General features: G+C 64.5%; 44 protein-coding genes. 31 read left to right on the top strand and 13 right to left on the bottom strand.

Annotated features, from left to right (window positions below; all coding sequences use genetic code 11):
- The 3 genes from folD to mtnN form a co-directional block, all read left to right on the top strand.
- Window positions 1-828 (top strand): bifunctional methylenetetrahydrofolate dehydrogenase/methenyltetrahydrofolate cyclohydrolase FolD (gene folD, locus HBJ55_RS00220; protein ID WP_167109845.1); only part of this gene is annotated, 828 nt, incomplete at its 5' end.
- A 77-nt stretch (window positions 829-905) separates the two neighbouring features.
- Window positions 906-1,379, top strand: a complete 474-nt coding sequence (locus tag HBJ55_RS00215) for an S-ribosylhomocysteine lyase (protein WP_167109844.1) — start codon at window positions 906-908, stop codon at window positions 1,377-1,379.
- A 51-nt stretch (window positions 1,380-1,430) separates the two neighbouring features.
- Window positions 1,431-2,171, top strand: coding sequence for a 5'-methylthioadenosine/S-adenosylhomocysteine nucleosidase (gene mtnN, locus HBJ55_RS00210; RefSeq protein ID WP_167109843.1), 741 nt, complete (start codon window positions 1,431-1,433; stop codon window positions 2,169-2,171).
- A gap of 59 nt (window positions 2,172-2,230) precedes the next feature.
- Here mtnN and pyrC read toward each other — a convergent pair whose 3' ends face one another.
- Window positions 2,231-3,271, bottom strand: a complete 1,041-nt coding sequence (gene pyrC, locus HBJ55_RS00205) for a dihydroorotase (RefSeq protein ID WP_167109842.1) — start codon at window positions 3,269-3,271, stop codon at window positions 2,231-2,233.
- Between the two features lie 177 nt (window positions 3,272-3,448).
- On the opposite strand from pyrC, the gene HBJ55_RS00200 reads away from it, so the two are divergent.
- The gene (locus tag HBJ55_RS00200; protein WP_167109841.1) at window positions 3,449-3,871 is read left to right on the top strand and encodes a hypothetical protein; all 423 of its coding nucleotides are present in this window, start codon (window positions 3,449-3,451) and stop codon (window positions 3,869-3,871) included.
- 14 nt (window positions 3,872-3,885) lie between these two features.
- Here the strand turns inward: HBJ55_RS00200 and HBJ55_RS00195 are convergent, their stop codons facing one another.
- The 3 genes from HBJ55_RS00195 to HBJ55_RS00185 all read right to left on the bottom strand — a co-directional run bounded on the left by HBJ55_RS00195 (window position 3,886) and on the right by HBJ55_RS00185 (window position 6,482).
- Window positions 3,886-5,130 carry an NAD(P)/FAD-dependent oxidoreductase gene (locus HBJ55_RS00195; RefSeq protein ID WP_167109839.1) on the bottom strand — a complete coding sequence of 415 codons (1,245 nt, stop codon included), beginning with the start codon at window positions 5,128-5,130 and terminating at the stop codon, window positions 3,886-3,888.
- 116 nt (window positions 5,131-5,246) lie between these two features.
- Complete coding sequence (locus HBJ55_RS00190; RefSeq protein ID WP_167109837.1) at window positions 5,247-5,702, bottom strand: tellurite resistance TerB family protein; 456 nt, start codon at window positions 5,700-5,702, stop codon at window positions 5,247-5,249.
- A gap of 99 nt (window positions 5,703-5,801) precedes the next feature.
- Window positions 5,802-6,482, bottom strand: coding sequence for a GntR family transcriptional regulator (locus tag HBJ55_RS00185; protein ID WP_167109835.1), 681 nt, complete (start codon window positions 6,480-6,482; stop codon window positions 5,802-5,804).
- A 154-nt stretch (window positions 6,483-6,636) separates the two neighbouring features.
- Between HBJ55_RS00185 and HBJ55_RS00180 the strand changes: the two genes are divergently transcribed.
- The 7 genes from HBJ55_RS00180 (at window position 6,637) to HBJ55_RS00150 (ending at window position 15,235) form a co-directional block, all read left to right on the top strand.
- Window positions 6,637-8,193 (top strand): ABC transporter substrate-binding protein, encoded by a 1,557-nt coding sequence (locus tag HBJ55_RS00180; protein WP_167109833.1) that lies wholly within the window; start codon window positions 6,637-6,639, stop codon window positions 8,191-8,193.
- Between the two features lie 66 nt (window positions 8,194-8,259).
- Window positions 8,260-9,237 (top strand): ABC transporter permease, encoded by a 978-nt coding sequence (locus tag HBJ55_RS00175; RefSeq protein WP_167109830.1) that lies wholly within the window; start codon window positions 8,260-8,262, stop codon window positions 9,235-9,237.
- On the top strand, window positions 9,234-10,070 hold the full coding sequence (locus HBJ55_RS00170; protein ID WP_167109828.1) for an ABC transporter permease: 837 nt from the start codon (window positions 9,234-9,236) through the stop codon (window positions 10,068-10,070). Before HBJ55_RS00175 ends, HBJ55_RS00170 begins: the two co-directional genes overlap by 4 nt.
- Before the next feature lie 11 nt (window positions 10,071-10,081).
- Window positions 10,082-11,704, top strand: coding sequence for an ABC transporter ATP-binding protein (locus HBJ55_RS00165; protein ID WP_167109826.1), 1,623 nt, complete (start codon window positions 10,082-10,084; stop codon window positions 11,702-11,704).
- Window positions 11,705-11,732: 28 nt separating this feature from the next.
- Entirely contained in the window at window positions 11,733-13,124 is a 1,392-nt protein-coding gene (locus tag HBJ55_RS00160) for an FAD-binding oxidoreductase (RefSeq protein WP_167109824.1), read from the top strand.
- A gap of 6 nt (window positions 13,125-13,130) precedes the next feature.
- Entirely contained in the window at window positions 13,131-14,057 is a 927-nt protein-coding gene (locus HBJ55_RS00155) for a DMT family transporter (RefSeq protein ID WP_167109822.1), read from the top strand.
- 59 nt (window positions 14,058-14,116) lie between these two features.
- Window positions 14,117-15,235 carry a pyridoxal phosphate-dependent aminotransferase gene (locus tag HBJ55_RS00150; RefSeq protein WP_167109820.1) on the top strand — a complete coding sequence of 373 codons (1,119 nt, stop codon included), beginning with the start codon at window positions 14,117-14,119 and terminating at the stop codon, window positions 15,233-15,235.
- Here the strand turns inward: HBJ55_RS00150 and HBJ55_RS00145 are convergent.
- Window positions 15,226-16,638, bottom strand: coding sequence for a sigma-54 interaction domain-containing protein (locus HBJ55_RS00145; protein WP_167109856.1), 1,413 nt, complete (start codon window positions 16,636-16,638; stop codon window positions 15,226-15,228). The genes HBJ55_RS00150 and HBJ55_RS00145 overlap by 10 nt on opposite strands.
- Window positions 16,639-16,833: 195 nt before the next feature.
- Between HBJ55_RS00145 and speB the strand changes: the two genes are divergently transcribed.
- From speB to HBJ55_RS00100, 9 genes are all read left to right on the top strand, one after another.
- Complete coding sequence (gene speB, locus HBJ55_RS00140) at window positions 16,834-17,784, top strand: agmatinase (protein WP_167109818.1); 951 nt, start codon at window positions 16,834-16,836, stop codon at window positions 17,782-17,784.
- Window positions 17,785-17,828: 44 nt separating this feature from the next.
- Window positions 17,829-19,211 carry a YjiH family protein gene (locus HBJ55_RS00135; protein WP_167109816.1) on the top strand — a complete coding sequence of 461 codons (1,383 nt, stop codon included), beginning with the start codon at window positions 17,829-17,831 and terminating at the stop codon, window positions 19,209-19,211.
- An 8-nt stretch (window positions 19,212-19,219) separates the two neighbouring features.
- Window positions 19,220-20,836, top strand: a complete 1,617-nt coding sequence (locus tag HBJ55_RS00130; protein WP_422674160.1) for a 5-guanidino-2-oxopentanoate decarboxylase — start codon at window positions 19,220-19,222, stop codon at window positions 20,834-20,836.
- A gap of 179 nt (window positions 20,837-21,015) precedes the next feature.
- Complete coding sequence (locus HBJ55_RS00125; protein WP_167109814.1) at window positions 21,016-22,461, top strand: aldehyde dehydrogenase family protein; 1,446 nt, start codon at window positions 21,016-21,018, stop codon at window positions 22,459-22,461.
- Between the two features lie 72 nt (window positions 22,462-22,533).
- On the top strand, window positions 22,534-23,022 hold the full coding sequence (locus tag HBJ55_RS00120) for a GNAT family N-acetyltransferase (RefSeq protein WP_167109812.1): 489 nt from the start codon (window positions 22,534-22,536) through the stop codon (window positions 23,020-23,022).
- A 154-nt stretch (window positions 23,023-23,176) separates the two neighbouring features.
- On the top strand, window positions 23,177-24,172 hold the full coding sequence (locus tag HBJ55_RS00115) for a TRAP transporter substrate-binding protein (protein WP_167109810.1): 996 nt from the start codon (window positions 23,177-23,179) through the stop codon (window positions 24,170-24,172).
- A 24-nt stretch (window positions 24,173-24,196) separates the two neighbouring features.
- Window positions 24,197-24,709, top strand: coding sequence for a TRAP transporter small permease (locus HBJ55_RS00110; protein ID WP_167109852.1), 513 nt, complete (start codon window positions 24,197-24,199; stop codon window positions 24,707-24,709).
- The gene (locus tag HBJ55_RS00105) at window positions 24,706-25,965 is read left to right on the top strand and encodes a TRAP transporter large permease (RefSeq protein WP_167109808.1); all 1,260 of its coding nucleotides are present in this window, start codon (window positions 24,706-24,708) and stop codon (window positions 25,963-25,965) included. The genes HBJ55_RS00110 and HBJ55_RS00105 overlap by 4 nt, the downstream gene beginning before the upstream one ends.
- Window positions 25,966-26,048: 83 nt before the next feature.
- Window positions 26,049-26,246 carry a hypothetical protein gene (locus HBJ55_RS00100; RefSeq protein ID WP_167109850.1) on the top strand — a complete coding sequence of 66 codons (198 nt, stop codon included), beginning with the start codon at window positions 26,049-26,051 and terminating at the stop codon, window positions 26,244-26,246.
- Between the two features lie 25 nt (window positions 26,247-26,271).
- Here the strand turns inward: HBJ55_RS00100 and HBJ55_RS00095 are convergent, their stop codons facing one another.
- Window positions 26,272-26,859 carry a DUF938 domain-containing protein gene (locus HBJ55_RS00095; RefSeq protein WP_240935927.1) on the bottom strand — a complete coding sequence of 196 codons (588 nt, stop codon included), beginning with the start codon at window positions 26,857-26,859 and terminating at the stop codon, window positions 26,272-26,274.
- Between the two features lie 85 nt (window positions 26,860-26,944).
- Window positions 26,945-27,097 (bottom strand): hypothetical protein, encoded by a 153-nt coding sequence (locus HBJ55_RS00090; RefSeq protein ID WP_167109804.1) that lies wholly within the window; start codon window positions 27,095-27,097, stop codon window positions 26,945-26,947.
- Between the two features lie 155 nt (window positions 27,098-27,252).
- Between HBJ55_RS00090 and HBJ55_RS00085 the strand changes: the two genes are divergently transcribed.
- Window positions 27,253-27,504 carry a hypothetical protein gene (locus HBJ55_RS00085; protein WP_167109802.1) on the top strand — a complete coding sequence of 84 codons (252 nt, stop codon included), beginning with the start codon at window positions 27,253-27,255 and terminating at the stop codon, window positions 27,502-27,504.
- Window positions 27,505-27,558: 54 nt separating this feature from the next.
- Here the strand turns inward: HBJ55_RS00085 and HBJ55_RS00080 are convergent, their stop codons facing one another.
- Both HBJ55_RS00080 and rluF read right to left on the bottom strand, forming a co-directional pair.
- Window positions 27,559-28,947 (bottom strand): HTH domain-containing protein, encoded by a 1,389-nt coding sequence (locus HBJ55_RS00080; protein WP_167109800.1) that lies wholly within the window; start codon window positions 28,945-28,947, stop codon window positions 27,559-27,561.
- A gap of 47 nt (window positions 28,948-28,994) precedes the next feature.
- Window positions 28,995-30,023 carry a 23S rRNA pseudouridine(2604) synthase RluF gene (gene rluF / locus HBJ55_RS00075; protein WP_167109798.1) on the bottom strand — a complete coding sequence of 343 codons (1,029 nt, stop codon included), beginning with the start codon at window positions 30,021-30,023 and terminating at the stop codon, window positions 28,995-28,997.
- Window positions 30,024-30,230: 207 nt separating this feature from the next.
- Between rluF and hutC the strand changes: the two genes are divergently transcribed.
- From hutC to HBJ55_RS00060, 3 genes are all read left to right on the top strand, one after another.
- A complete protein-coding gene (gene hutC, locus HBJ55_RS00070) occupies window positions 30,231-30,953 on the top strand; it encodes a histidine utilization transcriptional repressor HutC (protein WP_167109796.1) in 723 nt (240 codons plus the stop codon).
- 225 nt (window positions 30,954-31,178) lie between these two features.
- Window positions 31,179-33,233 (top strand): putative bifunctional diguanylate cyclase/phosphodiesterase, encoded by a 2,055-nt coding sequence (locus HBJ55_RS00065; protein WP_167109794.1) that lies wholly within the window; start codon window positions 31,179-31,181, stop codon window positions 33,231-33,233.
- Window positions 33,200-34,504, top strand: a complete 1,305-nt coding sequence (locus HBJ55_RS00060) for an ABC transporter substrate-binding protein (protein WP_206022117.1) — start codon at window positions 33,200-33,202, stop codon at window positions 34,502-34,504. Before HBJ55_RS00065 ends, HBJ55_RS00060 begins: the two co-directional genes overlap by 34 nt.
- A 56-nt stretch (window positions 34,505-34,560) precedes the next feature.
- Here HBJ55_RS00060 and HBJ55_RS00055 read toward each other — a convergent pair whose 3' ends face one another.
- Window positions 34,561-35,892: a YjiH family protein gene (locus HBJ55_RS00055; RefSeq protein ID WP_167109792.1), complete on the bottom strand. Its 1,332-nt coding sequence runs from the start codon at window positions 35,890-35,892 to the stop codon at window positions 34,561-34,563.
- A gap of 334 nt (window positions 35,893-36,226) precedes the next feature.
- Here HBJ55_RS00055 and hutI point away from each other — a divergent pair, with 334 nt between their 5' ends.
- The 5 genes from hutI to HBJ55_RS00030 all read left to right on the top strand — a co-directional run bounded on the left by hutI (window position 36,227) and on the right by HBJ55_RS00030 (window position 43,190).
- Window positions 36,227-37,450 carry an imidazolonepropionase gene (hutI, locus tag HBJ55_RS00050; RefSeq protein ID WP_167109790.1) on the top strand — a complete coding sequence of 408 codons (1,224 nt, stop codon included), beginning with the start codon at window positions 36,227-36,229 and terminating at the stop codon, window positions 37,448-37,450.
- The gene (gene hutG, locus HBJ55_RS00045; RefSeq protein WP_206022116.1) at window positions 37,443-38,420 is read left to right on the top strand and encodes a formimidoylglutamase; all 978 of its coding nucleotides are present in this window, start codon (window positions 37,443-37,445) and stop codon (window positions 38,418-38,420) included. Before hutI ends, hutG begins: the two co-directional genes overlap by 8 nt.
- Window positions 38,421-38,489: 69 nt before the next feature.
- Window positions 38,490-40,190: a urocanate hydratase gene (gene hutU / locus HBJ55_RS00040; RefSeq protein ID WP_167109788.1), complete on the top strand. Its 1,701-nt coding sequence runs from the start codon at window positions 38,490-38,492 to the stop codon at window positions 40,188-40,190.
- Window positions 40,190-41,737: a histidine ammonia-lyase gene (gene hutH / locus HBJ55_RS00035; protein ID WP_167109786.1), complete on the top strand. Its 1,548-nt coding sequence runs from the start codon at window positions 40,190-40,192 to the stop codon at window positions 41,735-41,737. The genes hutU and hutH overlap by 1 nt, the downstream gene beginning before the upstream one ends.
- Before the next feature lie 106 nt (window positions 41,738-41,843).
- Window positions 41,844-43,190, top strand: a complete 1,347-nt coding sequence (locus HBJ55_RS00030) for a Na+/H+ antiporter family protein (RefSeq protein ID WP_167109784.1) — start codon at window positions 41,844-41,846, stop codon at window positions 43,188-43,190.
- 14 nt (window positions 43,191-43,204) lie between these two features.
- On the opposite strand, the gene HBJ55_RS00025 is transcribed toward HBJ55_RS00030, so the two are convergent.
- Window positions 43,205-43,681 carry a YchJ family protein gene (locus HBJ55_RS00025; protein ID WP_167109782.1) on the bottom strand — a complete coding sequence of 159 codons (477 nt, stop codon included), beginning with the start codon at window positions 43,679-43,681 and terminating at the stop codon, window positions 43,205-43,207.
- A 220-nt stretch (window positions 43,682-43,901) separates the two neighbouring features.
- Between HBJ55_RS00025 and HBJ55_RS00020 the strand changes: the two genes are divergently transcribed.
- Window positions 43,902-46,688 (top strand): cation-translocating P-type ATPase, encoded by a 2,787-nt coding sequence (locus HBJ55_RS00020; protein ID WP_167109780.1) that lies wholly within the window; start codon window positions 43,902-43,904, stop codon window positions 46,686-46,688.
- Here HBJ55_RS00020 and hrpB read toward each other — a convergent pair whose 3' ends face one another.
- Window positions 46,689-49,166: an ATP-dependent helicase HrpB gene (gene hrpB, locus HBJ55_RS00015; protein WP_338071944.1), complete on the bottom strand. Its 2,478-nt coding sequence runs from the start codon at window positions 49,164-49,166 to the stop codon at window positions 46,689-46,691. It lies immediately after the preceding gene.
- A gap of 73 nt (window positions 49,167-49,239) precedes the next feature.
- Window positions 49,240-49,914, bottom strand: coding sequence for a TetR/AcrR family transcriptional regulator (locus HBJ55_RS00010; RefSeq protein ID WP_167109778.1), 675 nt, complete (start codon window positions 49,912-49,914; stop codon window positions 49,240-49,242).
- A 281-nt stretch (window positions 49,915-50,195) separates the two neighbouring features.
- Between HBJ55_RS00010 and HBJ55_RS00005 the strand changes: the two genes are divergently transcribed.
- A partial coding sequence (locus HBJ55_RS00005; RefSeq protein ID WP_167109776.1) for a 2Fe-2S iron-sulfur cluster-binding protein occupies window positions 50,196-50,687 on the top strand: 492 nt, incomplete at its 3' end.

Here is a 50,687-nt window from a genome sequence, read left to right as displayed (position 1 = left end):
CAGGTTGCTCGCCAGGTCGAAGCACGGCGCACCGGGGGCAAGCGCATTCCTGGCCTCGCCGTCGTACTGGTGGGCGAGGATCCCGCTTCCCATGTCTACGTCAGCAACAAGCATCGCGCCTGCGAGCAAGCCGGCATTCACTCCTACCGGCATGCGCTGCCCAGCGACACCAGCCAACAAGCTCTCGAACAGCTGATCGACGATCTCAATGGCGATCCGCGCATCGACGGGATCCTGTTGCAGTTGCCGCTACCGGCCCACCTGGATTCGCGCCCGCTCCTCGAGCGCATCCTGCCGCACAAGGACGTTGATGGTTTTCATCCCTACAACCTTGGCCGATTGGCACAGCGCCTGCCGGTGCTGCGCCCATGCACGCCCAAGGGCATCATGACCCTGCTGCAGGCCAGCGGCCTGAAGATCCGCGGTCTCGACGCCACCGTGGTCGGCGCCTCCAACATCGTCGGTCGCCCCATGGCGCTGGAGCTGATGCTGGCCGGCTGCACGACAACGGTGTGCCATCGCTTCACGCGCAACCTCGAAGAACACGTGCGCCGCGCCGAGCTGCTGGTAGTCGCGGTCGGCAAGCCGGGGCTGGTCAAGGGCGAATGGGTGCGCGACGACGCCATCGTGATCGACGTGGGCATCAACCGCGAGGAGGACGGTCGACTGGTCGGCGATGTGGAGCTCGCCCCGGCCGCCCAGCGCGCCGCCTGGATCACACCGGTGCCAGGCGGCGTGGGGCCGATGACTGTCGCTTCGCTGTTGGAGAACACCTTGTTCGCGGCCGAGCGCCATGACGCCATGGAGCAGGATATCGCCCCGCTCTGAGTCGCAGCCTGACAGGGATGTACGGCTCCGTTAGAATGCGCGCTTCTCTATTCCACCTTCCTGCCTCGAGGCCGCTCATGAGCGACAAGATGAACGTCGAAAGCTTCAACCTTGATCACACCAAGGTGAAGGCCCCTTACGTGCGCCTGGCCGACATCAAGACCGGGCTCAATGGCGACCGCATCCACAAGTACGACATGCGCATCTGCCAGCCCAATCAGGAGCACATGGAGATGCCGGCGCTGCACTCCCTCGAGCACCTGATGGCCGAGCTGTCGCGCAATCACTCGGATCGCATCGTGGACATCAGCCCCATGGGCTGCCAGACGGGCTTCTACGTCGCACTGATCAACCACGACGATTACGAAGACGTATTGAACCTGCTGCAGAAAACGTTGGAAGACGTGCTGGTGGCGAACGAAGTGCCTGCCTGCAACGAAGTGCAGTGCGGCTGGGCAGCGAGCCACAGCCTGGAAGGCGCCAAGCAGATTGCCCGCGGTTTTCTGGCCAAGCGCAGCGAATGGACCCGGGTATTCGCCGACGAGGCCTGACCCGCAGCTCGACGGCGCCCTGCGCCGCCTGACCGGAGACAGCAAGACAAGATGAAACGTATCGGTATCATCGGCGCCATGGCGCAAGAGGTGGAATACCTCGCTTCACTGCTGGAAGATCGCCGCTCGCGCGCGCATGTCGGCTGCACTTTCCATCTCGGCAAGCTGCATGGCGTCGATGTGGTGATCCTGCAATCCGGGATCGGCAAGGTCAACGCCGCCATCGGCACCACCCTGCTGCTCGACGTCTATCATCCCGAAGCCATCATCAATACCGGCTCGGCCGGCGGCTTCGGCGAAGGCCTCGAGATCGGCGACGTAGTGGTCTCCAGCGAAGTGCGCCATCACGACGTCGACGCCGTGGTGTTCGGCTACGAACACGGCCAGGTGCCGCAGATGCCCGCTGCTTACCTGCCCGACAAGCGCCTCGTTACTCTCGCCCGCGAGTGCATCGAGGCGCTCGGCGAGGTCAGGGTGGTCGAGGGCTTGATTGCCACCGGAGACGTCTTCATGGCCTGCCCCGAGCTGGTCACCAGGACACGCTCGCGCTTCCCGACCATGCTGGCAGCCGAGATGGAAGCCGCCGCCATCGCCCAGACCTGCCATCTCTACGGCTGCCCGTTCGTGGTCGTCCGCTCGCTGTCCGATATCGCTGGCGGCGGTGACAATCATCTATCGTTCGAACAGTTTCTGGAAAAGGCTGCCGTTCATTCGGCGCGCATGGTCGAGGCCATGGTGACGCGTCTCGCTACGGCCACGCCCCAAGCTGAGGCAGAACCCGCAATCAACTGACGACTCACCACGTAACGACAACGGCCGCCCATTCAGGCGGCCGTTGTGTTTCAGGCGACTCACTCGGTACGCAGCTTCCACGCCAACGTTTCCCCCGCCTTCAAGGGCACGATACGCTGGCCATCGGCGTAGGGCAGCGATGCCGGTAAGGTCCACTCCTCACGTACCAGAGTAATGGAGTCAGCATTGCGCGGCAGGCCATAGAAATCTGGCCCGTAGTGGCTGGCGAAGCCCTCCAGACGATCCAGCGCCCCGGCTTGCTCGAATGCAGTGGCATAGAGCTCGATCGCTGCTGGCGCAGTGTAGGCACCGGCGCAGCCGCAGGCCGATTCCTTGTCGCCCTGGGCATGAGGAGCGCTATCGGTTCCCAGGAAGAACTTGCCGCTGCCCGACGTGGCGGCCGCCAGCAGTGCCTCGCGGTGGCGCTCCCGCTTGAGGATCGGCAGGCAATAGTAGTGTGGCCGAATGCCGCCGACCAGCATGTGGTTACGGTTGAACAGCAGGTGGTGCGCGGTAATGGTCGCCGCCACGTTAGCCGGCGCCCGGGTCACGAACGCTGCCGCCTCGGCGGTGGTGATGTGCTCGAATACCACCTTGAGATCTGGATGACGCTCGAGCAGCGGTTTCATCACTCGCTCGATGAATACCGCCTCGCGATCGAAGATGTCGATCTCGGCATCGGTGACCTCACCGTGAACCAGCAGCGGCAGACCCAGCCGTGCCATGGTGGCAACCGCGGCATCGCAGTGGCCAAGGTCGGTGACTCCCGAAGCGGAATTGGTGGTCGCACCGGCCGGATAGAGCTTCACTGCATGGACCAGGCCGCTGGCAACGGCACGTTCTATCTCGTCGGCCGGCGTGTTGTCGGTGAGATAGAGCGTCATCAGGGGCTCGAAGGCCGACCCCTCGGGGCGCGCCGCCAGAATCCGCTCGCGGTAGCTCATCGCCTGCTCGGTGGTGGTGACCGGTGGCTTGAGGTTAGGCATGATGATCGCCCGCCCCATCTGCAAGGCGGTCGCAGGCACCACGGCCTTGAGCGCTTCGCCGTCGCGCAGGTGGAGGTGCCAGTCGTCGGGGCGGGTCAGCGTAATTGCGGTCACAGCGTTTCCTGTCGTTCAGCATGGGTGTTGACGCCAGAGTATACCGGAAGGCCTGGCCGATTTGCCCGCTCCTGCCCTGGGCTCGTGACGCGCTTCGAGTAAAGTTGCCCCTACGGCAGCAACGCGCGCCGATTTGCCGTATCATCGACGCCGATTTTGCCGTGAGAGACGTCATCAATGCCTCGGGTACGCCATTACGCCGATATCGTCGCCATCCTGGCCGGTCTGATGTGGATCGTCTTCTTCTGGTCGATCAGCATCTCGGCCAGGCTGGACAGCGTCGAACCCACCCTGGCCGCCATGCTCGCTCTCGGCGCCATGATTCTGGTCAGCTTCCTGCACCGGCCGTTTCGCGTCCATCTCAGCCGTTACCATGTACGCAAGCGTCGTACCGAAATGTGGATGCACATCCTGGCCCTGCCCATGGCCCTGGTCCTGCTTCTCGGCGTGCTCATCGAGACGCTGCTCGCCCCCATGAGCGGCCAGCAGAAAATGTTGCTGTTCAACGTGCTCGCCACTGCCGGCTGGGTGGTCTACGTAATGACCCTGGTGTTCAAATTCTTTCACCACCAATGGCGCCAGCGCCGCAACCGCCCCTGACCCTCGAGCCGGAATCAGAAGCGATCCGCTCGAAACGGCGCCATGTCCACTGCCGTTGGCTCACCTTCCATCATCTCCGCCATCACCCGCCCCGTCACCGGCCCCATGGTGAACCCCTGGTGGCCATGGCCGAAGGCCAGCCATAACCCCTTGTGCCGCGGCGCCGGTCCGATCACCGGCTTCATGTCTGGCAGGCAAGGTCGTGCGCCCTTCCATGGCTCATCCTCTAGCCGCTGCCCCAAGGCAGGAAAGATCTCCCGGGCCTTGCATTCGGCAGCGTCGAGTTGCCCATGCGAGGGAGGCGCATCGAGGCGAGCCAGTTCGGCGCCGGTGGTCAGGCGAATGCCGGCACGCATCGGCGCCAGGATATAGCCGATATCGGCATCCGCGATCCAGTGTCCCAGCCGCTTCTCTTCCGCCGCACCATAGTGCATGTGATAGCCACGTTTGACGAAGGTCGGCAGCCGATAGCTCAGGTCCCTGAGCCAACTTCCTGCCCAAGGCCCCAGCGCCACCACGACCTCCTCGGCATCGAGGCTGCCCGCATCGGTATCGATACGCCAGCCACCGCCACTCTGGCTCACGCGTCGTATGTCGGCCTGCAGGAGTTCTCCGCCCTGCTGCTCGAAGTTTCTGGCATAGGCGGCTACGAGGCCGCCCGGATCGGATACACTCCACGAATTGGTCCAATGAATGGCCCCGGCCAGGACACCGCCCAGGTGCGGCTCCAACTGCGCCAACCCAGCGCCATCGAGCAGGTTGTGAGTCACACCGAAGCGTTGTGCGGCATCCTCGGCCTCGTATCCGCGACGTTCGAGTTCGCCCGGGTCTCGATGCACCTCCAGCCAGCCCTCCTTGCCGATCAACTCGCCTGCACCAGCGGCCTCGATCAGGGGCTCGTGCTCCTGGGTGGAAAGGGTGATCAGCGAGGCATACTCGTTCGCGATGCGTTCATAGTGACGCGGCGAAGAGCAACGCCAGTAGCCCAGCAGCGGGCCGGCATACGTCAGCATGCCGCTCACCTGATAGCGGATATCCACGCGTCGATTGGGCAGCGCGCTGAGCAGTTTGCCGAGATCACGAGGAAAGGTATAGGGCCGTACCGCCTCGCGCTGAATCAACCCGCCATTGCCATAGGAAGTCTCCCGCCCCGGCGGACGACGGTCCACCAGCAGCACCGAGCGGCCTCGACGGGCCAGGTGCCAGGCGATGGAGACGCCGACCATGCCGGCCCCCAGAACGACGGTTTCACGAGACATGCCACTCCTCCCTAGGCGTTGCATCCGACACACCTGCCGGAACGAGCGCCTAGTCTAGCAGCGCGGCATGGCCGGTACTGCCTTGATCCATTCTTTCCTGCGCCTGGTCAAGGCGATCATTCGACCTTGCCCTGGACTTGCAGCTTGGTACGGATGAAGTCGGAGTGGCTGACATGCAGCAGCTCGGCCAGGCGCCGGATACGATGCTCTTCGAGGTGGTGCGATTCGCCATCGGCGTGTGCCAGCGACCACATCATGCGCACCAGCTCACAGCGCTGCGAATAGTCGTAGTGCTGCTTGATAAGGCTGACGAACTGGTAATGATCGACGGAGGTCTCACTCTCCTCGCGGGCCAACTCCATCAATTCCTCGACCTGATCATCAGGAAGGCTGAAATGCTTCTGGAGCAGCTGACGCAGCGCAGCGAGTTCCGCTTCGTCGGTGTGGTAATCGGCACGCATCACTTCGCATAGCAGGGCAGCAGTGGCACGCTCGAGCGTCGGTATGTCCCTGTCCGCCCCCTCGGGCTCGGACAGAGCCTGCTGGAAGAAGCGCTGAATGGTTGCAAGCATGGTCACCCCCTGGCCGTCTATCGCATCTGACCCGTGACGGTCTCGGGCGTTCCGCGCCGCGTCACGTTTCAAGAGTGCTTCTTCATTCTCACTCGCGCGTCAAACCTCGCCGATCCCCTTCACCACAAAGTGCTGTGCCACGCCGATATGATAGTCGATGGCTTCACGACACTGCCCGGGATCGCCATTGGCCAAGGCGTCCAGCAATGCCCAGTGGGAGCTCGCTATGCTGTCGGGCTCGGCGTGGGTCTTGCCGATCAGCGCGATGCACAGCCTCAGCTCATGAGTGATGTCGTCGAACGCCTTGAGCAGGCGCCGGTTGCCGGCAAAGGCGATCAGCATGCGGTGAAAGACCAGGTCCTCCTCGATCTTGCGACTGTCGCTGTCCTGCAGAGCCACCTCGCACATGAGCTCCACCTGTCGGCGCAGGGCGAGCTCCTTCTCGGTATCGTAACTTTCGACCAGGCGCGCCATTGCATGACGCTCCAGGCACAGGCGCAAGTCGAATACGTCGTTGAGTTCGGTAGCGTCCAGGGCACGCACGAAGAAGCCGCGCCGCGGTTGCGACACCAGCAGTCCACGGCTCTCGAGCAAGCGCGCCGCTTCACGCACGGGCGCCCGGCTGACGCCCAGGTCACGTGCCAATTGTACTTCCGACAGTCGTTCTCCGGGCACGTAGTGCTGGCTGATGATGGCCTGGGTCAGGAAATCGGCCACTTGTTCCACCAGGTTGCGCTGCTGGATGACCATGCCGCTACCGGAGACGTTGGAAGCTGTCATTCATCGAGGCTCTCTGAGGTTGACTTTCCTACAGTATGACGCAAAGCCAATTTTGTCGACTGTCGACAGTTTCACGAGGCGCTGCTATGGTCAATAAGGTTCATTAGCGGCATCCAACGCAAACAAAAGCCGAGACAACAAGAAGGAACCGACAATGAGAAAGATGCCCTTGGCCGCGGCCCTCGCTGCTCTGGCCCTTACTGCCACCTTCGCCACCGCCGACGAGCCCAAGCGTGGCGGCGTCATCGATACCATCATCCAGCCCGAGCCTCCCGGCCTGGTGCTGGGAATGGTCCAGAACGACCCGACACGCAAGGTCGCCGGCAGCATCTACGAGGGGTTGCTGCGCTACACCACTGACCTGGAGCCGATACCGCAATTGGCCGAATCCTGGGAAGTCAGCGACGATGGCCTGACCTATACCTTCCATTTACGCGAGGGCGTGTCATGGCATGATGGCGAGCCCTTCACCGCCGAGGACGTGGTGTTCTCTGCCGACGCCTTCCATCGTGAACTCAACCCCAGCGCACGTGCGGTCTTGCAACACGTGGAGAGCATCGAGGCCACCGACGATCACACCGTCGTCTTCACGCTTGCCGAACCCTTCGGCCCGTTCCTGATTTCCTTCGAGGCAGGTACCTTCACCATGGTGCCCAAGCACATCTATGAAGGCACCAACTTCCGCGACAACGAGGCCAACAATCACCCTATCGGGACCGGTCCGTTCAAGTTCGACAGCTGGGATCGCGGCACCGTGATCAAGCTGGTGCGCAACGACGATTATTACGAGGAGGGCCTGCCCTACCTCGATGGCGTGAACTGGCACATCATCCCCGACGGCGCCTCCCGCGCGGTGGCCTTCGAGAATGGCACGGTCGACGTGCTGCCCAACGGCACGGTGGAGAACTTCGACATTCCGCGCCTCTCAGCCATGGACAACGTGTGCATCACCGACGAGGGCAATGAGTACTTCAGCCCCTTCGCCATGCTGTGGATGAACAATCGCGAGGGGCCCACCGCCGACAAGCGCTTCCGCCAGGCGGTGATGTACGCCATGAACCGCGAGTTTGCTCGCGATGTGTTGTGGAACGGTATGGGCAAGGTACCGCTCTCCGCGTTCGGCTCGAACGCCAAGTTCCAGCACGACGGCCTCGAGCCCTACGATCACGATCCCGATCGCGCCCGCGAGCTGCTCGAAGAAATGGGCTACGACGGCGAGGAGATCCGCCTGCTGCCGCTGCCCTACGGCGAGACCTGGACTCGCTGGGCCGAGGCCGTGCAGCAAAACCTGCGCGAGGTCGGGGTGAACGTGACCACCGTGGCCACCGACGTGGGTGGCTGGAATCAGCGGCTGGGCGACTGGGACTACGACCTGGCCTTCACCTACCTCTACCAGTACGGCGACCCGGCCCTGGGCATCACCCGTTCCTACCGTTCGGACAACATCGAGAAGGGCTCGCCCTGGAACAACGTCGAAGGCTACGAGAACGAGCGCATCGACGAGCTGTTCGACCAGGCGGCCACCGCCTATCCCGAGGAGGAGCGCGAGGCGCTCTACCACGAAGCCCAGGAGATCCTGCACGAAGACGTCCCGGTAGGCTGGTTGCTGGAGCTCGGCTTTCCGACCATCTACCGCTGCGACGTGCAGAACCTGATCACGTCCGCTGTCGGTATCAACGACGCGTTCCGCGACGCCTGGCTGGATCGCTGATCGCTTGCGTGTGACAGGGGCGGCCATACCAGCCGCCCCACTACTTCGATCTCAGAGGCTTGCTGCATGCTCTATGCCCGCTTGATCGTGATGCGGCTGCTCAAGGCCGTCGTCGTGCTGTTCCTGATCATTATCTTCAATTTCATCCTGATCCAGCTGGCCCCGGGCGACCCCGCCGCCATCCTGGCCGGCGAGGCAGGCGCCACCGACGAAGAGTTCCTGCGCCAGTTGCGTGAGCGCTTCGGCCTCGACCAACCCCTCTACGTCCAGCTGTGGCGCTACGTCTCGGGCATCGCCATGCTCGACTTCGGCTGGTCCTATCGCCAGGGCATGCCGGTGCTCGACCTCATCCTGGCGCGCCTGCCGGCGACACTGCTGCTCACCGGCACCGCTTTCGTGCTGTCGCTGGGGCTGGGCATCCTGGCCGGCTCCATGGCCGCGGCCCGAGTCAAGAAACCCTCGGGCTCGCTGATCATGGCACTGGCGCTGATCTTCTATGCCACGCCGCTATTCTGGGTCGCACTGATGTCGGTGGTGCTGTTCTCGGTCTATCTCGACTGGCTACCCGCCTATGGCATGTATACGGTCGGCGCTGGCCACAGCGGCCTGGCTTACGTGCTCGATGTCGCCAAGCATCTCGTCCTTCCGGCCACCACCCTCGCGCTGTTCTTCATGGCCATCTACACCCGCATGACACGTGCCTCGATGCTGGAGGCGAGCCAGCAGGACTACGTCAAGACCGCCCGCGCCAAGGGACTCTCCCCTCGGGTGATTCAGCGCCGTCATATCCTGCGCAATGCCTTGCTGCCGATCATCACGCTGGCCGGCCTGCAGGCAGGCCAGATGGTCGGTGGCGCGATCCTCACCGAGACCGTCTTCGCCTGGCCCGGCATCGGCCGGCTGATGTTCGAGGCGCTTCAGCAGCGCGACTACAACCTGCTGCTGGGCATCTTCTTCTTCTCCGCCGCCCTGGTCATCGTCTTCAACATCATTACCGACCTCGTCTACCGCCTGGCGGATCCGCGCATCAAGGAGGGCTCATGAGCTTCTTTGCACGCTTCGCGCAGAATCGAGGTGCCCTGGTCGGCCTGATCATACTGACCGCCATCATCCTGATGGCGATCCTGGCCCCGGTGCTCTATCCCGAGTCGCCCTGGCGCATGGTGCAGCGGCCGTTTCTCGCTCCCATGGAGGCAGAAGGCTTCTGGCTGGGTACCGACACCATGGGCCGCGACGTGACCGCCGGCCTGATGCATGGCGCCTGGGTATCGCTGCTGATCGGCCTGGTCTCGACGTCCGTAGCGCTGTTGATCGGTGTGCCGCTGGGTGCCGTGGCCGGCTACTATGGCGGACTGATCGACGACGGCCTGATGCGCTTCACCGAGTTCTTCCAGACGATTCCCAACTTTGCCCTGGCGATCGTGCTGGTGGCGATCATGCAGCCCAGCGTGACGTCCATCGTGCTGGCCATCGCCATCGTCAGTTGGCCACCGGTGGCACGCCTGGTGCGCGCCGAGTTCATGTCGCTGCGCCACCGCGAATACGTGGAAGCCGCACGACTCGTCGGCCAGACCCACGGCACCATCATTCTCAGGCAGATCCTGCCCAACACCCTGTCACCGATCATCGTGCTCGCCTCGTTGATGGTGGCCACTGCCATCCTGCTCGAGTCGGCGCTCTCCTTCCTCGGCCTGGGCGACCCCAACGTGATGTCGTGGGGCTACATGATCGGCGCCGCCCGCACCGTGATCCGCCAGGCCTGGTGGCTGAGCTTCTTCCCCGGCGTGGCGATCCTGCTCACCGTACTGGCGCTCAACCTGGTCGGCGAGGGGCTCGACGACGCCCTGAATCCCAAGCTCGCGCGTGAACGCTCTTGAGGAAACGAAAGATGACAGACGCTACTCCGGTACTGAGCATTCGCGACCTGACCCTGGCCCTGCCCAAGGGGGCGGATCGCGACTACGCGGTCGAGGAGGTCAGCTACGATGTGGCACGCGGCGAGATCCTGTGCGTGGTCGGAGAATCGGGCTCCGGCAAGTCGATGGCCGCCAATGCCGTAATGGGCTTGTTGCCAAAGGGCGTGCGCGCTACCGCCGGCGAGGTGATCTTCGATGGCCAGGACTTGCTCACGCTGAGCGAAAAGCAGCACCGCCAGCTACGCGGCCTGCGCATCGGCATGATCTTTCAGGAACCGATGACGGCGCTCAACCCGCTGATGCGCGTCGGCGCCCAGATCGCCGAAGTGTTCGAGGCGCATGGCAAGTACAACGGCCGCGAACGACAGGACAGGGCACTGGCGCTGCTCGAGGAGGTGGGCATCCCCCAACCCGACCGGGCCATCCGCGCCTACCCGTTCCAGCTCTCCGGCGGCCAGCGCCAGCGCGTGATGATCGCCATGGCGCTCGCCCTGGAGCCGGAACTGCTGATCGCCGACGAACCCACTACAGCGCTCGACGTCACCACCCAGGCGCAGATCCTCGAGCTGATTCGCGACCTACAGCAACGCCGCGGCATGGCGGTGATGTTCATTACTCACGACTTCGGCGTCGTGGCCGAGGTCGCCACTCGTGTCTGCGTAATGCGCTACGGCCGGATCGTCGAGCTTGGTACGGCGCAGGAAGTGCTCGACAATCCACGCCACGACTATACCCGAGCCCTGCTCGAGGCCATTCCCAGCAACGTCATCCCCGACATCCGTGAAGGCGAAAGACCGCAACCGCTGCTGGAGGTTTGCCACCTTCACAAGGTGTTCCGCTCCCGTGGCGGCCTGTTCAAGCCGGCCCGCGAGGTTCGCGCCCTTGACGACGTCAGCTTTAGCCTGGCCAGGGGCGAGACGGTAGGCATCGTCGGCGAATCCGGTTCGGGAAAGTCGACCCTGGGGCGCTGCGTGGTACGCCTGGAGCGCCCGGACAGCGGCTCGCTGAGCCTGGCAGGCACCGACCTCTCAGCTCTGCGGGGAGACGCGCTGCGCCGGGAACGTCATCGCGTGCAGATGATTTTCCAGGACCCCTACGCCTCGCTCAACCCGCGCCATCGGGTGGGCTATGCCATCGCCCAGGGCCCCATGGCCAACGGCGTGCCTCGTGCCCAGGCCATGCGTCAGGCCGAGGAGCTGTTGGAACTGGTGGGGCTCGGCGCCGTGGCCGTTGATCGCTTCCCCCACGAGTTTTCAGGCGGCCAGCGCCAACGCATCGGCATTGCCCGGGCCCTCGCGCTCAACCCGGAGCTGATCGTCGCCGACGAGGCAGTCTCGGCACTCGACGTGTCGATCCAGGCCCAGGTGCTCGAACTGCTCGAGGAGCTCAAGCAGAAGCTATCGCTGTCGCTGCTATTCATAACCCACGACCTGCGGGTCGCGGCTCAGATCTGCGACACCATCATCGTCATGCAGCATGGTCGCATCGTCGAGCAGGGTACCGCCAAGGAAGTATTCCTCAATCCCAGCGAGGCGTATACCAGGCAGTTGCTCGATGCCATTCCCGGCCGGGCGCATGAAGCGGCCATGGCCTGATACACGACGACGAAGAGAAGGAAGATCGATGGAAGCGTTACTGAAGGAAGTGGCCGCCGTCGTCGGCGCGGGCAACGTGCTGACCGGAGAGGACGTGAAGCAACGCCGTGTCGACTGGATGAGCGGGACGAGCTGTCGCGCCGGCGCCATTGTGCGCCCAGGCAGCACCGACGAGCTGGCCGATGTGATGCGCCTGTGCCATGCCGCAGGCCAGCCCGTGGTCACCCATGGTGGACTCACCGGGTTGGTACACGGCGGCGAAGCGAACCCGGATGAACTGGTCGTGTCGCTGGAGCGCATGAGCGCCATCGAATCGATCGACCCCGTTGGAGGCACCATGACCGTTCAGGCCGGCTCACCGCTGCAAGCGGTCCAGGAAGCCGCCGAAGCCCATGACCTGGTGTTTCCGCTCGACCTGGGGGCACGCGGTTCCTGCACCATCGGTGGCAATATCGCCACCAACGCCGGCGGCGTGCGGGTGATCCGCTACGGCATGATGCGCCAGCAGGTACTGGGGCTGGAGGCGGTGTTGGCCGACGGCACCATAGTCAGTTCCATGAACCGCATGCTCAAGAACAACGCCGGCTACGACCTCAAGCAGCTGTTCATCGGCAGTGAAGGAACACTGGGCATCGTTACCCGGGCAGTGCTCAGGCTGCAACCCCGGATGGCCAGCGAGCGCACCGCGCTGGTCGCCTGCCCCGATTTCGCCGGGGTCACCGGCCTGCTTCGGCACATGGGCCGCGAACTTGGCGGAAGCCTGGGCACCTTCGAGGTGATGTGGCGCAACCACTATGCGCTGCTCACCGAGGAGAGCGGTCGCAACACGCCCCCCCTGCCGGTCCGCTGGCCCTACTATGTCATCATCGAGTCTCTGGGCAACGACGACACGGTCAATGCCGCTCAGTTCGGCGCGGCCCTTGAGTCGGCGCTCGAGGCCGGCTTGATCGAGGACGCGGTGCTCGCCCAGTCCGATGCACAGCGCCAGGGGATCTGGAACATCCGCGAGGACATCAAGGGGCTAATAGAGCAGCTTGCCCCGCTCTTCACCTTCGACGTCAGCCTGCCGATTCCCGACATGCCGGGCTACGCCGAAGAGCTCGAGCGCGCCATAGGCGAGCGCTGGCCGCACGGCCGCATCGTGGTGTTCGGCCACCTGGGCGACGGCAACCTGCACGTCTCTGTCGGCGTGGGCGACAGCGGAGCCGAAACCCGGCGCGCCGTGGAGCAGATCGTCTACGGGCCGCTGGCCGCGCTGGGCGGTTCGGTATCCGCCGAGCACGGCATCGGCCTGGAGAAGCGCGACTACCTGTCGATCTCTCGCACGCCGGAGGAGGTCGCCCTGATGCGAACGCTGAAACGGGCCCTGGACCCCCACGGCCTTCTCAACCGAAACAAGATCCTGGTCGCGGAAGGCTGAGCCGGCATGTCGACCCAGGCCCCCTCTTCCGCCTCGACGCTGCGCCGCCACGACGCCGTCACGCTGCTGCTGATCGCCGCGATCGGGCTGTTCTGGGGCGGCAACTGGCCGGCGGTACGCTTCAGCCTGATGGACATTCCCCCCTTCAGCCTGCGTGCCATCGGTTTCACCGTAGGCGCTCTCGTGTTGCTGAGCTGGGCCTGGCTGCACCAATGGTCGCTGGCCATTCCACGCGGTGAACGCGGGTGGCTGGCCGCGAGCGGTGTCTTCACCATACTCGGCTTCAACCTGGGTACCGCCTTCGGCCAGCTGCACATGCCCACGTCCCAGGCCGCCATCGTCGCTTTCACCATGCCCTGCTGGGCCCTGCTGCTGGCCATCGGGCTGCTCGGTGAACGGGTCACTTCACGACAGTGGCTGGGGCTCGGGCTTGGCCAGGCCGGACTGCTGGTACTGCTGGGCCCGGCCGCCTGGCAGGCAGGCTTCGAAGGCCTCGTCGGCCCGACCTTCGTGCTCGGCGCCGCGCTCTCCTGGGCGCTGGGTACCGTGCTGATCAAGCGCCGCGGTGGCTGGCAGGCTCACCCCGCGGTCATCACCGGGTGGCAGTTCGCCCTATGCGCCCTGCCGATGGCGCTGCTCGCCGTCCTGTTCGAAACGCCGAGCGCTCCCGGCAACTGGCGCCCCTCGACCTGGTTCGGCTTGAGCTACCATCTCGTCTTCGCCATTTGCCTGGCGCAGATGCTGTGGTTTCGCAACGTCAATCGCCTCACCATCGGTCAGTCCACCATCAGTACGCTGATCATTCCGGTGGTCGGCGTAGCCGGTGCCGTGGTACTGCTTGACGAGCCGATCACGTGGCGGCTGCTGATAGCCCTGATCCTGATACTCTCGTCGGTGGCCATCGTCCTGACCCAGCGCAAGCCGCCGGCTTGAGCCAGGCCCTGCCTCCTGCGACGATCGCTTTTTATTGATTACCAGTACTGGAGTCTTGAATGCCTCGCTTCCCCTCCCACCTGACCGGCTCCGGCCCCAGCAACCCCTTTCCCGGCATCAAGGTGCTGGAACGACGCATCGGCCGTGAGATTCCCCATCGCCTGGGCTCCAACGAAGGCCTCGACATGCCCCACCGGGCACTGCGCGAGCGCTTCGGCGACGCCATGGTCGAGCACGTCTACTGCTATGGCGACTCGGAGGCACTGGGCGTGCGTCAACGCCTAGCCTCGCTCTACGGGCTGCCGCTGGAAGCCACCCTGGTGGATGCCGGCGCGGACAGCCTGATCGCGCTGGCTTTGCGCAGCGTGGCCACGCCGGGCTGCACGGTGGTGAGCGCCAGCGGCACCTACCCCACCTTCGGCTACTTCGCCCGGGGCCAGGGCTGCCAACTCGTCGAACGGCGCTACCGTGAGGCGCCGGGTTTGCTCGCACCGGATCTGGAGGCACTCAAGGAGAGTGCCCATGAACATAGAGCCCGGCTCGTTTATGTCGCCAATCCCGACAACCCCAGCGGCCACCTACACAGCGACGATGAGATTCACCGACTGCGTGCCGAACTTCCCGAAGATTGCTGGTTGCTGATCGACGAGGCCTACCACGACTTTCGCGACGATGCCGACTCCGCCTTCAGCCGTGAGGTAATGCCCGGAGTAATCCGCCTGCGCACCCTTTCCAAGGCCCATGGCCTGGCCGGACTGCGCATCGGCTATGCCATTGCCGAGCCCGAAACGCTGGCCATGATGATGAAGGTGCGCATCCACTACGCCGTCTCGACCCTGACCCAGGCTGCCGCCGAGACCGTGCTCGACCATCACAGCGAAGTCGAGGCGCACGTTCGCGCGGTCAAGCAGCGCCGCGAGAGGCTGGCCTCGCATTTCCGCGACCTGTGGGCCGAGGTGCTGCCCAGCGCGACCAACTTCATCGCCCTGCGCTTGCCCAGCGCGGAGCTGGCGGGACGACTCAACCAGAAGCTGCTGGAAGCTGGCCGGCTCATCGCCCGCCCTGCCCATCCCGACCTCGGCCACGTGCTGCGCATCACCGCGGTGGAGGACGCCCTGGTGCCCGGCCGCTTCGAGATCCTCGAGCGGGCCATCCTGGAACACCCGGTTCAGCGCTGAATTCTGAGTCCGTGCCGCTTCAACTTGCGCACCACGCTGGGCTGGCTGATGCCCAGCCGCTCGGCGATGGCGTAGGTCGTGGGAAGCGAATGGCACAGCGCCTGCAGCACATCGGATTCGACTCGGGCCAGATAGGCGGCAAGCCCTTCGTCCTCGGCCAATTCCGTCCGCGCCGACGCCGCAACCGGTGGTGCCATCGGTGCCACACCCGCGATGTCGCCCGGCGTGGGCGAATGGATCAGGTCCCCCGCCGACGAGAGCCAGGCACGCTCCAGCCAGTTCTCCAGCTCGCGCACGTTGCCCGGCCACTCGCATCCCATCAGCTCCGACCACACGCTACCGTGCAGTAGCTTGCGCTGGCCGTAGCGCTGGTTGAGTCGTTCCAGGCATGCCTCGACCAGTGCCGGGATATCCTCACGGCGCTCGCGCAGCGGCGGCAGCGTGACCGGAATGACGTTGAGGCGGTAATACAGGTCGAGGCGAAAAGCGCCGCTCTCGACGCGCTTGGCCAGGTCCTGATTGGTGGCGACCACCAGGCGGAAGTCGACCTGCCGCTGGCGGGTGTCACCCAGTCGCGTGACGCTGCCGTCCTGGATCACCTTGAGCAGCTTGGTCTGCATCAACAGCGGTAGCTCGCCGATCTCGTCGAGAAAGAGCGTGCCGCCGTGGGCCTGCTCCAGCAGCCCCGCCTTGCCCTGGCGCGCCGCGCCGCTGAAGGCGCCTGGCTGATAGCCGAACATCTCCGACTCGAACAGGTTCTCGGGGATCGCCCCGCAGTTCACTTCGAGGAACGGTCCCTCGCGACGTCGACTCCAGCGGTGCAACTGGCGAGCGAAGGCGGTCTTGCCGACGCCGGACTCCCCCAGCATCAGCACGGTGGCGTCCGAGGGCGCCACGCGCTTGAGCAGCAGGGCGAGCTCGCGCATCACCTGGCTGCGGATCTCCAGGCTTTCCAACATATCTTCGAGCTGACCGTCCTCACCAGCGACCCCGCTCTGGCTGCGCTTCAGGTGCTCGCTGAAGCGCTTTTGCAAGAGCGCGTACTCGTCCTGCAGCAGTTGCAGGTCGGTGAGATCGCGCGAGCGACTGACGATGCGCTCGAGCCGACCGTTGACATAGACCGGATGCGCCTCAGCTATCACCCGCCTGCCCGTGCCGGTGACCTGCATCAACTGTGCCGGCTTACCGCTGCGAATCACCTCGAGGCTGATGGAGGGCTTGAGTACGCCCTCCGCTTCGAGGCGCTGCACCGAACTGCCGATCAAGCGCTCCCGCGCCATGCCATATACCGCCGCTGCCCCCGGGCTCACATCGAGCACGCGGCCCGACCCATCGACGATAAAGAAGTGATCGTTGGCCGTCTCGACGATGGTCCGCACCACCTCCTGGTCGATCTCGCTCATTTCGCTCACGCTACCAAGGCTCTTGATTCATTTTTGTATCGCGATGCATGAGTGTATCAATCATTGCCTCGCACGATCCAATTCTGAATCGGCACATCTCAAAAAGCCCATGATACGGGCCTCTGGGGTTGGCACGAAAACTGCTACTAGTCACAAAGCAAAGCAGATCATGACAAAGCAAAGCAGAGGCTACCCATGACCGACTACAACCAGCCGCTGGGCGGCAACGAGATGCCGCGCTTCGGCGGCCCCGCCACCATGATGCGCCTGCCCACCCAGGCTACCGCCGAAGGGTTGGACGTGGCGTTCATCGGCGTGCCGCTGGATACCGGCACCTCCAATCGTCCGGGCACACGTCTGGGGCCGCGCCAGGTACGCGACGAGTCGCGCATGCTGCGCCCCTACAACATGGCCACCCGCGCCGCCCCTTTCGACAGCCTGCAGGTGGCCGATATCGGCGACGTGCCGATCAATACCTTTCATCTGCCCAAGACGGTAGACATCATCAGCCGCTTCTACGATGAGGTTCTCTCCCACGGCTGCATCCCGCTGACCCTGGGCGGCGACCACCTGATCACCCTGCCGATCCTGCGCGCCATCGCCAAGAGACATGGCCCGGTGGGGCTGATTCACATCGATGCCCACGCCGACGTCAACGAGCACATGTTCGGCGAGCCCTTGGCCCATGGCACGCCGTTTCGTCGCGCCCAGGAAGAGGGACTGCTGGCCAAGGACAAGGTGGTGCAGATCGGCCTGCGCGGGACCGGCTACGCCGCCGAAGACTTCGACTGGTGCCGCCAGCAGGGTTTCCGCGTTGTCACGGCCGAGGAGTGCTGGTACCGCTCGCTCGAGCCGCTGATGAAGGAGGTGCGCGAGCAGATGGGCGACACCCCGGTCTATATCACCTTCGACATCGACGGGCTCGATCCTTCGGTCGCCCCCGGCACCGGCACCGTCGAGATGGGCGGGCTGACCTCGACCCAGGGGCTCGAGATCGTACGTGGCGCCACGGGGTTGAACATCGTCGGCGGCGACCTGGTCGAGGTCTCGCCGCCCTACGACACCAGCGGCAACACGGCGCTGATGGGCGCCACCCTGCTCTACGAGATGCTCTGCGTCCTGCCGGGTGTCAAGCGCCGCGACTGACATGACACTCCATTAACCTACAACGACAACCCAAGGGAAAGCCCATGTCCACCACTGACACCACGCGCCGAAACGCTGCCGTCCCGGCGTCTTTCGAGCGCAGCAATCTGCTTAAATTCATCATTCCTTCTGCCATCGGCGTCGGCCTGTTTCTGGTGCCGTTCCAGTTCGGCGATACCATCAACATCGGCATGGGGCTCATGGCCGATGGGCTCAAGGCGCTGCTCGGCAGTGCCCTGCCGGCCATAGCCGTGTTCGTCCTGGTGCTTTCGGTGCTGGCCACTTCCTGGGTCAAGATCGCCCGCCCGGGCTGGGCCGAGAAGGGCGTGCTGCACGACATGTTCCACGTCGGCCCGGTGTGGTTCGGCATGCGCCTCCTCGGGGCCGCCTTCGCCCTGATGACCTTTTTCCAGTTCGGGCCCGAGTTCGTCACCGCCTCCTTCACCGGAGGGGTGATGCTCAACGACCTGGCACCGGTGCTGCTGACCTTTTTCTTCTTCGCCGCCCTGCTGCTGCCGTTCCTGGTCGAGTTCGGTTTCATGGAGTTCATCGGCAGTCTGGTACGCAAACCGTTCCGAGTGATCTTCAACCTGCCCGGGCGCAGCGCCATCGATGCCACCGCCTCGTGGATGGGCTCGGGCACCGTGGGTGTACTGATCACCACCCAGCAGTACGAGCAGGGTTACTACAGTCGCCGCGAAGCTTCGGTCATCGCCACCAACTTCTCCATCGTGTCGATCGCCTTCAGCCTGCTGATCACCAGCTTCGTCGATCTCAACCACATGTTCGTGCAGTTCTACTTCACCGTGGTGGTGGCCGGGTTGATCGCCGCGGTCATCGTGCCGCGCCTGCCGCCATTGTCGCGCAAGCCGGACACCTACTACGAACCCGTAGGTTGCCAACTGTCGGAGAAGCGCACCGAGGAGATGGGTCTGCTGCGCTACAGCCTGACCCAGGCGGTACGCCGTGCCGAGCATGCTCCCGGCCCCAGGGAGCTCGCCCGCAACGCGCTGTTCAACGTGGCCGACATCTTCCTCGCCCTGCTGCCGCTGGTGTTCGCCATCGGCACCGTGGCGCTGATTCTTGCCGAGTTCACGCCGCTGTTCACCTGGCTCTCCTACCCCATGGTGCCGGTGCTCGAACTGCTGCGCATTCCCGAGGCCGAGGCGGCCGCCCCCGCCACCCTGGTGGGCTTCGCCGACATGTTCCTGCCGGCGGTACTTGCCACCAATATCGAGAGCGAGCTGACCCGCTTCGTCATTGCCTGCCTGTCGCTGACCCAACTGATCTACATGTCGGAGATCGGCGCGCTGCTGCTCAAGTCGAAGATTCCCCTCAAGCTGTGGGAGCTGGTGGCGATCTTCCTGCTACGTACGGCCATCACACTGCCGATCATCGCCTTCATGGCCCACACCTTCTTCTTCTGAGGTTCGCGATGCCTAGCCAAACGATGACCTGCGCCCAGCTCCTGCTGACACTGCTACGTGAACGCTACGACGTCGACACCGTGTTCGGCATCCCCGGCGTGCATACGGTGGCGCTCTACCGAGGGCTGGAGGACGGTGGCTTGCGCCACGTTACACCGCGCCACGAGCAGGGCGCCGGCTTCATGGCCGACGGCTACGCCCGCGCCACCGGCAAGCCCGGAGTCTGCCTGATCATCACCGGGCCCGGCATGACCAATATCGCCACCGCCATGGGCCAGGCGCTGGCCGACTCGATCCCCATGCTGGTGATTTCCAGCGTCAACCGCCGCGACACCCTGGGCCGCGGCCAGGGCCGACTGCACGAGCTTGCGAGCCAGCAGCAGTTGATGGCGGGCGTCTCCCGCTTCAGCCATACCCTGCTCGATCCCGCTGCCCTGCCGGAAGTACTGGCCCGTGCCTTTGCCGTGTTCCAGGGTCAGCGCCCCGGCCCGGTGCACATAGAGATTCCCATCGACCTGTTCGATGCCCCGCTGGCGCTGGCCGAGCTGACGCCTCCGGCGCGTCTGTTCCGTGCCGCCCCCGATCCCGAAGGGCTAGCCCTGGCCGCCGAATGGCTGCGTCAGGCAAAGCGCCCGCTGGTGCTGCTGGGCGGTGGCTGCGTCGACGCTCCGGAGGCGGCCAGGGCGCTGGTGGAACGGCTCGATGCCCCCAGCGTGACCACCATCAACGCCAAAGGCCTGCTGGGGCGCGATCACCCCCTCGACCTGGGCGCCAATGCGGCGCTGCCGGCGGTGCGTGAGCTGGCCCGCGACGCCGATGTCATCCTGGCCGTAGGCACCGAGCTCGGCGAGACCGACTACGACGTCGTGTTCGACGACGGTTTCGAGCTTCGCGGCAGACTGATCCGCATCGACCTCGACGCCCAGCAGTTGGTGCGCAACCAGCAGGTCTCGCTGGGCCTGGTGGGCGATGCCGGACGCAGCCTGGCGCTGCTGGCCGAACATTTCCCTGAGACGCTCTCACGCGACGGCGCCGCACGCACAGCCGCCACGCTCGAGGCGCTCGGGCTCGAAGCCGACCCGGCCTTCGCCCCCTTCGTGCCTCTCTATTCCGCCCTGCGCGAAGCCCTACCCGAGGCGATCCTGGTCGGCGACTCCACCGCCCCGGTCTACGCCGGCAATCATCTCGTCTCGCAGCCCGAGCCGCGGCGCTACTTCAACGCCTCCACCGGCTACGGCACCCTCGGCTACGGCCTGCCGGCCGCCCTCGGCGCCCAGCTCGGCCAACCGACGCTTCCCGTGGTGGCGCTGGTCGGCGACGGCGGCGTGATGTTCACCCTCAGTGAGCTCGCCACCGCCGTGGAGCAGAACCTGCCGGTGGTGATCGTGCTGTGGCACAACCAAGGCTATGAGGAGATTCGCCGCTACATGGATGCCCACGGCGTCACGCGCTGCGGCGTCGACATCCAGGCGCCCGACTTCCAGACCGTCGCCACCGGCTTCGGCTGCCTGGCCACCCGGATCGGCAATCCCGCCGAGCTGGCCCGGGCCCTCGCCGTTCGCCCCAGCGACGGTCCCTTGCTGATCGAAGTGGACGCCAACGCCTGGCAGCGAGCTATCGGTTAACCAACCCATCAACACGCGGCGCCAGGGGGACGGTAAAGCGAAGGTCCTTTTCCAGGGAAGGAAAAGGTAGCGTCCAGGGAAGGATTCACAGCGCCTTCGCGGCACCGTTCCCCTGGGAAAGCCGCGGTTCCCAGCCAAAATGGGAAGTTTGCTTCCCTGGCCAGATGAAGAGAGCCCTCATGCAACGACTCGGTCATCAATTCATCGACAACCGCTGGGTCCCCTCGCGAGGGGAACGCCGGCTTTCGGTGATGAATCCATATCGCGAAGAGGTGATCGCCGAGGTCACCGCCGGCCACCCGGGCGATGTCGACGCTGCCGTGGCCGCGGCACGCCGCGCCCTGCCCGCCTGGCGTGCGCTTTCCGGCACCGAGCGCGCCGTTTACCTCAAGGGCTTCGCCGATGGTCTGGCCCGGCGCCGCGACGAATTGGTCCGGCTCTCATCGACCAATAACGGCAAGGTGCTGGCCGAGGCCGGCATCGACCTCGACGATGCCATCGCCTGCTACCGCTACTATGCCGGTCAGGCGCGTGTGCTGGATCAGCGCCAGGACCGTCTCGTCGAGCTGGAGATGGAAGGCGTCGAGGCACGCTGCTACCACGATCCGGTAGGCGTAGTCGGCCTGATCACGCCGTGGAACTTCCCGCTGGTAACCAGCGCCTGGAAGCTTGCCCCGGCGCTCGCCGCCGGTTGTACGGCGGTGCTCAAGCCCTCCGAGGTGACACCGCTGCCCGAGCGCGTGCTGGCCGAAATCGCTCTCGAAATCGGCCTGCCAGCCGGCGTGTTCAACCTGCTGCTCGGCGATGGCGAGGGCATCGGCGCCCCACTCGCCGCTCATCAGGCTATCGACAAGGTCTCCTTCACCGGCAGCAACCGGGTCGGCGAGGCGGTGATGCGCGCCGCCGCCGAGCGCACCGCCGACGTTTCGCTGGAGCTTGGCGGCAAGTCGCCGATTCTGGTGCTGGATGACGCCGATCCCGACCAGGCGGCCGACTGGGTCATGGCCGGCCTCTACTTCAATGCCGGCCAGATCTGCTCGGCCACCTCGCGGCTGATCGTGCATGACGCCATTGCCGAGCCGCTCTACGACGCCTTGGCGGCACGCATCGATGCGCTGACACTGGGCGACCCGCTCGAGGAAGCCACCGACATGGGCCCGCTGACCAGTGCCCGCCAGCGCGAGAGCGTCCAGACCTATCTCACCATCGCGGAGCAGGAAGGGCTCAAGGCAGTACGCGATGTCGGCCATCGAGAGTTGCCCGAGCGTGGCTACTTCGTCGCCCCGACCCTCTATCGCGACGTGCCGGTACAGAGTCGGCTATGGCGCGAAGAGATCTTCGGCCCGGTGCTCTGCGCGCGCGGCGTGGCGGGCGAAGCGGAGGCGATCGAGCTGGCCAACGACAGCGACTTCGGCCTGGCAGCGACCGTCGTGAGCGGCGATGGCGAGCGAGCCCGACGCGTCGGACGCCAGCTACAGGCCGGCAGCATCTGGTTCAACAGCGAGCAGTTGGTACTGCCCGAAACCGGCTGGGGCGGCTTCAAGCGCAGCGGCATCGGCCGCGAACTCGGACCATGGGGGCTCTCCGCTTATCTGGCCGTCAAGCATCTTGTAGGACCGGTCTGACGCGAGACTGCCTTTTCCACGCTGACTTGGAATAGAATCGAGGGCCGATACCAGGTATCAAGGAGGACACCAATGATCCGTATCCGCCCTTATCAGTCGGGCGACTGGTCCGCCATGTGGGACTTCATCGCTCCCGTCCTGCATGCCGGCGACACTTACGCCGTACCACGCCAGATCAGCGAGCCCGATGCCTACCGCATGTGGGTGGAACTGCCACGTGCCGTACGCGTGGCCGAGGACACCGCCGGCAACCTGCTCGGCGTTTACTACCTCAAGCCCAACCAGCCGGGGCCCGGCGATCACGTCTGCAACTGCGGCTATCTAGTGGCCGAGAAGGCGCGTGGCCAAGGCATCGCCAACCAGCTGTGCGAGGATTCGCTGCGCGTCGCTCGCGAGCTCGGCTTCACCGCCATGCAGTTCAACATGGTCGTTGCCACCAACGAAGTAGCGATTCGCCAGTGGCAGAAGCATGGCTTCGAAATCGTCGGCACCCTGCCCTGCGCCTTCCGCCACCCACGGCAAGGACTGGTCGACGCCCACGTCATGTACCGGCTTCTGTAGGAATTGATTTCGCGTGTGAAGCGGCTGTATGACGCATCAACGCGCACGTCCGTCAATCGGGCGGTGTGTTACCCCAATGTCAGCGCGGTGATTGACCCTGTCGGGGCCGCTGGGGCATCCTCTCAACGGTTTGACCCGACAAAGGAAAATTAAAATGAAAACGTTTGCACGCCGCACGCTGGCACTTGGCATCTCCCTCGCTGTAGTTTCCACCGTTCAGGCTGCCGATTTCGAGGACATGGATCCGGTGACTCTGCGCCTGGCCCACGTGGTCAATGAACAGGACGGCTTCCATATCGCTGCGATCAAGTTCCAGGAGCTGGTCGCCGAGCGCACCGAGGGAGCGGTCTCCATCGATATCTACCCCAATGCCTCGCTGGGTGACGAACGCACCCTGCTCGAGGGCATGCAGATCGGCACCGTCGATATGGGCGTGATCACCAACGGCCCGGTGGCCAACTTCGTCGAGGAGATGGCGGTCTTCGAACTGCCCTTCCTGTTCCCCTCACCCGAGGCCGCCTACGAAGTGCTCGATGGCGAGATCGGCCAGGAGCTTCTCGACAAGCTCGCCGACGTCAACCTCAAGGGCCTGGCCTATGCCGAACGCGGCTTTCGCAACCTGACCAACAGCGAACGTCCGGTGACCAGTCCGGAGGATATCGACGGCCTGCGCATCCGCGTGATGGAGAACCCGGTCTACACCGACACCTTCCGCGAACTCGGCGCCAACGCCATTCCCATGGCCTGGACCGAAGCCCTTACCGCCATGCAGCAGGGCACCATCGATGGTCAGGAGAATCCGGTCAACGTCATCCACTCGTTCAAGCTCTACGAGACCCAGGACCACATGACGCTGTCGCGCCACACCTATGCACCTGCCATCTTCGTCATGGGGATGCCGGCCTGGAACCAACTCCCCGAAGCCGCCCAGGAGGTGCTGGTGGAAGCCGCCCAGGAAGCCGCCGAGCACGAGCGCCGCATGAACGCCGAGATGGAGGCCGACCAGCTCGACGAGCTGCGCGCCGCCGGCATGGAGATCGTCGAAGAGCCCGAGCTCGGAGCCTTCCAGACTGCCGTGGAGCCGGTCTACGAGAAGTACGGCGACCAGTTCGGCGATTACCTCACCCGTATCCGCGAGGCATTGCAGTAAGTGAATGCCCCGCTGCACGCCCTGATGGGCCTGCTGCAGCGTAGCGAGCGCGTCCTCGACGCCGTCATACGGCCCATCGTGTTTCTGGGCATGGCGGCGTTGATCGGCGTGATCACGCTGCAGATCGTCTCTCGCGTATTCTTCACCGCGGCGGGCTGGACCGAGGAGGTGGCCCGCTTCCTGCTCATCTGGATCACCTTCCTCGGCGCCACCCTGGCCTTCCAGCGCGGGCGTCATATCGCCGTGACCTTCGCCGTCGAGGCACTGCCCAAGCGCATAGCCCAATTGGCGCGGATCGCCGCGGTGCTGGTAGCGCTGGGGTTCCTGGTTGCACTGATCGTGATCGGCTATCGCTATATGCAGGTTCAGAGCTTTCAGCGCTCTGCTTCGCTGCGGCTGTCGATGACCTATGTCTATGCCGTGATACCGATCTCCGCCGCGATCATGACCTGGTATGCGCTGGTCGATGTCATCGAGCTCATCGTCGAGGGCCCCCGGGGGGCTAACACCGACAACGCGGAGGAGCCGCCGGTATGACGGGCCTGCTCTTCATCCTGTTCTTCGCCTTCATGCTGCTGGGCGTGCCCATCGCGCTGGCTATCGGCGCCAGCACCCTTCTCGCGCTCAACGCCCAGGGCGTGCCGCTGATGGTGGTCACCCAGCAGATGTTCCAAGGCATCAACTCCTTCGCCCTGGTGGCGGTTCCCATGTTCATCCTGGCCGGTGACCTGATGGCCCAGGGCAAGGTCAGCGCCAAGCTGGTCGACTTCGCCGATTCGCTGTTCGGCTTTCTCAAGGGTGGCCTCTCCATCGTCTCGGTCGGTGCCGGCATGTTTTTCGCCGCCATTTCAGGCTCCGGCGCCGCCACCACCGCCGCCGTCGGCTCCAGCCTGGTGCCTGAACTCAGGCGCAAGGGCTATGACCCCGCCTCGGCGGCAAGCCTGATCGCCGCCAGCGGGACCATTGGTGTGGTGATTCCACCCTCCGTGCCGATGATCATCTATGCCGTGATCGCGCAGCAGTCGGTATCCAGGCTGTTTCTCAATGGCATCGTGCCCGGCATCCTGATGGGCATCGGGCTGGCGGCCATTGCCATCGTCCAGGCCTACCGGCGCAACTACCCGCGCGGCACCGCACTGTCGGCGGCCACGATATGGCGCACCTTCAAGAGTGCCAGTTGGGGACTGATGACGCCCGTCATCATCCTCGGCGGCATCTTCTCGGGAATCTTCACACCGAGCGAGGCGGCAGTCGTGGCGGTCAACTACGCCCTGCTGGTATCGCTGTTCATCTACCGCGACCTGAGCCTGGCCGACGTCTACCGCATCCTGATTCGCTCGGCGATCACCACTTCCGTGATCATGCTGGTCATCGCCACCTCGGCGGTGCTGAGCTGGACGCTCTCGAGCTGGCAGGTACCCGGCGCCATCGCCCAGGCGGTGCTGTCGCTCTCCACCGATCCGTACGTGGTCATGCTGCTGGTCGTGGCGGTGATCCTGCTGACCGGCGTGTTCATCGAGACCGCCAGCGCGTTGATCATTCTCACGCCGGTGCTGCTGCCGCTGGTACTTCAGCTCGGCATCGACCCGATCCATTTCGGCATCATTATCGTGATGGGGCTGGCGATCGGCATGATCACCCCGCCGGTGGCGATCAACCTCTATGTCGCTTCTTCCGTGACTGAGCTGCCGCTGGAGCGCATCACCCGGGCCATACTGCCTTATCTGCTGGGGCTCATCGCGGTACTGCTGCTGGTGGTCTACGGGCCGATCATGCTGGGCCTTTCCGGCTGAGCAGGTTCCGCTTGACGGCCGTGCGGCCTGGCCTCAGGCTGGCCGCATGTCCGTTTTCTGCGAAGGGATTCACTGTGACACCCATGCTGCGCATCGCCATTCCCCTGAGCCTTGTCCTGCTCGCCGGTTGCACGACCTACACCTACGAAGACGGCAACCGTAAGACGCTATGGGGCGTTCCTGCCGAAGAGGAAACTCGGCGCTACGAGGATGACCGTCAGGCCGAGGGCGTGCGCTACCGCGTCCCTGGGCAAGTCGAGGAGCCAAGAAGCGAAGAGTGAACGGCGGGAATAAGGTCAACGGAACTCAGCAATGCAGGCGCAACACCACACTGAGGTTGTTGGCCGGCATATCGATGGTCTGTTCCAGCATGAAACCATGCGGCTGTGCTTCGGCCACGACGCTCTCGAGTTCGCGTACGCCCCAGCGCGGGTCGCGCGACTTGAGGTCGGCATCGAACGCGGCGTTGCTCGCCGCGGTATGCCGACCATCACGGCGGTAGGGGCCGTAGAGATAGAGCACCCCGCCATTGCGCAGCCGCTCGGCTGACCGCACCATCAACGCCTCGGTGACTTCCCAAGGGGAAATGTGCACCAGATTGATGGCCACCACGGCGTCGAAGGGGCCGGCAGGCCATATTCCAGCCACATCCAGCGGTAGCGGCTCGAGCAGATTATCGAGCCCCGCATACTCACGCCATGCGCTGATGGACTTGCGCGCTTCAGGATTGGGATCGCTGGGCTGCCAGGTCCAGTCCGGCCGGGCTTCGGCCATGTACACGCCGTGCTCACCGCTGCCGCTGGCGACCTCGAGGATTTTGGCACGCTCAGGCATTACGACGCTCAGGACATCGAGTATGGGCTGGCGGTTGCGAGCCGCTGCAGGGCTCATCATGCGGCGACTCATGCGCTCGGTCTGCCTCGTTCAGGAAGGATCGGTGTGAGCTGAAGGCCCCGGTAATTGCACCGGGGCCGATCGCTCAAGGATGACGGCGGCGCTCGTGTTCCGCCGTTGTCCGGGCCTGGCGCCCGCGAAATCCGTCGAGCATCTGCTTGCCCTTGCGCTTAAGCCTCGCGCGATTCTCCGGTTTGCGCAACCACCAGGCGGCTGCGAGTCCCATCAGTCTCTTCATCCTGACCTCCAGTTGTCGGGCTGATGACTCTTCCTGTATGGACGTTGCCATGCGCCAGGTCAAGCGTAGCGGAGCCTCTGGCGCAGCACTGCAGTTAGCCAATCCAGGCATCCTCTGCCATGGTTATTGTGGGTTTAGCAACCATGGAGGATGCCATGACGCGCACGGCACGTGTCGAGCCGATCAGGGAAGAGAACCGCGAAGCGATACTGGTGAGCGGCTGGCGGGTGGTCGACGTGACCGACCCGAACCTGCCGCAGGAGATTTCGCGCCACGACAGCGAGCCGGAGGCGATCCGTGCCGCCCGAGAGTACGAGCACAAAACATCCCTCGAGCCAGGCTCTCCGCCCGACGACACTCAGGACTACGATGCCTCCGATCCCCAAGGGGGCAAGGATTCTACATGAAGGTCTGCCCCGGCGTAGCCGCCTGACGGCACGCCGGGGCATTGAAAGCGCGTCTCACGAAGTCGTTGGCTGCTCGTTGCCGGCTCCCGCCTGTGCTGCCATGGCTTCGGCAATGAACGCTTCACTTCGGCGGTTGGCAGGCCGATCCTTCAAACCCGCCCAATAGGCTTCGAATTCGGGCCGCCTTTCCAGCGTACCGAACTGCATTCCCCAACCGATGTGCGAACCGACGTACACATCCGCGGCGGTAAAGGTATCGCCGGCAATGTACTTGCGGCCCGCCACTGCATTGGCAAGAGTCTCGACCACCGTCTCATACTTGCCACAGCCGAACTGCAACTCATGCTCCGGCGTGAGCGAGAAGCCGGCATGCTTGAGCGACAAGGCCATTTCCATGGGCCCGGCGGCAAAGAACAGCCAGCGGAAATAATCCCCACGCGCCTCGGGGCTCGGCAGCAGCCCCGCTTGCGGGAAGGCCTCGGCAAGATAGGCGCAGATCGCCGCGGCTTCGGTCACCACGGTATCGCCATGGCGGATCGCCGGTACCTTGCCCATCGGGTTGACGGCCAGATACTCCGGTGACTTCATCGAGGTACCGAACTCGAGCACCTCCATACGATAAGGCTGCCCGACTTCCTCCAGCATCCAATGTACGATGCCGGCCCGCGACAGGGGGTTGGTGTAAAAGACGAGTTCCTGTTCCATTTTCGACTGCTCCTTCTCTCGGCTTGAGGTGGGAACAGGATAGACCGTGGCAGTGACAGAACATGGCAGCAGTGTTTGCAGCCACTCCTTTTGAAGCACGTGCCGACGCCGTGGATAGCGCTGGCCTGTCGCCTCTGCCGCTTCTATTCGATCGGCACGAAAATGGCGATACGCTTCACGCAGCTCGCACCAGGCGGCAACGATCCGGGTCGATTCGAAGAAGGCGATCGCACAGGGCCAGATGATACGAGAAGAGCGCCGCCCCTGCTGGTCGCGGTAGGTAATCTCGAGCTTCTGCTCGTCGCGGATCGCCTGCCGGAGGATTTGGAGGTCAACGGCCTGCGGCCGCTCCCAGCCGGGCCCGATGAGGAGCGCCGAGTCCTCCAGCCGATGACGCTGCTCACCGGGCAGCACGGCTGCAACCTTGGCGAGCGCTTCGCCGGCAGCCACGGCCAGCCCATCGTCGGCGCGTTTTCCCACCCATTTCAGGCCCAGGGCCACCGCCTCGAGCTCCTCCTCGGAAAATATCAACGGCGGCAGCAGCAATCCGGGTTTCAACACATAACCCAGCCCCGCCTCTCCCTCGACCTCGGCACCGATGGCCTTGAGCGCCGCAATGTCCCGGTACAGGGTCCGCAGCGAGACCCCCAGCTCATCCGCCAGCACTGTACCGCTGACCGGCCGGCGATGACGTCGCAGGGTCTGCATGAGATCGAATAGTCGTGTCGTCCGAGACATGGGAGTTTGCCTATCTGGCGTTTGTTGTCGATGAAATGCTGTCGGACTTAGCGGCCCGGCTTCGTCCGACGGGGCTTGCCTCCCCTTCCGCCCTGGCTGCCATCCGGCTTGGGTTTTCCATGCAGTGGCTTCTTGCCCCTGGCCTTGGCAACCTGCTTCGGTCCGACCTCCTTGACGGTACCGGCCTTGGACGCCTTGGCCTTGGATGTCTTGCCCTTGGAAATCCCGCCAGACGACGCCCTGCCCTTGTTGCCCTGCCTGCCAGTGGCCGTTGCCCCTTTCGCGGGCTTGGACGTCTTGCGCTTGCCAGCTCCCCTGGGTGGCGTTGCCTTACCGCTTTCAGCCGGCGCGTCGGACCTGGACCTCTCGGTCAACGCGATGATGGTGTCGATCTCCTTCCCGGTCAGATCGCGCCAGTCCCCTAGTGCCAGCCCCTTGAGCGAAACGTTCATGATCCGGATTCGCTCCAGCTTGGTGACGTCGTAACCGAATTTCTCACACATTCGCCGGATCTGGCGATTCAGCCCCTGCACCAGGGTAATGTTGAAGACGAAGGTCGACTCCTTGACGACTTTGCACGGCTTTGTCACCTCGCCAAGAATGCGCACCCCGGAACTCATTCCCGCGACGAATTCGTCGGTAATCGGCTTGTTGACGGTGACCCGATACTCCTTTTCATGATTGTTGCTGGCCCGCAGGATCTTGTTGACCAGATCTCCGTTATTGGTCAGAAAGATGAGCCCTTGGGAATCCTTGTCCAGCCGCCCGATGGGGAAGATACGAACGCCATGCTTGACGAAATCGACAATGTTGCTCTTCTCGCTCGACTCGGTGGTGCTGACGATGCCTACCGGTTTGTTCAGAGCGATGAAGACCAGGTCTTCGGCTTCCTGGGGTTCGATGCGCTGCCCGTTGACTTTGACCTCATCCCCCGGAAATACCTGGTCGCCCGTCTTGGCACGCTTGCCGTTGAGGAACACGTTGCCCTGCTCCACATAGCGGTCGGCCTCTCGCCGAGAACACATGCCGCTTTCACTGATGTACTTGTTGATACGGGTAGATGAACCGAAGGCCATAGCGCTCTTACCGGAAGAAGACGGGAATCTGTCAGGCATTCAAGCATGCTACGCCCGATCGGCGAAAGGCCGAGGCAGCACTGGAAGCAACGTACCACTCCGAAGCGTTCTGGCAGGTACTTGGTGACAGGCAGGTGCCTTGCACCCGCCATCCGGCTAGACTGCGCGTATAGATAATTCATTCTCGCCAGAAGGACTCAGCCCAGCATGGGTAGCACGATTCCACTCTACCTTCAGATTCAGCAGCACCTGCTGAAGAGGATCAATGACGGCGACTGGCCGGCACATCACCAGATACCACCGGAAGAGCAGCTGGCACGGGACTTCGGTGTCAGCCGCATGACCGCCAACAAGGCGATCCGCGATCTCGTACACCAGGGCTACCTGACGCGGCAACCTGGCTTGGGCACCTTCGTTACCGACCGCAAGGCGGAATCGTCGCTGGTCGATGTGCATAACATCGCCGAAGAGGTGCGCGGACGCGGCCACCTTTACAGCAACGACGTGCTGCTTGCCGAAGCCATCGCTGCCGACGATGAAGTCGCCCTACGTCTTGGCGTCCGCCTCGGAACCCGGGTCTATCATACCCTTATCGTGCACCGCGAGAATGGCATACCGATCCAGCTCGAAGAGCGCTTCGTCAATCCTCGCTGGGTACCCGACTACCTGGAAACCGACTTTAGCCACCACACCCCCAATGAGGTGCTGGTGGCGGCATGCCCCATCACCGACATCGAGCACGTGGTCGAAGCGGTACTGGTCGACGCCGCTACCGCCGAGCGACTCGAGACCGAAGTAAGCCGCCCCTGCCTTAGCATGACGCGACGCACCTGGTCCGGCGAAAACCTGATCAGCTATGCCCGGCTGATTCATCCCGGCGAGCGCTACAAACTGCGCTCTTCCTTGCACCGCAGCTTTGAACCGCGTTGAAACCACCGTTGCCGTCTTATTTTTTTCAGCCTACCGTCGCTTCGAGGTCGCAAGTTATACTGGCATTTCGTCGTCCGTCGGCTTGCAGGCTGCGATCGATAACAAGCAAGTTATAACTAGGCAGTCATATTGCCAAGGCTACTATTAAGTAAAAATTGTCACTTGAACTTCCAAGTTGGCCAAAGGGCAGCATGGCCGAAACATCACTACGCATAGTGGCAGAGCATGCCTGAAATCTTGACTCCCCCACCCAGGCCGGGTTCTTCGATCGAAGTCTACATTCGCTCCATTGGTCGATACTACATCGGCATCGCCATCATCATGACCCTGCTTATTGGCGCTATCTACCTGACAGTCAAGATCGCCCTGGACCGCCATGCCGTACAGCAGGAAATCAGCTTTCTGACCAGCCAGAAGTTCATTCGTTTTCAACAACTCACCCAGCAAACACGGGCAGTCATGAGCGCGTCGGCCGACCCCACGCTGCCTGAGCACGTCATCCAGCCGATGCTTGACGACGTCCGTACAGCCATCGAGGATATTCGAGCCGTCATACTACGCCTGAAGTCCATGCATAGGCGTCTCGACAAAAACCTCCTGGAGCGGATCAGTCGCCAGAGTCCAGCGGCTGAAGCGCTCTATGTCGACCTGGATCGACGTCTTGAAGATTTTCTTTCTCGTGCTGAAAGAATCGTCGACGCTAGTCACGCGGATCGACAGCGACGTTACACCTACTGGGGACCGATCGACTTTGCCATTTCAGCCGACAGCCTTCTCATGCGTCAGTTCAACGACATCATCCAGCACGCCAACGGCCGCAGTGAAGTCAGTATCGGTAATGCCGTCTCGATCAGCACCGCCCTTCTCCTCATGCTTGCCATACTTTTCCTTCTGGCAAGCATACTGCTGTTCTACCCACTATTGATGAAATTGCGTAGTGAGCATCTTCGCAAGATGGAATTCGAAAAGAAACTCACCCATCTTGCCCAAACGGATCCGCTCACCAGGCTCAAGAACCGATCCTATTTCAATTCCGCCCTCAACGCGCTTCTCTATCGCTACCGCAAGGATGGCATGGGTTTTTCCATGCTGATGGTCGATCTCGACAATTTCAAGGCAATCAACGATGGCTTTGGGCACCCGGCTGGCGATGCCACGCTTCTCCATGTCGCCAGAGCTTTCCAGAACGTTTTCCAACCTCATGACATCATAGCCCGCATCGGCGGTGACGAGTTCGCCATACTACTTCCCGACATTGACGACGAAGCCAGCCTCAATGCCATAGCCGAACATGCTATCAAGTCGCTGGCGGCCGACTTTTCCTACGAGGACAACACGCTCAGGACGTCGGCAAGCGTAGGCGGCGCAATCGTTCCTGTTCACGCGACCGATGAAGCTGGCCTCGTGCGTGTCGCCGACCTGGCGCTGTATGCCGCCAAGGCCGAGAGTAGCAGCGCCTTCATCTTCGACGAAGAGACGCTCGCCACGCGGCTCGAGCAAAATGAACTGGCCGCAGCTCTCGCCGGCGCGACCGATCGCGACGAGTTCGTCGTGCACTATCAGCCGAAGGTTGACCTCGCGACAGGCAATCACCTTGGGTTCGAAGCGCTCGTCCGCTGGAATCACCCTACGCTCGGACTGCTTGCGCCAGGAGTCTTCCTGCCACTGATGAAAGGCCCACGCCTGATCGGCGACATGACCCTTGCCGTCGCCAGGACCGTGTGTCGCGATCTCAAGGCATGGAAAAAAGCGAGGTTTACCCCCGGCCCGGTTGCCATCAATCTGCCGGAAGCACTCCTCATCAACGAAAGCGGATTCGAGATGCTCGCTTCGACACTCCGAGAGTGTGAGCTTCATTGGCATGACCTGACGATCGAGGTGACGGAAGACGTTTTCCTCAACCGTCATGCCGAGCACATGCGCACCTCCATGATGCGTTTCCGCGAGCACGGCGTATCCATAGCCCTCGACGATTTCGGCACAGGCTTCGCCTCGCTGCTGCATCTACGTGACTTTCCCTTCGATGAACTAAAGATAGATCGCGGTTTCGTCGCCGATATCGGCCAGGACAGCCGATCGGAACAGATCATCAATGCGATAATCGATCTGTCGCGGAACCTGGGTAAGCGCTGTATCGCGGAAGGCATCGAGACGGAAACACAGCGCCAGTTCCTGCTCGAGGCGGGTTGTACGATCGGACAGGGGTATTGGTTCGCTAGGCCGATGCCGTGCAGGGAAGTGAGGGAATGGCTCAAGCAACCCATGACGGAAGCCAGGTGATTGGGCGAAGGAAGGAAGAGCCGATGAGAGCGTTGTTCATAGGGTTTTATCTTGCAGCAGCCGTGACAGCCACTAATGCCCAGGAGGCCCCTCTCACCGCGGACATCCAGATCGACGTCGTGCATTACTGGATATCGGAGAGCGAATCTGCGGCACTCGACGTTTACCGGAATGCCTGGAACAGTGCTGGCAATCACTGGACGGACCTACCCGCTGAGAATGAGGCCGCCTTGAAAAGAGTCGTCAGCGAGCGCATCGCCAATGGCTATCCCCCCACGGTGACTCAGTGGAATCTCGACGCCAGGGCCACCGAACTGCCCGATTTCGGGGTCGTTCAGGACATCGAGGCTCTTGCTCAACGGGATGGCTGGCGTAACGTGCTGCCCAGTTTCGTGATAGATCTCATTAGTCATCAGGACAGAGTGTATTTCGCGCCATCGAATATTCATCTGGAAAATTGGCTCTGGACCAGCCAGAAGGTTTTCGACGAACTCAGCCTCGCTCCCCCCGAAACATGGGAGGAGATTTTTGCTGCCGCAGAACGAATCGAGGCGGCAGGCTACCCGGCCATTGTCATCGGCTCGGCCCCATGGGAAGTCGCCTTGATCTTCCACAACATCATGTTCTCCACGCTGGGCGCCGAAGGCTATGCAAGCGTCTTCCAGGGCGATACGCAAGCCGTACTCGACTCACGGATGCTGGAAGCGCTCGACCTGCTGCGCCGCGTATCTCGCTTCGTCGAACCATCGGCTGCCCGCGCGGGCAGAACCTGGGCGGACGCGACCAGGAGGATAGGACGCGGCGAGGCCGGTATGCAGCTCATGGGCGACTGGGCCAAGGGAGAACTCGCTTCCCTCGGCTATATGGCGGACAGGGACTTCGGCTGCGTCTTCACTCCCGGCACGGCGGTCACACATTTCATGGCGATCGATGGCTTTGCCTTTCCGTTGACCACGCGCGATGGAGTCCCCGATGCGCAACGTACCTTTGCCCGCATGGTCCTCGACCCGGACAACCAGCTCGCCTTCAGTCGCCGGAAGGGGTCGCTGCCAGTCAGAGCCGACATCGACCCCACGGAGCTGGATCGCTGCAGCCAGCTGGGCCTGCAGCGAATCCGGGACGAATCACACCACGACGGTGTGCAGTCGAGGGCGTTGCCCTCTCATGTCATGGCAGCCTGGATCGGCACACTCGCCGAGTTCTTTGAAGACGATACCATCTCCAGCCGGACCGCTCAGCAGCGCCTGAGCCAGATCGTCAGCGAGGGCTGAGCGGCCGCCAAGAGGCCCGTCTCCTTGATTCGCCCCTGCCGAGACGGCTGCAGATCCTAAGTGCCGCCCAGCGCCAGCACCAGGTAGCCCGCTGGCACTGCCAGCATCAAGCTCAACGCCACGCGCAGAAACCACACTGCAACGATACGCCCCACCGACAGCGGAATGCTGGTGGCAAGAATGCAGGGTATCGAGGCGGAGAAGAACAGCACCGAGGAGACCGACACCACGCCAGCGGCGAAGCGAGCAACGAACTCGGCCTCTCCCATCAACAGCGCCGGCAGGAACATCTCCGCCAGGCCCGCCGCAGATGCCTGGGCCAGCGCCATGCCATCCTCGAGCCCCCAGATCGCCACGAAGGGATAGAACAACAGGCCCAGCCACTCGAACAGCGGCGTGTACTTGGCGACGAGCAACCCCAGCAGCCCCACCGACATGATGGACGGCAGAATGCTGATCGCCATCAGCAGACCTTCGCGCACGTTGAGCGCCACGCTGCGATGCAAGGCCGGCGCCTGGCCGGCAACCTCCAGCCCGGTGTGCCAAGCGGTCGCCATGCGCCGACCCGAAGGTGCTTCGGGTTCGCCGTCGGTCTTGGCATCGTCCAACCGTGAAAGCGGCGGCAGACGCACGGTGATCGCGGTTACCAGGAAAGTAATCGCCAGCGTCAACCAGAAGTACAGGTTCCATACGCTCATCAGCTCGAGCGTGCGCGCCACGATGATCATGAAGGTCGCCGATACCGTAGAGAAGCCGGTAGCGATGATCGCCGCCTCTCGCGCCGAGTACTGCCCCGCCTGGTAGACCCGATTGGTAATCAGCAGACCGATCGAGTAGCTGCCGACGAACGACGCCACCGCATCGATGGCCGAGCGGCCCGGCGTTCGCCAGATCGGTCGCATCACGGGCTGCACCAGCACTCCGATCAACTCGAGCAAGCCGTAGCCGATCAGCAGTGCCAGAAAAACCGCACCGATCGGTACGATCAGCCCGACGGGAATCACCAACTTGTCGAACAGGAACGGCAACATGTCCGGCTCGTGCAGCAGCGCCGGCCCCCATCCCGTCAGGGCCATTATCGCCACGGCCACGCCGGCAACTTTCAGCACGGTGAAGATGCGCTCCGTCAGGCTTCGCCTCCAACTGCCCTTGACCAGCGGATAAGCGGCTCCCGCCACGATCAGCGCCAGCGCATAGAGGCCGGCAGCCTCGCCCAACACGCCGCGAGCGGCGCTCACCATGTGATCGAGCAAGATAGTTTGTCTCCCGCCGAGAGTGACGGGAACGAAGAAGATCAGGATACCCAGCGCACTGGGAATGAATAGCTTGGCCGCTGTCAGCCAGTTGCCATTGCGAATGTTGCGCGTGGCCGGTTCCGGTATCGCCATGGTGCTTACCTCGCGTTGTGATTGTCTGCGACTCCGGTGACCTGCATCGAAGCCATGTCATGTGAGGGGTGCCTATTTGTATATACAATAAGGCAGTTCCAGGCGCCACCCTCCGACTCTCGGCGAAGCTTATACCTTAGTCTGATCCTCTTTGACGGCGTGCTAATAAAAATTCATCGAAACCTAAAAAAATCATTTTATAACAGTTATTTGAGCATATCTCTCGAAAGACAGCGCGTTTTCGACTCGCGAGCCTCTCCGAGACCGACTTGACGCTGGTACCGGGACCGTTTAAATGTATATACATTAGGCAGTGACAAGATGGGAGACCGAAATGCCAGCACAGCCCTACCAGCCGCGCCGACTATGGCGAGACGTCACCCTCTTCGATGGTTGCGACACCCTGCCCGAGCCGATGGCAGTGATGGTGGCAGGCGAGTCGCTCGAGCGCGTCATACCCATGCGCGAGCTCGACCGCGCCGCAGCGGAAGCCTGCGAGACAATGGGCCAAGGCGGCGTGATGACACCGGGCCTGGTCGATTGCCACACCCACCTGGTGTTCGGTGGCTCGCGTGCCGAGGAGTTCGAGAAGCGACTGGAAGGCGTGAGTTACGAGGAGATCGCCCGCCAGGGCGGTGGCATCCTCAGCACCGTTCGCGCCACCCGGGCCGCCAGTGAAGAAGAGCTCTTCAGGCTGGCTCGCCCGCGCCTGGAAGCGCTGCTCCACGACGGCATTACTACCGTGGAGATCAAGTCCGGCTACGGTCTGACAGTGGAGGATGAACTCAAGATGCTGCGCGTGGCGCGGCGCCTGGGCGAGGCGCTACCGGTGCGAGTGGTTACCACACTACTCGGCGCTCACGCCCTGCCCCCGGAGTTCAAGGGCGACAGCGACGGCTACATCGACCTGGTATGCCGCGAGATGATTCCCAACGCCGCCGAGCAGGGCCTGGCCGATGCGGTGGACGTCTTCTGCGAGAAGGTCGCCTTCTCGGTGGCACAGTGTGAGCGCGTGTTCGAAGCCGCCGAGGCCCATGGCCTGCCGATCAAGGCCCATGCCGAGCAGCTCTCCAACCTCGGCGGCAGCGCCATGGCGGCGCGCCATGGCGCACTCTCCGCCGACCACATCGAGTATCTCGACGAGGTCGGCGTGGCCGCCCTGCGCAAGGCCGGCAGCACTGCCGTGCTGCTGCCCGGCGCCTTCCATACCCTGCGCGAGACCCAACGTCCGCCGATCGCGGCGCTGCGCGAGGCAGGCGTGCCCATGGCGCTGGCCACCGATGCCAACCCCGGCAGCTCGCCGCTGTTCATGCCGACCCTGATGCTCAACTTCGCCTGCACCCTGTTCCGCCTGACGCCGCGGGAGGCGCTGGCCGGGATGACCGCTCACGGCGCACGGGCGCTGGGCCTGCACGATCGCTCGCTGGGTCGCATCGTCGAGGGCGCCCCGGCGGACCTTTGCCTATGGAACGTCGACGCACCGGCCGAGCTGGCTTACGCCGTGCAGCCCGGCCGCCTTCGTCAGCGCATCTTCAAGGGAGAAGTGATCCATGGCTGAAACCGACGCCGACCTGCACCTGGCCGATCCTTCCATTGACATGTCACTCTGGGCCGGTCGCGAGGACCCGGAGCCCGACAGCCTTCGCTGGCATCAGGTGGTCACGCCGTACAAGCGCGACAGCGAGCCTGGCGTCGTCCTCGTAGGCTTCGGCTGCGACGCCGGGGTCGCACGCAACCAAGGTCGCGTCGGTGCCGCCGAGGGCCCCCGCTCACTGCGTCGGGCGCTGGCACCGCTTGCCTGGCACCGGCGGGCCCCGGTCTTCGATGCAGGCGACATAAACTGCCACGGCAATGACGACATGGAAGCCGCCCAGGTGCGACTGGCCGAGCGGCTCGCTACATTGCTCGCCAACTCTCAACTGCCCGTGGCACTGGGTGGCGGCCATGAAATGGCCTACGCCAGCTGGTCCGGCCTGACCCGGCACCTGGAAGCACGCGGGGAACGCTGCCCCAAGATCGGCATCGTCAATCTCGATGCCCACTTCGACCTGCGCGACCCCAGCCAGATGCGCTCCTCCGGGACCCCCTTCGCCCAGATTGCCGCCGAGTGCGAGGCACGCGGCTGGCCGTTCCGCTATGCCTGCCTGGGTGTCAGCCGAGCCAACAACACCCGCGCCCTGTTTGACCGCGCCCGCAAGCTAGGCGTGCTGATCAAGGAGGACCGTGAATTTCTCCCGCACCGTTTCGAGGCCATCCAACGCGAGCTGGAGCGCTTCATGGCGCGCTGCGATCACCTCTACCTGACCGTCGACCTCGACGTGCTGCCGTCCTCCGAGGCCCCCGGCGTCAGTGCTCCCGCCGCGCGCGGCGTCGAGCTGGCCATGATCGAGACGCTGGTCGAGACCGTGCGTGACAGCGGCAAGCTACGCCTGGCCGACTTCGCCGAACTCAACCCCAGTTTCGATAACGACGGCCGCACCGCCCGGGCGGCAGCGCGCCTGATCCACCAGCTCACGCTGGACTCCTGATCGGACACCGAACGACATACCGCTACGACAAAGCCGACGACAAGGCTGCAACGAAGAGAGAACACACCGATGAACAGCCACACTCCCCTCGCCGATGCCCGCCACGACCCCAGCCGCCGCATCGCCGCCCCCACCGGCAGCGAACTCAGTTGCAAGAGCTGGCTGACCGAGGCGCTGCTGCGCATGTTGATGAATAACCTCCATCCGGATGTCGCTGAACGCCCCGAGGACCTGGTGGTCTACGGCGGCATCGGCCGCGCGGCCCGCGACTGGCAGTGCTTCGACACCATCGTCGAGACCCTGAAGCGCCTGGAGAACACCCAGACGCTGCTGATCCAGTCGGGTAAGCCGGTCGGTGTGTTCGAAACCCACAAGGACGCCCCCAGGGTGCTGATCGCCAACTCCAACCTGGTGCCGGCCTGGGCCACCTGGGAGCACTTCAACGAGCTGGATAAGAAGGGCCTGATGATGTACGGCCAGATGACCGCCGGCTCGTGGATCTACATCGGCTCCCAGGGTATCGTCCAGGGCACCTACGAGACCTTCGTCGAGGCCGGGCGTCAGCACTACGACGGCAACCTGAAGGGCCGCTGGATCCTCACCGCCGGCCTGGGTGGCATGGGCGGCGCCCAGCCGCTCGCGGCAAGCCTGGCCGGCGCCTGCTCGCTCAATATCGAGTGCCAGCAGTCGCGCCTCGATTTCCGCCTGCGTACGCGCTACTTGGACGAGCAGGCCGATGACTTGGACGACGCCTTGGCCCGCATCGAGCGCTACACCGCCGAGGGCAAGGCGGTCTCCATCGGCCTGTGCGGCAATGCCGCCGACGTGCTGCCGGAGCTGGTGAAACGCGGCGTGAAGCCGGACATGGTTACCGACCAGACCAGTGCCCACGACCCGCTGCACGGCTACCTGCCGTCCGGCTGGAGTTGGGACGAGTACGTCGAGCGCGGCAAGGCCGAGCCCGATGACGTGGTCAAGGCTGCCAAGCAGTCCATGGCGGTGCACGTCAAGGCCATGCTCGACTTCCAGCAGATGGGCGTGCCCACCTTCGACTACGGCAACAACATCCGCCAGATGGCCAAGGAAGAGGGTATCGCCAACGCCTTCGATTTCCCCGGCTTCGTGCCGGCGTACATACGCCCGCTGTTCTGCCAGGGCATCGGCCCGTTCCGCTGGGCGGCACTCTCCGGCGACCCGGAGGACATCTACAAGACCGACCAGAAGGTCAAGGAACTGATCCCCGACGATCCGCACCTGCACAACTGGCTCGACATGGCCCAGGAGCGCATCGCCTTCCAGGGGCTGCCGGCGCGCATCTGCTGGGTGGGGCTCAAGGATCGCGCCCGCCTCGGCCAGGCCTTCAACGAGATGGTCGCCAGCGGCGAGCTCAAGGCGCCCATCGTGATTGGCCGCGACCACCTCGACTCCGGCTCGGTGGCGAGCCCCAACCGCGAGACCGAGGCGATGCAGGACGGCTCCGACGCCGTCTCCGACTGGCCGCTGCTCAACGCCCTGCTCAACACCGCCGGTGGCGCCACCTGGGTCTCGCTGCACCACGGCGGCGGCGTGGGCATGGGCTACTCCCAGCATGCCGGGGTGGTCATCGTCGCCGATGGCACGGAGGATGCCCACGCCCGGCTGGGCCGGGTGCTGCGCAACGACCCGGCCACTGGGGTGATGCGCCACGCCGATGCCGGGTACGATATTGCCAAGCAGTGCGCCCGGGAAAATGGGTTGGATCTGCCGATGCTCGACAAGGAAAACGATTAATGGAAGCGATGACGTTACAACCCGGCAAGATGAGCCTGGCCCAGGCGCGCCAGGTCTTCGAGGCGCCACTGCGCGTGACGCTACCCGATAGCGCCGACGTCGCCATCGACCGCGCCGTCGATTGCGTCAATCGCGTGGTGGCCGAGGACCGCACGGTCTACGGCATCAATACCGGCTTCGGCTTGCTGGCCCAGACCCGCATCGACCATGATCATCTGGAAGACCTGCAGCGTTCGCTGGTGCTGTCGCATGCCACCGGAGTCGGCCAGCCCATGGAAGACGCCCTGGTGCGCCTGGTCATGGTGCTCAAGGTCAACAGTCTGGCGCGCGGCTTCTCCGGCATTCGCCGCGAGGTGCTCGACGCCCTGCTCGCTCTGGTCAACGCCGAGGTCTACCCGCATATTCCGCTCAAGGGTTCGGTGGGCGCCTCCGGCGACCTGGCGCCGCTGGCCCATATGAGCGCGGTGCTGCTCGGCGAGGGCAAGGCGCGCCATCGCGGCGAATGGATCGATGCCCGCGAGGCACTGGCCATCGCCGGGCTGGAGCCGCTCATGCTCGCGCCCAAGGAGGGCCTGGCGCTGCTCAACGGCACCCAAGTCTCCACCGCCTACGCCCTAAAGGGGCTGTTCGAAGCCGAGGACCTCTATGCCGCCGCCACGGTGTGCGGTGCACTGACGGTGGAGGCCACGCTGAGCTCGCGCTCACCCTTCGATGCTCGCATCCATGCGGCCCGCGGCCAGCGCGGCCAGATCGACGCCGCGGCGGCCTATCGACATCTGCTCGCCGAACGCAGCGAGATCAGCGACTCTCACGCCGATTGCGACAAGGTGCAGGATCCCTATTCGCTGCGCTGCCAGCCCCAGGTGATGGGTGCGGTATTGACCCAGATTCGCCAGGCCGCCGAAGTGCTGGCCGTCGAGGTGAATGCAGTATCGGACAATCCGCTGGTGTTCAGCGACGAAGGCGACATCCTCTCCGGTGGCAACTTCCACGCCGAGCCGGTGGCCATGGCCGCCGACAATCTGGCCCTGGCACTGGCCGAGATCGGCTCGCTCACTGAGCGCCGCGTCTCATTGATGATGGATACCCACATGTCGCAGCTGCCACCGTTCCTGGTGGAGAACGGCGGCGTCAATTCCGGCTTCATGATCGCCCAGGTCACCGCCGCGGCACTGGCCAGCGAGAACAAGGCCCTGGCCCACCCCCACAGCGTCGACAGTTTGCCGACATCGGCCAACCAGGAGGACCATGTTTCCATGGCACCGGCCGCCGGCAAGCGTCTGTGGGAAATGGCCGACAACGTGCGTGGCATCATTGCCATCGAGTGGCTGGCGGCCTGCCAAGGGCTCGATTTCCGTCTCGACGCGCAGCAGCGCCGCCTGACAAGCACGCCGCGCCTGGAGCAGGCACGCCAAGCCCTGCGCGGAAGGGTCGACTACTATGACCGCGACCGTTTTTTCGGTCCCGACATCGAGCGTGCAACCCAACTGCTCGCTTCACGGGCACTCAACGGCCTGATGCCGCTGGAGATGTTGCCGAGCCACTGACCCGCCCCTTCGCTTGAGGTAAGATACGCTGCCCCGACGCTCCGGCCCGGGGCTTTATTCTGTGTGAAACGCTACTGACTACTTTTCCTGCCTTCAGTGAGCCAACATGAATGCCATCGTTCTGGCCATCCTGGTCATGGTCACCCTCAGCCTTGCCCGCGTCTCCGTCGTTTTCGCGCTGATCGTCGCTAGCCTGGTGGGAGGCCTCGTGGCAGGCCTGCCCATTGGCGACATCATGGACGCGTTCAACCAGGGGCTGGGCAACGGCGCCACCATCGCCCTCTCCTACGCCGTACTGGGCGCCTTCGCCGTGGCCCTGTCGCGCTCCGGCATCACCGAGCTGCTGGCCGAGCGCGCCATCCGCGGCCTGCATCTCGACGATCAGCCGGCGAGCCGGCGCTGGGTCGCCTTCACCCTGCTCGGCGCCCTGCTGGCCGCGGCAGTCAGCTCGCAGAACTTGATCCCGGTGCATATCGCCTTCATCCCGGTGCTGGTACCACCACTGCTCAAGCTGATGAACCACCTGCGCCTGGACCGCCGCCTTGCCGCCTGTGTCATCACCTTCGGCATCACCGCGCCCTACATGCTGTTGCCGGTGGGATTCGGTTCGATCTTTCTCAACGACATCCTGCTCGCCAATCTCAATGAAAGCGGCGCGGAACTCGGCCTCGAGGTCACCCGGGGCATGGTGCCCATGGCCATGCTGATCCCCATCGGCGGCATGGGGCTGGGCCTAGCCGTAGCGTGGCTCTGGAGCTATCGCCGCCCACGCCACTACGAAGACCGCGATCTGGCCCATGGCGACGAGACGCCGGCGCAGGCCGCTAGGCATCTGGCGCCATGGCAGATGGCGGTACTCGCCGCCGCGCTGGTGGGCACGGTGGTGACGCAGCTGCTCTCCGGCTCCATGGTGCTCGGCGGGCTGTTCGGCTTCGCCCTGCTCTCGGTGAGCGGCGTGTTCCGCTGGCACGAACAGGACGGCATCTTCACCGAAGGCATGCGCATGATGGCGCAGGTGGGTTTCATCATGATCAGCGCCGCCGGCTTCGCCGGCGTGATGCAGGCGACCGGCGAAGTCTCGGCGCTGGTGGAAGGCTCGGCCGAGCTGATCGGTGACAACAAGGGGCTGGCGGCATTGATCATGCTGCTGGTGGGACTTTTCATCACCATGGGCATCGGCTCGTCATTCTCCACCGTGCCGATCATCGCCTCGCTCTATGTGCCGCTGGCGCTGAGCTTCGGCTTCTCGCCCATGGCCACCATCGCTCTGGTGGGTACCGCCGCGGCACTGGGCGACGCCGGCTCGCCGGCCTCCGATTCGACCCTCGGCCCCACCGCCGGTCTCAACGCCGATGGCCAGCACGACCATATCTGGGACACCGTGGTGCCCACCTTCCTGCACTACAACGTGCCGCTGATCGGTTTCGGCTGGCTGGCTGCGATGATGCTTTAAGACGCTTTTCCTGCCTAGCGAGCGCAGCAACTCTTGAACTTGCGCCCGCTGCCGCAGGGGCAGGCGTCGTTACGGCCGGGCTTGAGGCGGGTGACGCTGGGCGTGCCGTCCAGGTAATGCCAGTGCCCCGCCTCGCGAACGAAGCGCGAATCCTCCTCCAGCACGCCCCAGCGTCGCCCCTCGCGAAAGGTCGCCCTGAAGTGCACGCGGCCCTGATCGCCGTCCTGCCCCTGGTCCAGCACTTCCAGTCGCACCCAGCGTGTCGACTCGTCCAGTTCCAGTACCCTCGGACGCGCGCTGGCGTGCCAGGTCGCCAGCAGATAGTCGTGCAAGCCCAGGGTAAAAGCGCTGTAGCGGGAACGCATCAGCGCTTCCGGCGTAGGTGCCGGCTCACCGCTGTGCAAAGGGCCGCAGCAGGTCGCAAGGCGCTTGCCACTGCCGCATGGGCAACGCTCCCTGGCGCTCGGTGAAAGGACGTCGGCGGAAGGCATGAAAGTCTCCGATCAGTGCGTGTGGCCGGCAGGATACTCCGCTCGTGTGCTCCGAGCATCAACGGAACGGCCCCGCCCGCTCACTCTCGGCTCCACCCTGTCGATGCGACCTCATTCAGGAGGACACAGTGACATTACGCTACCCGCCCCGCCTGCAGCTTCGCCTCGAGTGTGCTACCTCTAACACTCAGGGGAGGATCCGGAGCTCAGGAGGAGCAACATGCCCGAACGCGACGATCAGGAAGAGCGTACGCCCTGGCACGCCATGACCGGCGACGAGGCACTCGAACGCCTCGAAGCCGAATCAAGTGGGCTCGACGACGACGAGGCCAAGCGGCGCCTGGAACAATACGGCCCCAACCGATTGCAGCAGGAAGAGGCCCAGCCTTGGTGGAAGCGGCTGCTGGCGCAGTTCAACAACGTACTGATGCTGATTCTGATCGTCGCGGCGATCGCCAGCCTGCTGCTTGGCAAGCCCCTCGATGCCGCGGTCATCCTCGGCGTGGTGGTGATCATCGCCCTGATCGGCTTCTTTCAGGAGGGCAAGGCCGAGAAGGCCCTGGAGAGCATACGCGGAATGCTCTCGCCACAGGCTTCGGTGCTGCGCGGCGGGCGCGAGGTCCAAATCGATGCCGAGGAGCTCGTTCCCGGCGATATCGTGCAGGTGGAAAGCGGCGACCGCGTACCCGCCGACCTGCGCATTCTCGAGGCCAAGCGGCTGAGTGCGGAGGAAGCGGCCCTGACCGGCGAATCCACGCCGGTGGACAAGGCCGACGAGGCGGTCGAAGAGGATGTCGATCTGGCCGAGCGCAGCGACATGCTGTTCGCCGGCACCATCGTGGCCAAGGGCACCGCCACCGGCTTGGTGGTCGAAACGGGCGAGCATACCGAGATCGGTCGCATCTCCGAAATGCTGCGCGGCGTGGAGCAGCTCAAGACACCATTGGTCGAGCAGCTCGACCGTGCCGGGCGCATCCTGGCGCTGTTTATCGTCGGCGCTGCATTGCTTACCGGGGCCTTCGGCGTGCTGGTTCACGGCCAGCCGTGGACCGAGATGTTCATGGCCAGCGTCGGGCTTGCCGTGGCCGCCATCCCCGAGGGGCTGCCGGCGATCGTTACCATCTCGCTGGCGCTCGGCGTGCAGGCCATGGCGCACAAGAACGCCATCGTACGGCGTCTGCCGGCGGTGGAGACCCTGGGTTCCATCGCCACCATCTTTTCCGACAAGACCGGCACCCTGACCCGCAACGAGATGACCGCACAGGCTGTCTGGCTGCCCGAGGGCGAGTTCCGGCTCTCCGGTATCGGCTTCGCTCCCGAGGGGGAGCTGCACCTGGCGCCGCGCGACACCGAGGACACGGACGAAGCCTCCGGCGAGTCGATTTCGCTACAGGATTATCCCGCCCTCGCCCACTTCCTCGAAGTCGGGGCGCTATGCAACGACGCCGAGCTTAGCGAAGAGGAGGATGGCTGGTGCATCGATGGCGACCCCACCGAAGGCGCACTGGTCGTGGCGGCCGCCAAGGCAGGTATCGACACGCGTGAGCTTCGCGACGCGCACGGCCGCGAGGATGCCATCCCCTTCGACTCCGAGCGCAAGTACATGGCCACCCTCAACGAGCACGACGGCAAGCGCCTGTTGGTCAAGGGCGCCCCCGACCGCCTGCTCGAGATGTGTTCCCGGGAGCGCGGCAGCGACGGCGACGCGGAACTCGATCGCGAGGCCTGGGAGGAACGCATCCATGAACTCTCCTCCCGGGGGCTGCGCGTACTCGCCCTGGCCGAGAAGCCAGCCGACGAGCTAACGGGAGAACTCAGCGATGCCGACGCCGAGGAGGGGCTGGTGCTGCTCGGCATCGTCGGCCTGCTCGACCCGCCCCGTGAAGCCGCCATCGAGGCAGTCAAGAACTGCCAGCAAGCCGGGATCCGCCCGGTAATGGTCACCGGCGACCATGCGGTCACCGCGCGGGCGATCGCCGACCAGCTCGGTTTTGCGCGCACGGATCGCGCCCTGAGTGGCCACGAGATCGAAGAAATGAGCGACGAGGAGCTGGAGCGCGAGATCACCGAGGTCGACGTCTACGCCCGAGCGGCCCCCGAGCACAAGCTGCGCCTGGTCAAGGCGATGCAGGCGCGCGGCGGTATCTGTGCGATGACCGGCGACGGCGTCAACGACGGGCCGGCGCTGAAGCGCGCCGACGTTGGCGTGGCGATGGGTGTCCAGGGCACCGAGGCGGCCAAGGAAGCCGCCGAGATGGTCCTCACCGACGACAACTTCGCCACCATCGTTGCCGCCGTGGCCGAGGGCAGGAAGGTCTACGACAATATTCGCAAGTCGATCACTTTCATCCTGCCGACCAACGGCGCCGAAAGCCTGGCCATCCTCCTGGCGATCGTGGCGGGCTTCACCCTGCCGATCACCGGCCTTCAGGTGCTGTGGGTGAACATGATTACTGCAGTGACACTGGGTATCGCGCTAGTCTTCGAGCCCGCCGAGGAGAACGTCATGACGCGCCAACCGCGCGACCCTCACGCCCCACTGCTCGACATGTTCATGCTGTGGCGCGTGATTCTCGTCTCGCTGCTGCTGGTGCTCGCCGTGTTCGGCATCTTCGCCTGGATACTGCACGGCCAGGGCGGCAGCGAGGCGCTGGCACGCAGCGGGGCGGTCAACATGCTGGTGGTGGGCGAGATCGTCTACCTGATCAACAGCCGTTACCTGCTGGACAGCAGCCTGTCGTGGCGGGGGCTGTTCGGCAGCCGTGCCGCGCTGGTGGCCATTGCGCTGGTGGCGCTGTTCCAGCTCGGCTGGACCTACCTGCCCTTCATGCAGGTGATCTTCGGCACGGAGGGCCTCTCCCTGCTGCACTGGGCGGTCATCGCCGTCGTCAGCGTGGCGGTATTTCTCGTCGTGGAGGCGGAGAAGTGGCTGTTGCGCCGCCGGGATGATTCCGCGGCGCAATCGCCCCATTCAGGCAAGGAAAAAGAGAAAGCCGCCGCCGGCTGATCAAGCGCGCGGCTTGGTCCGCGCAGTGGCCACGGCGGCAAGCGGGTCCTCCGGCCAGGGGTGCTTGGGGTAGCGGCCGCGCATTTCGCGACGCACCTCTGGGTAGCCGTTGGCCCAGAAGCTCGCCAAGTCCCCGGTGACCTGCAACGGTCGCCTCGCCGGCGACAACAGGTGCAGCAAGGCCCCTACCCGCCCCTCGGCGATCCGCGGCGATTCGCGCCAGCCGAATACCTCCTGCAGCTTGACTGCCAGCACTGGCGGCCTCGCTTCCAGGCACGGCGTGTAGTCGAGCCTGACCTGCGAACCGCTGGGTACCGCGAGCCGCTCCGGGGCCAGCTCGTCGAGCCGGGCGCGCAGCGGCCACTCGAGGCTGTCGAGCAGCAGGCGGCCCAGCGGCAGCCGTGCCACGGCGTCGAGGCTTCTGACTTCGTCGAGGTGCGGCCCCAGCCATGTCTCGAGCGTGTCCAGCAGCCCGGGCATCGACCAGTCGGGCCAGGTGTCGCCGAGCGCCTGGCGCAGCAACGCCATACGTCCACGCTGTTGCTCGTCGCTGTCGCCGAAGGGCAGCTCGCCGCGACGGCGCAGCGCATCCAGTAGCGCCTCTCGAATTGCTTCGGGCGGCAGCGACTGCAGCGGCCTGCGCTCGAGCACCACCGCGCCCAGGCCGCGCACCTGCTCGCCGACCAGGCGTCCCTGCTCGTCCGACCATTCCAGGCTCGCCTGCCATTCACGCGTTTCGGGAAACAGCGCCTCGAGCCGCTCCCTGGAAATCGCCACACCACGGAAGATCCTCGCTCCGCTGGCCTGTCCGTCCAGCTCGGCGGCCACCAGCAGCTCGGCATGGGCCAGCGGATGCCGCTCAGGCAAGGTGGCGAGGCCGCCGGAGGCCAGGCGGAAGCGTCCCGGCCCGGCGTCGTGATTGATACGCTGCGCCACTCGGTCCGGATAGGCCAGGGCCAGCAGCTCCCCCAGCGGCACCAAATTCGAGACCTCCAGGCGCACGCCGCCAATCCGGGCCAGGCGCTGGGCCTCGCGCAGCCATTGGCGGTGAGCGGAGGGTTGCGCCAGGCGGGCCTGAAGCGTGCGCTCCAGATCCTGCTCGCCGTCGAGATCGCGGCCTTCAAGTGCCGCCACCAGGGCACAGGCCAGTGGCACGGCGTCGAGCTCGCCGGCACGCTCCAGCATCACCGCCAGCCGTGGGTGGGTAGGCCAACGGGAGCAAGCACGCCCCAGCTCGGTGAGCAGAAAGGCCTCGTCCAGCACGCCGAGCCGCTGAAGCAACCCTCGCCCCGCTGCCAGGGCTCCAGCAGGCGGCAGCGTGATCCAGGCCAGCGCGTCTGGCTCGACGATGCCCCAGCGCGCCAGCTCGAAGGCCAGCGGCGCGAGGTCGGCTTGAAGTATTTCGGGCTCGCCGTGGGCCGGCAGCGGCTGTTCTTCCGCCCACAGCCGCAGGCACAACCCCGGCCCCTGGCGGCCGGCACGCCCCCGGCGCTGGTCGGCGCTGGCGCGATTGACGCGTCGGGTCTCCAGCCGTGTGAGGCCACTGCGCGGCTGGAACACCGGCACGCGCTCCTGGCCGGCATCGACGACGATACGCACGCCATCGACGGTGACGCTCGATTCGGCGATGGCGGTGGCCAGCACCACGCGACGGTTACCATCGGGCTCGGGCCTCAAGGCGCGACGCTGCTCCTCGAGGGACAGCCGCCCATGCAGCTCGCGCACCGCAAGCGAAGGCTGACGGCCTGCCAGCTCACGCGCCAGGCGGCGAATCTCGGCTACGCCGGGCAGGAACACCAGCGCGTCGCCCTCTCCCTGAGCGAGAGCTTCAAGGACAGCAGACGCCTGCTGGCGCGCCGTGTTCTCGCCGGAATTGGGACGCGAGCCGAGCGGCAGATAGCGCGTGGTGACCGGGAAGCTACGCCCTTGGCTCTCGACCAGTGGCGTCGACTCGCCGAGCACCCCGAACAGCGCTTCGACGTCGAGCGTCGCCGACATCACCAGCAGGCGCAGGTCGTCGCGTACCGACTGTGCATCCAGCGCCAAGGCCAGGCCCAGGTCGGCTTCCAGGCTGCGTTCGTGAAACTCGTCGAAGATGATGCCGGTCACCCCCTCGAGCAGCGGGTCGTCCTGCAGCATGCGCGTCAGCACCCCCTGGGTGACCACTTCGAGCCGCGTGTTGGGCCCCACCCGGCTCTCGCCACGCATGCGATAGCCCACGGTCTCCCCCACTGGCTCGCCCAGCATTTCCGCCATGAAACCGGCGGCGAGGCGAGCGGCTACCCGCCGCGGCTCGAGCAGCAGCAGCCGACCTTCGCCGCGCTCACCCAGACACCACTCCTCGTCGAGTAGCGCCAGTGGCACCCGGGTGGTCTTGCCCGCCCCGGGTTCGGCCACCAGCAGAACGCGCGCATGCTGCGCCATGGCGTCGCACAGCGCATCCAGGTGCGCTTCGATCGGCAGCTCGGCCATCTTCATGGGAAGGTCATCTTCTGAGCGTGACGGGCAAGGCCAAGGCGGCCCTGCACATGCCGTGGAATGCCAACCGGTTCTAGTCCTTACGTGACTGCACGCCGCAGCCTTTCAGAATAACCTGGGTCAGGAACTGGGTGATCCGCTCCACGTCGTCGTCCGAGATCTCGTCCTTGCCGGTGATGCCCAGCACCTGGGCTTCGAAGTCGGCGTAGTGCTGGGTGGCCGACCAAATCAAAAAGATCAGCCATACCGGGTCGACCGGGTCCATCAAGCCCCGCTCTTCCCACTGCTCGAAGACCCTGGCCCGGGTCTGCACCCATTCGCGCAGCTCGCCGCGCAGGTACTCCTGCAGGAAGGGAGCGCCACCGAGGATCTCGGCGGCGAACAGCCGTGAGCCCTCGGGGTGACGACGGGAAAGCTGCATCTTGCTGCGTATGAACGCCTCGAGCACGTCGGCCGGGTCGTCCTCCACGCTTATGTCGTCGAGCAGGGCGTTCCAACGCGCCATCATGCGCTCGAGCAGGCGCACATAGAGGCCACGCTTGTTACCCATGTAATAGAGGACGTTGGACTTGGGCAGCCCCGCCTCCTCGGCGATGGCCTGAACGCTGGCGCCGCGATAGCCGTACTGGGCGAAGACCCGCTCGGCGGCTTCGAGAATCTCACGCTCGTTGCGTTCGCGGGTGGCGCCATTGCTCTCGCCCCCCTGCCGTGCAGGCTGCAAGGTCTCGGTTTCGGTCATGTCGGTCATCGACAGGCCCCTGCCCTGTGAATGATGGTGGGAATCAAGAAGAGTGCCCCACCGCAGCGGTTCCTGCAAATGAGACCATCGGCGGCGCATCAAGTGGCGGGAGGGCGACATGGCCATTGCCACGTGCACTTATCGCCATATGGCGCTTGCAAAGTGCGACATTCTGGCCCATGCTGAGATCATCCTGACCATTTGGTCAACTCGTAGCGATACGGTCGAGCAGCGACCTCTCGTTGCATGGCGACCGGTCAGCTATCACAACGTCAACAAGAGACAAGGCGATGATCGACTTCATGCTCAACGGGCAACCATGCCGGAGCGAGGCCTCTCCCGAGACCAGCGTGCTCGAGCTGCTGCGCGAAACGCTGGCTGTCACGGGGACCAAAGAGGGCTGCGCCTCGGGTGACTGCGGTGCATGCACGGTAGCCATTGGCGAGCCCGGCCCCAACGGCGAGCTGCGCTATCACAGCGCCAATGCCTGCATCACACCGGCCCACCAGCTCAATGGACGTCACCTGGTTACGGTGGACGGCCTGGCACAGGGCGATTCGCTGCACCCCGCCCAGGCAGCCATGGTCGAGTGCCACGGCAGCCAGTGCGGCTTCTGTACGCCGGGCATCGTCATGTCGCTGTTCACCCTGCACGAGCAGCAGCGTCAGGCACCTGCACCGCTGACTCCCCAGCGCCTGGAAGCCGCCCTGGGCGGCAACATCGCCAACGCCTCGCCCATCGGCGATACCCCGCCGGTGCTGCTGTCGCTGGGCTCGCGCCTG

It is taken from the genome of Billgrantia bachuensis (assembly GCF_011742165.1).
In the GTDB taxonomy this organism is placed as follows: domain Bacteria; phylum Pseudomonadota; class Gammaproteobacteria; order Pseudomonadales; family Halomonadaceae; genus Halomonas; species Halomonas bachuensis.
Note: the sequence above shows the minus strand (reverse complement) of the source record. Positions and strands in the feature narration are given on the sequence as shown.

Bases quoted from the DNA above. Each gene is read 5' to 3' on its own strand.
- HBJ55_RS00185 (WP_167109835.1), bottom strand. From the start codon at position 6,482: ATGACAGCTTCCAACGTCTCCGGTAGCGGCATGGTCATCCAGCAGCGC.
- HBJ55_RS00135 (WP_167109816.1), top strand. From the start codon at position 17,829: ATGTCCACCACTGACACCACGCGCCGAAACGCTGCCGTCCCGGCGTCT.
- HBJ55_RS00165 (WP_167109826.1), top strand. From the start codon at position 10,082: ATGACAGACGCTACTCCGGTACTGAGCATTCGCGACCTGACCCTGGCC.
- HBJ55_RS00065 (WP_167109794.1), top strand. From the start codon at position 31,179: ATGCCTGAAATCTTGACTCCCCCACCCAGGCCGGGTTCTTCGATCGAA.
- hutI (WP_167109790.1), top strand. From the start codon at position 36,227: ATGCCAGCACAGCCCTACCAGCCGCGCCGACTATGGCGAGACGTCACC.
- HBJ55_RS00020 (WP_167109780.1), top strand. From the start codon at position 43,902: ATGCCCGAACGCGACGATCAGGAAGAGCGTACGCCCTGGCACGCCATG.
- HBJ55_RS00195 (WP_167109839.1), bottom strand. From the start codon at position 5,130: ATGTCTCGTGAAACCGTCGTTCTGGGGGCCGGCATGGTCGGCGTCTCC.
- HBJ55_RS00110 (WP_167109852.1), top strand. From the start codon at position 24,197: ATGGGCCTGCTGCAGCGTAGCGAGCGCGTCCTCGACGCCGTCATACGG.
- HBJ55_RS00170 (WP_167109828.1), top strand. From the start codon at position 9,234: ATGAGCTTCTTTGCACGCTTCGCGCAGAATCGAGGTGCCCTGGTCGGC.
- hutU (WP_167109788.1), top strand. From the start codon at position 38,490: ATGAACAGCCACACTCCCCTCGCCGATGCCCGCCACGACCCCAGCCGC.
- rluF (WP_167109798.1), bottom strand. From the start codon at position 30,023: ATGGCCTTCGGTTCATCTACCCGTATCAACAAGTACATCAGTGAAAGC.
- HBJ55_RS00130 (WP_422674160.1), top strand. From the start codon at position 19,220: ATGCCTAGCCAAACGATGACCTGCGCCCAGCTCCTGCTGACACTGCTA.
- HBJ55_RS00060 (WP_206022117.1), top strand. From the start codon at position 33,200: ATGGCTCAAGCAACCCATGACGGAAGCCAGGTGATTGGGCGAAGGAAG.
- HBJ55_RS00150 (WP_167109820.1), top strand. From the start codon at position 14,117: ATGCCTCGCTTCCCCTCCCACCTGACCGGCTCCGGCCCCAGCAACCCC.
- HBJ55_RS00055 (WP_167109792.1), bottom strand. From the start codon at position 35,892: ATGGCGATACCGGAACCGGCCACGCGCAACATTCGCAATGGCAACTGG.
- HBJ55_RS00160 (WP_167109824.1), top strand. From the start codon at position 11,733: ATGGAAGCGTTACTGAAGGAAGTGGCCGCCGTCGTCGGCGCGGGCAAC.
- HBJ55_RS00180 (WP_167109833.1), top strand. From the start codon at position 6,637: ATGAGAAAGATGCCCTTGGCCGCGGCCCTCGCTGCTCTGGCCCTTACT.
- hutC (WP_167109796.1), top strand. From the start codon at position 30,231: ATGGGTAGCACGATTCCACTCTACCTTCAGATTCAGCAGCACCTGCTG.
- HBJ55_RS00085 (WP_167109802.1), top strand. From the start codon at position 27,253: ATGACGCGCACGGCACGTGTCGAGCCGATCAGGGAAGAGAACCGCGAA.
- HBJ55_RS00105 (WP_167109808.1), top strand. From the start codon at position 24,706: ATGACGGGCCTGCTCTTCATCCTGTTCTTCGCCTTCATGCTGCTGGGC.
- HBJ55_RS00115 (WP_167109810.1), top strand. From the start codon at position 23,177: ATGAAAACGTTTGCACGCCGCACGCTGGCACTTGGCATCTCCCTCGCT.
- HBJ55_RS00080 (WP_167109800.1), bottom strand. From the start codon at position 28,947: ATGTCTCGGACGACACGACTATTCGATCTCATGCAGACCCTGCGACGT.
- HBJ55_RS00200 (WP_167109841.1), top strand. From the start codon at position 3,449: ATGCCTCGGGTACGCCATTACGCCGATATCGTCGCCATCCTGGCCGGT.
- HBJ55_RS00215 (WP_167109844.1), top strand. From the start codon at position 906: ATGAGCGACAAGATGAACGTCGAAAGCTTCAACCTTGATCACACCAAG.
- HBJ55_RS00095 (WP_240935927.1), bottom strand. From the start codon at position 26,859: ATGATGAGCCCTGCAGCGGCTCGCAACCGCCAGCCCATACTCGATGTC.
- HBJ55_RS00120 (WP_167109812.1), top strand. From the start codon at position 22,534: ATGATCCGTATCCGCCCTTATCAGTCGGGCGACTGGTCCGCCATGTGG.
- HBJ55_RS00125 (WP_167109814.1), top strand. From the start codon at position 21,016: ATGCAACGACTCGGTCATCAATTCATCGACAACCGCTGGGTCCCCTCG.
- HBJ55_RS00145 (WP_167109856.1), bottom strand. From the start codon at position 16,638: ATGAGCGAGATCGACCAGGAGGTGGTGCGGACCATCGTCGAGACGGCC.
- hrpB (WP_338071944.1), bottom strand. From the start codon at position 49,166: ATGAAGATGGCCGAGCTGCCGATCGAAGCGCACCTGGATGCGCTGTGC.
- HBJ55_RS00010 (WP_167109778.1), bottom strand. From the start codon at position 49,914: ATGACCGACATGACCGAAACCGAGACCTTGCAGCCTGCACGGCAGGGG.
- HBJ55_RS00030 (WP_167109784.1), top strand. From the start codon at position 41,844: ATGAATGCCATCGTTCTGGCCATCCTGGTCATGGTCACCCTCAGCCTT.
- mtnN (WP_167109843.1), top strand. From the start codon at position 1,431: ATGAAACGTATCGGTATCATCGGCGCCATGGCGCAAGAGGTGGAATAC.
- HBJ55_RS00100 (WP_167109850.1), top strand. From the start codon at position 26,049: ATGCTGCGCATCGCCATTCCCCTGAGCCTTGTCCTGCTCGCCGGTTGC.
- speB (WP_167109818.1), top strand. From the start codon at position 16,834: ATGACCGACTACAACCAGCCGCTGGGCGGCAACGAGATGCCGCGCTTC.
- HBJ55_RS00175 (WP_167109830.1), top strand. From the start codon at position 8,260: ATGCTCTATGCCCGCTTGATCGTGATGCGGCTGCTCAAGGCCGTCGTC.
- HBJ55_RS00190 (WP_167109837.1), bottom strand. From the start codon at position 5,702: ATGCTTGCAACCATTCAGCGCTTCTTCCAGCAGGCTCTGTCCGAGCCC.
- HBJ55_RS00025 (WP_167109782.1), bottom strand. From the start codon at position 43,681: ATGCCTTCCGCCGACGTCCTTTCACCGAGCGCCAGGGAGCGTTGCCCA.
- HBJ55_RS00155 (WP_167109822.1), top strand. From the start codon at position 13,131: ATGTCGACCCAGGCCCCCTCTTCCGCCTCGACGCTGCGCCGCCACGAC.
- hutG (WP_206022116.1), top strand. From the start codon at position 37,443: ATGGCTGAAACCGACGCCGACCTGCACCTGGCCGATCCTTCCATTGAC.
- HBJ55_RS00090 (WP_167109804.1), bottom strand. From the start codon at position 27,097: ATGAAGAGACTGATGGGACTCGCAGCCGCCTGGTGGTTGCGCAAACCG.
- hutH (WP_167109786.1), top strand. From the start codon at position 40,190: ATGGAAGCGATGACGTTACAACCCGGCAAGATGAGCCTGGCCCAGGCG.